This is a genomic window from Pseudolysinimonas sp. (genome assembly GCF_051954455.1).
In the GTDB taxonomy this organism is placed as follows: Bacteria; Actinomycetota; Actinomycetes; order Actinomycetales; family Microbacteriaceae; genus Pseudolysinimonas.
On sequence record NZ_JBQCHS010000011.1, the window covers coordinates 1 to 56,194 of the forward strand.

General features: G+C 72.4%; 52 protein-coding genes, 1 tRNA gene and 1 pseudogene (1 of these 54 cut by a window edge). 23 read left to right on the forward strand and 31 right to left on the reverse strand.

Annotated elements, in window-relative coordinates:
* The 4 genes from ACTHM3_RS03400 to ACTHM3_RS03415 all read right to left on the reverse strand — a co-directional run.
* Nucleotides 1-1,013, reverse strand: a 1,013-nt coding sequence (locus ACTHM3_RS03400; protein WP_440404686.1) for a M24 family metallopeptidase, incomplete at its 3' end; no start/stop codon positions are given.
* On the reverse strand, nt 1,010-2,962 hold the full coding sequence (locus ACTHM3_RS03405) for a DUF6807 family protein (protein ID WP_440404687.1): 1,953 nt from the start codon (nt 2,960-2,962) through the stop codon (nt 1,010-1,012). The genes ACTHM3_RS03400 and ACTHM3_RS03405, both read right to left, overlap by 4 nt.
* A gap of 328 nt (nt 2,963-3,290) precedes the next feature.
* A complete protein-coding gene (locus ACTHM3_RS03410; RefSeq protein WP_440404688.1) occupies nt 3,291-4,187 on the reverse strand; it encodes an oxidoreductase in 897 nt (298 codons plus the stop codon).
* 91 nt (nt 4,188-4,278) lie between these two features.
* Nucleotides 4,279-5,232 (reverse strand): aldo/keto reductase, encoded by a 954-nt coding sequence (locus ACTHM3_RS03415; protein ID WP_440404689.1) that lies wholly within the window; start codon nt 5,230-5,232, stop codon nt 4,279-4,281.
* Here ACTHM3_RS03415 and ACTHM3_RS03420 point away from each other — a divergent pair.
* From ACTHM3_RS03420 to ACTHM3_RS03440, 5 genes and pseudogenes are all read left to right on the forward strand, one after another.
* Entirely contained in the window at nt 5,231-6,289 is a 1,059-nt protein-coding gene (locus tag ACTHM3_RS03420) for a helix-turn-helix domain-containing protein (RefSeq protein ID WP_440404781.1), read from the forward strand. The two genes, ACTHM3_RS03415 and ACTHM3_RS03420, sit on opposite strands and share 2 nt — an antisense overlap.
* Nucleotides 6,250-6,319 (forward strand) — tRNA-Gln (locus ACTHM3_RS03425). Before ACTHM3_RS03420 ends, ACTHM3_RS03425 begins: the two co-directional genes overlap by 40 nt.
* A 207-nt stretch (nt 6,320-6,526) precedes the next feature.
* A pseudogene (locus ACTHM3_RS03430) lies at nt 6,527-6,652 on the forward strand (SUMF1/EgtB/PvdO family nonheme iron enzyme); the annotation flags it as partial.
* 44 nt (nt 6,653-6,696) lie between these two features.
* Nucleotides 6,697-7,686: a GlxA family transcriptional regulator gene (locus tag ACTHM3_RS03435; protein WP_440404690.1), complete on the forward strand. Its 990-nt coding sequence runs from the start codon at nt 6,697-6,699 to the stop codon at nt 7,684-7,686.
* Nucleotides 7,687-7,773: 87 nt separating this feature from the next.
* The gene (locus ACTHM3_RS03440; protein ID WP_440404691.1) at nt 7,774-8,076 is read left to right on the forward strand and encodes a tautomerase family protein; all 303 of its coding nucleotides are present in this window, start codon (nt 7,774-7,776) and stop codon (nt 8,074-8,076) included.
* Nucleotides 8,077-8,172: 96 nt separating this feature from the next.
* On the opposite strand, the gene ACTHM3_RS03445 is transcribed toward ACTHM3_RS03440, so the two are convergent.
* Together ACTHM3_RS03445 and ACTHM3_RS03450 are read right to left on the reverse strand one after the other, a co-directional pair.
* On the reverse strand, nt 8,173-8,907 hold the full coding sequence (locus ACTHM3_RS03445) for an alpha/beta fold hydrolase (protein WP_440404692.1): 735 nt from the start codon (nt 8,905-8,907) through the stop codon (nt 8,173-8,175).
* 61 nt (nt 8,908-8,968) lie between these two features.
* A complete protein-coding gene (locus ACTHM3_RS03450) occupies nt 8,969-9,760 on the reverse strand; it encodes an alpha/beta fold hydrolase (protein WP_440404693.1) in 792 nt (263 codons plus the stop codon).
* 132 nt (nt 9,761-9,892) lie between these two features.
* On the opposite strand from ACTHM3_RS03450, the gene ACTHM3_RS03455 reads away from it, so the two are divergent.
* The gene (locus tag ACTHM3_RS03455; RefSeq protein WP_440404694.1) at nt 9,893-10,717 is read left to right on the forward strand and encodes a helix-turn-helix domain-containing protein; all 825 of its coding nucleotides are present in this window, start codon (nt 9,893-9,895) and stop codon (nt 10,715-10,717) included.
* 66 nt (nt 10,718-10,783) lie between these two features.
* A complete protein-coding gene (locus tag ACTHM3_RS03460) occupies nt 10,784-11,425 on the forward strand; it encodes a DUF1345 domain-containing protein (RefSeq protein ID WP_440404695.1) in 642 nt (213 codons plus the stop codon).
* 24 nt (nt 11,426-11,449) lie between these two features.
* Here ACTHM3_RS03460 and ACTHM3_RS03465 read toward each other — a convergent pair whose 3' ends face one another.
* Both ACTHM3_RS03465 and ACTHM3_RS03470 read right to left on the reverse strand, forming a co-directional pair.
* Complete coding sequence (locus ACTHM3_RS03465) at nt 11,450-12,352, reverse strand: S41 family peptidase (RefSeq protein WP_440404696.1); 903 nt, start codon at nt 12,350-12,352, stop codon at nt 11,450-11,452.
* Between the two features lie 199 nt (nt 12,353-12,551).
* The gene (locus ACTHM3_RS03470; RefSeq protein ID WP_440404697.1) at nt 12,552-13,106 is read right to left on the reverse strand and encodes a TetR/AcrR family transcriptional regulator; all 555 of its coding nucleotides are present in this window, start codon (nt 13,104-13,106) and stop codon (nt 12,552-12,554) included.
* Nucleotides 13,107-13,143: 37 nt separating this feature from the next.
* On the opposite strand from ACTHM3_RS03470, the gene ACTHM3_RS03475 reads away from it, so the two are divergent.
* Complete coding sequence (locus ACTHM3_RS03475; protein WP_440404698.1) at nt 13,144-14,325, forward strand: zinc-binding alcohol dehydrogenase family protein; 1,182 nt, start codon at nt 13,144-13,146, stop codon at nt 14,323-14,325.
* Nucleotides 14,326-14,381: 56 nt separating this feature from the next.
* On the opposite strand, the gene ACTHM3_RS03480 is transcribed toward ACTHM3_RS03475, so the two are convergent.
* Together ACTHM3_RS03480 and ACTHM3_RS03485 are read right to left on the reverse strand one after the other, a co-directional pair.
* Nucleotides 14,382-15,299, reverse strand: coding sequence for an alpha/beta fold hydrolase (locus ACTHM3_RS03480; protein ID WP_440404699.1), 918 nt, complete (start codon nt 15,297-15,299; stop codon nt 14,382-14,384).
* Between the two features lie 11 nt (nt 15,300-15,310).
* Nucleotides 15,311-16,537, reverse strand: coding sequence for an MFS transporter (locus ACTHM3_RS03485; protein WP_440404700.1), 1,227 nt, complete (start codon nt 16,535-16,537; stop codon nt 15,311-15,313).
* A gap of 109 nt (nt 16,538-16,646) precedes the next feature.
* On the opposite strand from ACTHM3_RS03485, the gene ACTHM3_RS03490 reads away from it, so the two are divergent.
* Nucleotides 16,647-17,246, forward strand: coding sequence for a TetR/AcrR family transcriptional regulator (locus ACTHM3_RS03490; protein ID WP_440404701.1), 600 nt, complete (start codon nt 16,647-16,649; stop codon nt 17,244-17,246).
* A 37-nt stretch (nt 17,247-17,283) separates the two neighbouring features.
* On the opposite strand, the gene ACTHM3_RS03495 is transcribed toward ACTHM3_RS03490, so the two are convergent.
* From ACTHM3_RS03495 to ACTHM3_RS03560, 14 genes are all read right to left on the reverse strand, one after another.
* Nucleotides 17,284-18,618: an NAD(P)/FAD-dependent oxidoreductase gene (locus tag ACTHM3_RS03495; RefSeq protein WP_440404702.1), complete on the reverse strand. Its 1,335-nt coding sequence runs from the start codon at nt 18,616-18,618 to the stop codon at nt 17,284-17,286.
* 63 nt (nt 18,619-18,681) lie between these two features.
* A complete protein-coding gene (gene sigJ / locus ACTHM3_RS03500; protein WP_440404782.1) occupies nt 18,682-19,650 on the reverse strand; it encodes an RNA polymerase sigma factor SigJ in 969 nt (322 codons plus the stop codon).
* The gene (thyX, locus tag ACTHM3_RS03505) at nt 19,647-20,366 is read right to left on the reverse strand and encodes an FAD-dependent thymidylate synthase (protein ID WP_440404703.1); all 720 of its coding nucleotides are present in this window, start codon (nt 20,364-20,366) and stop codon (nt 19,647-19,649) included. Before thyX ends, sigJ begins: the two co-directional genes overlap by 4 nt.
* Nucleotides 20,363-20,782: a hypothetical protein gene (locus ACTHM3_RS03510; RefSeq protein WP_440404704.1), complete on the reverse strand. Its 420-nt coding sequence runs from the start codon at nt 20,780-20,782 to the stop codon at nt 20,363-20,365. Before ACTHM3_RS03510 ends, thyX begins: the two co-directional genes overlap by 4 nt.
* A 50-nt stretch (nt 20,783-20,832) precedes the next feature.
* Nucleotides 20,833-21,708, reverse strand: coding sequence for a sugar phosphate isomerase/epimerase family protein (locus ACTHM3_RS03515; protein WP_440404705.1), 876 nt, complete (start codon nt 21,706-21,708; stop codon nt 20,833-20,835).
* Entirely contained in the window at nt 21,705-22,943 is a 1,239-nt protein-coding gene (gene manD, locus ACTHM3_RS03520; protein ID WP_440404706.1) for a D-mannonate dehydratase ManD, read from the reverse strand. Before manD ends, ACTHM3_RS03515 begins: the two co-directional genes overlap by 4 nt.
* Complete coding sequence (locus ACTHM3_RS03525; protein ID WP_440404707.1) at nt 22,940-24,223, reverse strand: mannitol dehydrogenase family protein; 1,284 nt, start codon at nt 24,221-24,223, stop codon at nt 22,940-22,942. Before ACTHM3_RS03525 ends, manD begins: the two co-directional genes overlap by 4 nt.
* Complete coding sequence (locus ACTHM3_RS03530; protein WP_440404708.1) at nt 24,220-25,062, reverse strand: LacI family DNA-binding transcriptional regulator; 843 nt, start codon at nt 25,060-25,062, stop codon at nt 24,220-24,222. The genes ACTHM3_RS03525 and ACTHM3_RS03530 overlap by 4 nt, the downstream gene beginning before the upstream one ends.
* Before the next feature lie 4 nt (nt 25,063-25,066).
* Nucleotides 25,067-26,473 carry a glucuronate isomerase gene (gene uxaC, locus ACTHM3_RS03535; protein WP_440404783.1) on the reverse strand — a complete coding sequence of 469 codons (1,407 nt, stop codon included), beginning with the start codon at nt 26,471-26,473 and terminating at the stop codon, nt 25,067-25,069.
* Nucleotides 26,474-26,475: 2 nt separating this feature from the next.
* On the reverse strand, nt 26,476-27,615 hold the full coding sequence (locus ACTHM3_RS03540) for a Gfo/Idh/MocA family protein (protein ID WP_440404709.1): 1,140 nt from the start codon (nt 27,613-27,615) through the stop codon (nt 26,476-26,478).
* On the reverse strand, nt 27,612-28,493 hold the full coding sequence (locus tag ACTHM3_RS03545) for a sugar phosphate isomerase/epimerase family protein (RefSeq protein ID WP_440404710.1): 882 nt from the start codon (nt 28,491-28,493) through the stop codon (nt 27,612-27,614). The genes ACTHM3_RS03540 and ACTHM3_RS03545 overlap by 4 nt, the downstream gene beginning before the upstream one ends.
* Nucleotides 28,490-29,356 carry a carbohydrate ABC transporter permease gene (locus ACTHM3_RS03550; protein WP_440404711.1) on the reverse strand — a complete coding sequence of 289 codons (867 nt, stop codon included), beginning with the start codon at nt 29,354-29,356 and terminating at the stop codon, nt 28,490-28,492. The genes ACTHM3_RS03545 and ACTHM3_RS03550 overlap by 4 nt, the downstream gene beginning before the upstream one ends.
* On the reverse strand, nt 29,353-30,300 hold the full coding sequence (locus ACTHM3_RS03555) for a carbohydrate ABC transporter permease (RefSeq protein WP_440404712.1): 948 nt from the start codon (nt 30,298-30,300) through the stop codon (nt 29,353-29,355). The genes ACTHM3_RS03550 and ACTHM3_RS03555 overlap by 4 nt, the downstream gene beginning before the upstream one ends.
* The gene (locus ACTHM3_RS03560; protein ID WP_440404713.1) at nt 30,297-31,646 is read right to left on the reverse strand and encodes an ABC transporter substrate-binding protein; all 1,350 of its coding nucleotides are present in this window, start codon (nt 31,644-31,646) and stop codon (nt 30,297-30,299) included. Before ACTHM3_RS03560 ends, ACTHM3_RS03555 begins: the two co-directional genes overlap by 4 nt.
* A gap of 120 nt (nt 31,647-31,766) precedes the next feature.
* On the opposite strand from ACTHM3_RS03560, the gene ACTHM3_RS03565 reads away from it, so the two are divergent.
* Entirely contained in the window at nt 31,767-32,777 is a 1,011-nt protein-coding gene (locus tag ACTHM3_RS03565; RefSeq protein WP_440404714.1) for a LacI family DNA-binding transcriptional regulator, read from the forward strand.
* A 10-nt stretch (nt 32,778-32,787) separates the two neighbouring features.
* Here the strand turns inward: ACTHM3_RS03565 and ACTHM3_RS03570 are convergent, their stop codons facing one another.
* The 3 genes from ACTHM3_RS03570 to ACTHM3_RS03580 are packed head-to-tail and all read right to left on the reverse strand — an operon-like array spanning nt 32,788 to nt 35,241.
* Entirely contained in the window at nt 32,788-33,846 is a 1,059-nt protein-coding gene (locus tag ACTHM3_RS03570) for a Gfo/Idh/MocA family oxidoreductase (RefSeq protein WP_440404715.1), read from the reverse strand.
* Between the two features lie 29 nt (nt 33,847-33,875).
* Entirely contained in the window at nt 33,876-34,268 is a 393-nt protein-coding gene (locus ACTHM3_RS03575; protein ID WP_440404716.1) for a DUF3253 domain-containing protein, read from the reverse strand.
* A 7-nt stretch (nt 34,269-34,275) separates the two neighbouring features.
* Nucleotides 34,276-35,241 carry an aldo/keto reductase gene (locus ACTHM3_RS03580; RefSeq protein ID WP_440404784.1) on the reverse strand — a complete coding sequence of 322 codons (966 nt, stop codon included), beginning with the start codon at nt 35,239-35,241 and terminating at the stop codon, nt 34,276-34,278.
* A 73-nt stretch (nt 35,242-35,314) separates the two neighbouring features.
* On the opposite strand from ACTHM3_RS03580, the gene ACTHM3_RS03585 reads away from it, so the two are divergent.
* Nucleotides 35,315-36,247: an aldo/keto reductase gene (locus ACTHM3_RS03585; RefSeq protein ID WP_440404717.1), complete on the forward strand. Its 933-nt coding sequence runs from the start codon at nt 35,315-35,317 to the stop codon at nt 36,245-36,247.
* A 35-nt stretch (nt 36,248-36,282) separates the two neighbouring features.
* Here the strand turns inward: ACTHM3_RS03585 and ACTHM3_RS03590 are convergent, their stop codons facing one another.
* On the reverse strand, nt 36,283-37,755 hold the full coding sequence (locus ACTHM3_RS03590; protein WP_440404718.1) for an MFS transporter: 1,473 nt from the start codon (nt 37,753-37,755) through the stop codon (nt 36,283-36,285).
* Between the two features lie 148 nt (nt 37,756-37,903).
* Here ACTHM3_RS03590 and ACTHM3_RS03595 point away from each other — a divergent pair, with 148 nt between their 5' ends.
* Genes ACTHM3_RS03595 through ACTHM3_RS03610 form a run of 4 tightly spaced genes read left to right on the forward strand, consistent with a single transcriptional unit; the run spans nt 37,904 to nt 41,603 of the window.
* Complete coding sequence (locus ACTHM3_RS03595) at nt 37,904-38,470, forward strand: TetR/AcrR family transcriptional regulator (protein ID WP_440404719.1); 567 nt, start codon at nt 37,904-37,906, stop codon at nt 38,468-38,470.
* A 17-nt stretch (nt 38,471-38,487) separates the two neighbouring features.
* Nucleotides 38,488-39,933, forward strand: a complete 1,446-nt coding sequence (gene glmU / locus ACTHM3_RS03600; RefSeq protein WP_440404720.1) for a bifunctional UDP-N-acetylglucosamine diphosphorylase/glucosamine-1-phosphate N-acetyltransferase GlmU — start codon at nt 38,488-38,490, stop codon at nt 39,931-39,933.
* A 39-nt stretch (nt 39,934-39,972) separates the two neighbouring features.
* Entirely contained in the window at nt 39,973-40,950 is a 978-nt protein-coding gene (locus ACTHM3_RS03605) for a ribose-phosphate diphosphokinase (RefSeq protein WP_440404721.1), read from the forward strand.
* 8 nt (nt 40,951-40,958) lie between these two features.
* The gene (locus ACTHM3_RS03610; RefSeq protein ID WP_440404722.1) at nt 40,959-41,603 is read left to right on the forward strand and encodes a TMEM175 family protein; all 645 of its coding nucleotides are present in this window, start codon (nt 40,959-40,961) and stop codon (nt 41,601-41,603) included.
* On the opposite strand, the gene ACTHM3_RS03615 is transcribed toward ACTHM3_RS03610, so the two are convergent.
* Nucleotides 41,578-42,354, reverse strand: coding sequence for a hypothetical protein (locus ACTHM3_RS03615; protein WP_440404723.1), 777 nt, complete (start codon nt 42,352-42,354; stop codon nt 41,578-41,580). The two genes, ACTHM3_RS03610 and ACTHM3_RS03615, sit on opposite strands and share 26 nt — an antisense overlap.
* A 74-nt stretch (nt 42,355-42,428) precedes the next feature.
* Here ACTHM3_RS03615 and ACTHM3_RS03620 point away from each other — a divergent pair, with 74 nt between their 5' ends.
* The gene (locus ACTHM3_RS03620; RefSeq protein WP_440404724.1) at nt 42,429-43,796 is read left to right on the forward strand and encodes a CoA transferase; all 1,368 of its coding nucleotides are present in this window, start codon (nt 42,429-42,431) and stop codon (nt 43,794-43,796) included.
* 77 nt (nt 43,797-43,873) lie between these two features.
* Here ACTHM3_RS03620 and gndA read toward each other — a convergent pair whose 3' ends face one another.
* Entirely contained in the window at nt 43,874-45,340 is a 1,467-nt protein-coding gene (gene gndA / locus ACTHM3_RS03625) for an NADP-dependent phosphogluconate dehydrogenase (protein WP_440404725.1), read from the reverse strand.
* 22 nt (nt 45,341-45,362) lie between these two features.
* Here gndA and ACTHM3_RS03630 point away from each other — a divergent pair, with 22 nt between their 5' ends.
* The 6 genes from ACTHM3_RS03630 to ACTHM3_RS03655 all read left to right on the forward strand — a co-directional run bounded on the left by ACTHM3_RS03630 (nt 45,363) and on the right by ACTHM3_RS03655 (nt 54,264).
* On the forward strand, nt 45,363-46,400 hold the full coding sequence (locus ACTHM3_RS03630; protein WP_440404726.1) for a D-2-hydroxyacid dehydrogenase: 1,038 nt from the start codon (nt 45,363-45,365) through the stop codon (nt 46,398-46,400).
* 32 nt (nt 46,401-46,432) lie between these two features.
* Entirely contained in the window at nt 46,433-47,401 is a 969-nt protein-coding gene (locus tag ACTHM3_RS03635) for a hypothetical protein (protein ID WP_440404727.1), read from the forward strand.
* A gap of 140 nt (nt 47,402-47,541) precedes the next feature.
* A complete protein-coding gene (locus ACTHM3_RS03640; RefSeq protein ID WP_440404728.1) occupies nt 47,542-48,195 on the forward strand; it encodes a 50S ribosomal protein L25/general stress protein Ctc in 654 nt (217 codons plus the stop codon).
* Between the two features lie 24 nt (nt 48,196-48,219).
* Entirely contained in the window at nt 48,220-48,804 is a 585-nt protein-coding gene (gene pth, locus ACTHM3_RS03645) for an aminoacyl-tRNA hydrolase (RefSeq protein ID WP_440404729.1), read from the forward strand.
* A 418-nt stretch (nt 48,805-49,222) separates the two neighbouring features.
* Nucleotides 49,223-52,804 (forward strand): transcription-repair coupling factor, encoded by a 3,582-nt coding sequence (gene mfd, locus ACTHM3_RS03650; RefSeq protein ID WP_440404730.1) that lies wholly within the window; start codon nt 49,223-49,225, stop codon nt 52,802-52,804.
* Nucleotides 52,805-52,851: 47 nt separating this feature from the next.
* Nucleotides 52,852-54,264 (forward strand): FUSC family protein, encoded by a 1,413-nt coding sequence (locus ACTHM3_RS03655; RefSeq protein ID WP_440404731.1) that lies wholly within the window; start codon nt 52,852-52,854, stop codon nt 54,262-54,264.
* 57 nt (nt 54,265-54,321) lie between these two features.
* On the opposite strand, the gene ACTHM3_RS03660 is transcribed toward ACTHM3_RS03655, so the two are convergent.
* Nucleotides 54,322-55,065, reverse strand: a complete 744-nt coding sequence (locus ACTHM3_RS03660) for a CPBP family intramembrane glutamic endopeptidase (protein WP_440404732.1) — start codon at nt 55,063-55,065, stop codon at nt 54,322-54,324.
* 96 nt (nt 55,066-55,161) lie between these two features.
* Between ACTHM3_RS03660 and ACTHM3_RS03665 the strand changes: the two genes are divergently transcribed.
* A protein-coding gene (locus ACTHM3_RS03665) for an MDR family MFS transporter (protein WP_440404733.1) crosses the window boundary here: on the forward strand, nt 55,162-56,194 show its 5' portion. It continues 404 nt past the right edge of the window; only the first 1,033 of its 1,437 coding nucleotides appear in the window; the start codon lies at nt 55,162-55,164; its stop codon lies beyond the right edge, outside the window.

The window sequence follows — 56,194 nt, forward strand, 5'->3', positions numbered from 1 at the left end:
GGGCGGGGGCCGTCGCCGGTCACGGGGGGCCAGCGGGGATCGACCGTGACCGGCTGGATGCCGTCAGCGCCGAGTCGCACGGTGTCCTCGATCTTCGTGCCGGGGGCGGACGGATTCCAGGTGAAGAACTGTCCGGCCACCACGAGGTCATCGGCGTCCGGTGTGGCCCGCGGATCGCGGCCCGCATAGCCGGCGGGTCCGCCCTGGTGGTGGGCGAGCCACTCCTCGGCGTCGAATCCATGACGCGGATAGGCGATCCGGATCTCCTCCAGGACGTCGCGCAGTCGCACTCCAGGAATGGTCGCGCGCAGGATGTCGGCCTCCACCTCGCGGATCCGCGCGTCGCGATCATGCTCTTCGGCCGTGGCCGCACCGAAGCGGACCCACCGGGTCAGGTTGACGATCAGCCCGTCGCGCCGGGCGCAGAGGACGACCATGGCGCGGTCGCCGAGGTCGGCCCCGGTCGGAAGCGGGTGACGGTATGCGAGCCGCGACTCTCCGGCGACGAGGACCACCACGGGATCGGCACCGATGCCGACGACCCCCGCGGCGATGCGCGCGGCGAGGCCGCGCTCGGTCTCGCGCGGGGTGGCCGGCCGGAGCGCGTCGGTGAGCACGACGGCCGCGTCGCGTCCGAGTCGCCGGAACCGCGCCGTCTCCTCCGGCAGGAATGCCTGGCGCGCGGCTCGGAGCTCCACCTCCAGCTCGGACTCCGGGACGATCGACGTCGCGACCGGGTCGAACCAACGGCGCGTGATGACCTCGACGTCGTCGGGGAGCTCCTCCGCGACCAGCCGCGCCGCCTCGTTCGACGTGACCAGGACGCGATCCACGACCCCGGTCGCCTCGACCGCGACGATCGGCGCGGCGGCGATGCCGACGTGCACGCGCGCTCCCTCGAGGTACCAGCCGAGGGCGGCGGCGCTGGTGAGCTGGACCGCGTCGAGGCCGCGCTCGTCGAGCAGGTCCCGGATCCGTCTCCGCTTGGCCTCGCGGTCACCGGCGGGGTTCATCGCACCGCTCCGAGCAGGCGCACGAGCTCCTCGTCGTCCCGCCGGCCGTCGGCGATCACGAGGGCGAAGGACCGCGTGACGCTCGATCCGGCGTCCAGACGGACCGGCGACTCCCAGGCGATTGCGGAACCCAGCCCCGGGTAGTCGGCGGACCTGACGAACCAGGGGTCCTCGGCCGTTCTTCCGTCGCGAGGGGCGATCGCGATCGACGCGTCGCCGTCCTCGAAGCGCGCCGACCAGGCGACCCAGGCACCGGGGCGCCCGTGAACCGCCGCCTCGCCGGTGCCCGCCTCGCCTCGCACGTCGACCTCGGCGCACGGTGCCAGCCGCCACATGAACCCGCCGTATCCGGCGCCGACCCGACCGTTGCTCCCCGGGCTGCCGAGGTGGAGGGAGCGCTGCGCGGTCAGCGAGAATGACATCGTCAGGCTCCACGCGTCCTCGACCCCGCGCGAGCACAGGACACGGCGCTCGACCAGGGCGACCCGCCCGTCGGGTTCGACCCACTCCAGCTCCTGGTCGGCGCCGTCGGTGCGCGTGCGAAGCGCAGTGCTGCGGATGGTGCCGTGGTCGTCCCGCCAGAGGTAGCCGCGATCCTGGACCCAGGTCCGTCCGCCCCAGAAGTTCGTGCCCCCGACATCCTGGATCGCGACGCCGAGGCCGAGGTGCCAGTCGTGATCGCGGGGATGGTGATCGGTCACCACGACCCCGCCCGGGGTGGTGATGGGGTGCAGATAGGGGCGGGGACTCGAGGTCGGCGTCACCGAGCCGCCGTCCTGGATCACCGCCCCGGCGCGACCCGGCCCCGTCACGACACCGAGCCGCGCGTCGCGGCGGGGGAGCGCCCAGGGGGCGCCGAGCTCCCGGAAGGTGGCAGACGCGTCCGCAGCGCGCACCACCCAATCGTCGATGTGGTCCACAGTCGGTCGCGCGTCGTCGCCTTGGCCCGTCCAGGTGACGTGATGGGCCGGGACGGGCTCAGGGTCGGGCGCCGTCCGGATCGCCTCGAGCACCGTCATGAACGCTCCGCTGTCCGCGAGCGGGGACAGGAGGGGCGCACCGGCGTCGCGGTGGTCGAGCAGGTTCTCAACGAGGTCGACGCGCCCGAACGAGTACTCGACGCCGTCGTCACGCACCACGACGTCCCGGGTGTAGGAGAAGTCGCCGGTCGCCTCGGTGCCGCGCACGATCACCACCGGATCCTTCTCCGTCGGCGCGTCGAGCGTCAGCGCCGCGGTGACGCTCATCCCCGTCGCGGTCGTCACGCGGACGACGCTCGCGTCGTCGGCCTCGCTCGCGTTGGCACGGTAGAGATCGGTCTCGACATGCACGACCTGTTCTCGCCGCGTGGCGCCCGCGAGCCGCAGGGCGGTCGAGACGGCGTGAGCCAGCGCATTGGTCGCCACTCCGTCCACGACGTCGACGCCGTCGAGCCGGCGTCGACCCGCCCACGGCGAGCGAGACCAGTAGGAACGGGCTCGCGACCACAGTCCGACGGCGGAGACGCCGCGGATCGCACCGAGACCCATCCGGTCGTCGAGCAGAGCCGGGAGCGCGAGCGAGCCCAGAGCCTGGAAGCCCACCTGCACGCTCCGTCCGTTCGAGCGCTGGGCGGCGAGGAGCTCGTCGAAGGCCGCCATCGACGACACGGGCGGCTTCTCCACGTACACGTCGGCACCGTGCCGCAGAGCGGCCGTCGCGATGGAGGCGTGGGTATGCAGGGGCGTCGCGACGATCACCAGATCGATCCCCTGCTCCCGTTGCAGCAGGTCGGCCGCGTCGGTGTAGAAGCGAGCTCCGCGTAAGCCGTCGACGGGCGGCCCCGCCGGGTCGGCGACGCCGATCAACTCCACCCGATCGCTGAGACGATCCAGATTGGCCAGGTGCACACCGCCGAAGCCGCGTACGCCGACGAGGGCGACTCGTGTCCGGGACGAACGGGACGTCATCGTGACCTCGACTTCTACGCAGGGGTTACTCGACTCTACTGAGAAAACGCTTTCTGTCCATGCATGCGTGGCGGCGGCTTCGTCGGTTCCCGCGAAGGGGGCCATCAGACGGCTGCCCGAGCGCACCGAGTTCGACGACAGGATCCGTCGTCTCGACCGCCCTCCAGCATCCGGGCGTGCACCTGGATGCAATCGGCCTATGTTGAATCGCGGCGAGCGCGTCGTGGAACGCGACATCGGCGCCGGCAACCCGCCGACGTGGGATAGATCGGGCTCCGAAACCAGAATCCCTCGCAGGCCGTGATTCGACGCGTCCGCCGCCGTCCGGCTATCCGGGCCCATCGCTCGCGGCAGCCAGCAGAGGCACGACGATGTCGCTGATCGGCGTCGGAAGACCGAGGGAACGGCCCCGTCGTCGCACGACTCCGTTGCGGACGTCCCACTCCAGCGGCACGCCGTCGTCGCGGTCCGCGAGGATCGATGTGCCCCGGTCCGCCGGTGCGCGGCGAAAGTCCGCGAGGATGCGGTTCGGGGTCTCGTCGTCGAGCTCCGCGCCGTCTGCCCGGGCTACCGCGAGGCACTCCTCGAGGTACGCGAGGGCGACGGATCCCACATCCTCGCGCCGGAACATGCCGGATCGCCGCCCCGTGAGCGCCATGAGTCCGGCTGTGGCGTTCTGGAGCAGCTTTCGCCAGGCGAGGGTCCGAAAATCGTCCGACACCTCGACAGCGCATCGTGTGCCACGGAGGACGTCCCGGACGGCGAGCGCGCCTGCGGCGGCGGGCAGGCTCAGGCGCGGGGGTGCGAGAAGGCGGACCGATCCGGCAGGGTCGCGGGCGGCCGGGAACCAGACGACGGACGGCACGATCACGGATTCCGGCACGAGAGGCGCGACGGCGTCGACCTGCTCCAGACCGTTCTGCAGCACGCACACCGTGGTCGTCGGCGCGCAGAGCGCCCGAAGCCAGGGTGCTGCTGCGGCCGTCTGCGTCGCCTTGACGGCGAGGAAGACCACGTCCGCCGGCTCGGCGCCGCCGTCCGGCTCCGTGTGCACCGGACCGGGGACGATGATCGTGCCGTCGGCCGTGTCGAGACGGAGACGGGGACGGGGACGGCGGCCGGCGAGGAACGGCGTACGACCGTCCTCGGACAACGCGGCCGCGACGACGGTGCCGATCGCCCCCGGGCCGACGACCGCGACGCGGGATCGCCCTGATCCAGTCATTCGAGAAAAGTACTCCGTCCCGCACGAACGTCCCGCGCGCGTCGGACCAGGCAGGCGACACAGTCGCCGACGTCCGCTCGCACCCGCACGATCACATCTGCTGCTCCCACCCGCCGCGGGTCTCCGCGTTCATCGCAGCGGCGAGGGATTCGAGCTCGGTCGTCTCGGCGGTGCTGAGGACGATCCTCGTCGCCCGCGCGAGGCCGTCGATGTGGTGGGGCTTGGTCACCCCGACGATGGGGATGGCGCCCTTCTCGATCGCCCATGCGGTGGCGACATCGGCGGCACGGGCCCCGTGCGACTCTCCGATGCGTGCCAGGGCGTCGGTCAGGTCCTGCATCTGCGGAAGCATGCTGTTGTACATCTCGGCACGCGTGCTGCCCTGGGGCATCGGGTGCTGCGGGCTGTAGCGGCCGGAGAGGGCGCCCTGTTCCAGCACCATGTACGCGAAGAACCGGATGTCGTGCGTTCGGCAGTAGTCGAGGATGCCGGCCCTCTCGGATGCGCGGTGGAGCAGGCTGAAGTGGTTCTGGGCCGCTTCGACGCGGTAGCCGGCGTCGCGGAGGATGCTGTCGGCGAGACGGAGCTGTTCGAGGTTGTGGTTCGAGACGCCGACTCGCTTCACCGTGCCGCTCTCCAGCAGCGGGATCAGCTGCGGGGTCCACCGGGCGACATCCGCCGGGTTGTGGATCCAGTACAGGTCGATGTGATCGGTTCTCAGCCGGGTGAGGCTCTGCTCGAGCATGTCGGCGACGGGCGCGGGTCCGGTCCCGGCGGCCTGCGGGGTGAACTTCGTCGAGAGCTGGTAGTCGTCCCGGCGGAAGCGTCGGAGCACCTGACCGAGGACCGTTTCGGAGCGTCCCATTCCGTAGACCACGGCGGTGTCCCACATGGTGAACCCGGCGTCGTGCGCCTTGTCGGCGATGTCGTCGAGGGCGGCCTCGTCGAGTTCGCTCCCGAACCATCCGTCGCCCGTTCGCCCGCTGTCTCCCCACGCCCAGGTGCCCAAGGCGGCGATGCCGTGCTGGGTGGTGTCGTTCGTCATGTCGTTCCAGTCCTCTCGTTGCAGGTCAGCCGGTCGGCCGCATGACCATGGAACGGCGGCGCGGGCTGCGGCGGGAGTTGCTGCTCTTCCGCGTTCCGGCACAGCCTCCCTCGTCTGGCCGACTCGGCATACGGTTCGTCGTGTGGATGAACGAGCCGAGGTCCGAGACTTCTTGATCGATCGCCGCGGGCGGGTCAGCCCGGCCGACGCCGGCCTGCCGGCCTACGGCGGGAATCGCCGCGTCTCCGGGCTCCGCCGAGAAGAGGTCGCGATGCTCGCTGGTCTTTCCGTGGACTACTACACCAAGGTGGAACGGGGAAACCTGTCCGGCGTCTCCGAAAGCGCCTTGTCCGGCATCGCACGAGCGCTCAACTTCGACGAGAGCGACAGCGAGCACCTTGCCAACCTCGCGCGTCGGGCGAACACGACCCGAACCCGCCGCAGCGCACCCCGGGAGCCCCGACTTCGATCGTCCATCCGACAGGTCCTGGACGCGATCGAGGACGCGCCCGCCTGGGTGCGGAACCGCCGGTACGACATCCTCGCCACGAACGGCCTCGGGCGAGCCCTCTTCGTGCAGGCGTTCGCCGATGCCGCGAAGCCCGCGAACCTCGCCCGCTTCACTCTGCTGGATCCGGCGGCGAAGACGTTCTGGCGGGACTGGTCACGTGCCGCGACGGACACCGTCGCATACCTCCGCACGGAGGCCGCCCGCAGCCCGGACGACGAGATGATCTCGAACCTCGTCGGCGAATTCGCGACACGCAGTGCCGAATTCCCGCGGCTCTGGGCCAAGCAGGACGTCCGCTTCCACCGCACCGGCAGCAAGTCGATCCACCATCCCGTCGTCGGCGATCTCGACCTGGACTTCGAGGCGATGGAGTTCCCGTCCGACCCGGGCATGGTTCTGACCGTCTATACGGCAGAACCGCACTCGCCGAGCGCGGACGCTCTGCGACTACTCGCCGCCTGGTCCACCGAGGAGGCGTCCCGCGGCCGAGCTGGGGCCGCGATCCGCGGTGGTGCGACGGCAGCACGACGGCCTCTGGAGCCGTGAGACCCGGGTTCGAATCCGGGGGAGGGCTGGCTGAGACCTTCTGATATCTGGGCTGCTCCGGTTCTGATATCTCCGGCGATCGGATTCTGATATCTCGGCGTACTGGTGGCTTCAAATCCCACCGGTACCGCCAGCTGAGAGCCCCGGAATCGTTGAGATTTCGGGGCTCTAGCCGTCGGGCGGCTGAACGCGTTCGCGAACGCCCGCTCCGGCAGCATCGCGCCGGGGGATGTGACGCCGCGGCACGTGACCAAGGGCGGCTCGCACCTGTGCGCGCCGGAGTACTGCCTGCGCTACCGGCCCGCCGCGCGCAGCGCCCAGACCGAGGACTCCTCCACCACCCACCTCGGCTTCCGCGCCGCGGCTCGGGTAGTGTCGAGCCACCTCGGACGGGTGGAGTCGGCACGATGGCGATGGCGGCGATCCAGCGCATGGGCATCCTCGTCTACGACGACGTCACGATGATCGACGTCGCCGGTCCGGCGGACGTCTTCTCCCACGCGAACGCGTTCGGCGCTCGCTACGAGACGGTGCTGATCTCGCCCGACGGCGGTAGCGTCCGTGCCTCTAACGGTCTGACCCTCACCGCCGGACTCGCCGCGGCGGACGCCGGCGCGCTCGACACGATCATCATCCCCGGCGCGTACGGCATGGTCACCAGACCGTTTGACGACTCCGTGATGTCGGCGGTAACCGATCTGACGGCGCATGTCCGCCGGATCGCGTCGGTCTGCACCGGGTCGTTCCTGCTCGCTCAGGCGGGGCTGCTCGACTTTCGTCGAGCCACGACGCACTGGACGCAGGTGGAGCTGTTCCGGCGTGCGTTTCCCCGGGTGCGCGTGCTGCCGGACTCGCTGTTCGTGCGCGACGGCGACATCATCACCTCGGCCGGGGTGAGCTCCGGGATCGATCTCGCCCTGGCGATCGTCGAGGACGACGCCGGGGCCGAGATCGCGCGCAAGGTGGCTCGCCAGATGGTGATCTTCCTCCAGCGGCCGGGAACGCAATCCCAGTTCTCCGCGCCGTCGCGCGAGCACATCCCCTCCGATAGCCCGCTCCGCCGGCTCACCGATGCGGTCGCCGCCGATCCTGCCGGCCGCTATTCGCTGGCCGACATGGCCTCGATCGCCCGTGTCAGCGTGCGCACGCTCACGCGGCTGTTCCACGACGAGATCGGTACCACGCCGTCGCGCTACGTGGAGTTGATCCGTATCGAGGCTGCGCAGACCCTGCTCCAGGAGGGCGCGACCGTCGCCGTCGCGGCGGAGCGGAGCGGCTTCGGGAGCGCCGAGACGCTGCGTCGCGTGTTCGTGTCGCGGGTGGGGTCGAGCCCGTCGGTCTACCTCGAGCGGGTCCGGTCGGGTGACGCGGCCGGATCTGTGGGATCTCCGGCCTGATCCCGGGGGCTGCGGGCGGCCTCCAGAACCCAGAGTGGAGGCATCCGGCGATCCCGTCGGGTGCCGCTCTGAGCACTGGAGAATGTCATGCCCTTTGTCAACGTCAAGCTCGTCGACGGTGTCTTCACCGAGTCCGAGAAGCACGCGATGGCCGCCGCCCTGACCGACGTGATGGTGAAGTTCGAGGGGTCGGAGGCCTTCCGCGAGGTCGTCTGGGTTCTCATCGAGGAACTCCACACCGACGGCTGGCACATCGGCGGCGAACCGTTCCGTGGTCCGCTCAGCCTCATGGACAGCCTCGGCCGTTCGAAGGCGGTCTACGAGTCGATCGACGGTCACCCGGTGACGCGTCCCGAGCTCGCCGCGGCGGCCCCCGTCATCGAGAAGTAGCGACGTACTCGCGGTCGCGAGCGCCCGGCCGCGCATGCGGGACGGACGCACGATGGGCGGGCCCCCTCCGGGGTCCGCACATCGTGCTGGAGGCTCTCAGGCGTCGCTGCGAGAGATGAAGTCCTCGACGGCCTTCTCGATGAAGAGGGCCACCGCCTGCGGCTGGGCGACGAACGCCGTATGGGAGGCCTGGATGCTCTCCGTGTGCGCGTTCATGCGGGCGGCCATGAACTCCTGGAGCTTCGGCGAGATGGAGTTGTCGTCGGTGGAGACGAGATACCAGGTCGGGGTCGAGTCCCAGCCCCGCACGGTGGCAGCCTGGGTGAAGGCGAACGCGGCGAGCGGACGCTGCGTTGCGAACATCGCGCGAGCGGTCGCGACGGACGAATCCCCGGCGAACACCTCGCGGAACCGCTTCTCCTTGATGTATAGATCGGGGCCCCCGGGAGCGCCCGGCGCGTCGTACGAGGTCGGGGCGTTCTCCGTGGCGAGAAGCGATGCCGGATAGCTCTTCTGGATCGTCAGGCAGTCCTCGCCGACGTCGAGACCGAAAGCGGCGAGATACACCTGGCCGATGACGTTGGGAAGGCCCGCGGCGACGGCCCCCATCACGGCGCCCCCGTAGGAGTGGCCCACGAGGACCACCGGTCCGTCGATCGCGGCGACGCGGGTGCGGATCGAGTCGGCGTCGGACGCGAGTCCGCGTAGCGGGTTCGGCGGCGCGACGACGGGATAACCGTGGGCCGCGAGGTGCTCGATGAGTCCGGCGTAGCCCGAGGCGTCGGCGAACGCTCCGTGGATCAGGACGATGGTGGGTGTTGTGTCGTTCATGGTGCGTGCCTTTCGTCGGGTGGTGCGGGTGAGGGGGTGTCGGTGCGGGTCTGGTCGCGCTTCAGGCCGCCGATGACGAGGAGCGCAGCACGCCGTCCGCGAATCCGGCGATCGCGTCCGCGAGGGCGCGCGGCGCCTCGAGCGGAATGAGGTGCCCCGTGGCGGGGAGGGCCAGCGAGCGGGCATCCGCGAGGTAGGGCACGAGGTTGTCCCGGAGGACCTCCGCGGGCTCGACCTGATCGTGCTCGCCCGCGATGACCAGGGCGGGTACCCGCACTCGTCGGGTCTGCTCGGTGATGTCCTCGGCGATGCCGCGCAGGGGCCATTCGATGCGTGCCTCGGGCGCGTTCGACAGCGAGTCCTCGAGGATCTGCGCCGCGAGCCGCTCGCCGAGCGGTGACGCGGTGAGGATCCCGTCGCGGGCGCCGGCCACGGTCTCCACCGAGTCGTAGGCATGCGAAAGCCCCTCCCGGTAGGTGGGGGTGACGGCGTCGGCGGGCTTCGCCGGGCCGGAGGCCACCAGCACGAGTCCGCGCAGTCCGGCGGGCTGCCGCCCGGCGATCAGCTGCGCCACCTTGCCTCCCATCGAGTGACCGACCAGGAGGTAGTCGCGGACGCCCGCTGCCGCGAGCACCGCGAGGGTGTCCTCCGAGAGCTGCCGCAGCGTGTACGGCCCAGGAAGGCCCTTCGACCGGCTCCATCCGCGGAAGTCGATGGCGAGGGTGTCGCGGCCCGGGAGAAGGTCGATGACCGGTCGCCAGGTGCGCGCCGAGCCTCCCCAGTAGTGCAGGAACACCAGCGTCGGGCCGGTTCCTCCCCGACGGTCATAGGCGGGGAGATGCTGCCGTGTCATGGTCATTCGATACCTGCCTTCTTGAATCGATCCGTTGTCGATGACTCCATTTCACGCACATAACGGATCTGAAGCATCAGTGCGATAGGTCGCCCGATGGTGAAAAATGGACACATGGCGAGAGTTCGGTCTTTGACCTATCAGCCTCCGGATGCGAGCTCCGCCGCCGTGGAGGTGCAGACGTTCACGCAACTCCGCCAGCTCGACGAGATGCACACGCAGCGGGGCGACTTCCATGTGCTGGCGCTCGTCGACGCCGGGCGGGGCCGCGTCACGGTCGACTTCCGCTCGTTCGCGCTCGTGCCGCGGACGATCGTGTGGATTCCGCCGGGTGCCGTTCACCGCTGGGACGACATCGGCGGCGTTCGCGGGGATCTGGTGCTGTTCGTGCCGACCGCGCCCGTCACGCCCGCCGTCCGGGAGCTCGCGGCGCGGCCGCACAGCGTCCCGGCGTGGACGGTGACCGACTCCCGGTGGAGTCACGTCGATGCCGCGCGCGCGCATCTCCTCCTCGAAGCCCACGATCCAGTCGCGGGCTCGGCGCCGGAGCTGCTCCAGATCCTGCTCTCCGCGCTTCTCGCCAGTGTCGACGCGCCCCCGCCCGCGCCCGCGGACGCGACGATCAATCCCACGTTCGACCTGTTCCGCTCCACGGTGGAGACGCATTTCCGGGCGCACCACGACGTCGGCTACTACGCGCGCGCACTCGGATACTCGCCCCGGACTCTCACGCGAGTCGTCCAGCAGAGCACGGGCGACACCGCCAAGGCCTATCTCGTGGAGCGCATCGTCCTGGAGGCCAAGCGCCTACTGGTGCACGATCGCCTTCCGGCCTCGCGTGTCGCCCGCGAGCTCGGCTTCCCCGACGCGTCCAACTTCTCGCTGTTCTTCCGGAAGGTCGTGGGGATCCCGCCCGGCACCTGGCGGGAGGCGGCCGAACGGGGTGATGCCGGATGATCTCGCCGTCGTGATCACTCCTGCGCGCCGCCGCTGCCTGCGCGCGCCGTCTGGGACGATCTGGTCGTGGCCCCGTCCCGCACCCTCGAGTCCGCGCGCCGGCTGATCGTTATGATCGCGGCGGGAGCCGCTTCCGCGGTGCTCAGCGGCGTCGTGTGGGGCTGGGAATACGCCCCGACGACCGGATGGGCCGTCGCCTGCGCGGTCTATATCACCTGGGTGTGGATCGCGATCGCCCGCATGGACGGCGCGGCGACCAAGCAGCGCGCCCAGCAGGAGGACCCCACCACCGCGATCTCGGAGCTGATGACGCTGATCGCGGCGGTCGCCAGCATCGGCGCGGTGATCCTGCTCATCGTCGTCTCGCGCGACGCGCACGGGGTCGTGAAGGTCATCGTGCCGCTCGCCGTCGTGGTCAGCGTCGCGCTGTCCTGGACCCTGATCCACACCCTGTTCACGCTGCGGTACGCGCGCCTGTACTTCTCCGACGCCGATGGGGGAGTCGACTTCAACCAGAGCGGGTCTCCCCGCTACGTGGACTTCGCCTACCTCTCGTTCACCATCGGGATGACCTATCAGGTCTCCGACACCGACCTGACGACCCACGCGATCCGCTCGACGGCGCTGCGTCAGGGGCTCCTGTCGTATCTGTTCGGCGCCGTCATCCTCGCGAGCGTGGTCAATCTCATCGCCGGGATCGCCGGCTGACGGGTGCGCGCCCCGCGCCCGTCGTCATCGGGTGCGCAACCACGTCGCGGCCGCCGCCGGGGCGTCGTCGGTGGCGCGCTCGTCGGGGACCAGGGGCCGCCCGTAGCGCACACCGGTGCGGTCGGCGTCGACGGCGACGGTCAGGTTGATGACCGCTCCGTCGCGCAGCGTGACGGGTTGGTTCGCCGTGCTGTACCCGTACGTCGGGGTGCCGAACGAGCGCACGTTCGGCTGCCCGGTGAAGCTGATCGCGACTCCTTCCGCGGAGCTCCCCGTCATGCCGTTCACGAGGACGGCGACGGGGAGGTCCGACTTCGGCATCGAGCCCGGCGCGCTCGCCTGCACGGCGCCGTCGAGCAGCACGCTGTCGCCGGCGATCGAGACCCCCTCCGAGCGGTCCGCGCGCTCGAACGCCATCACGCGGCCGTCGGTCAGGAGCGGCGACAGGGCGGCGAGCATCGGCCAGATGTTGCCGCCGTGGTTGTCGCGCAGGTCGACGATCCAGCCGACCTTCGTCTGCGTCCGAGCCTCGTCGAGACCGCGGCGGAGGGTCCGGATCCAGCGGTCGGTCACCTCTTGATCGTTGCTGACGAGCGTCGGGACGACGATCGTCGTCACGCCGTCCGCGGTCCGGACCGAGGGGTCGTCGGCCGTCGACCCGCTCTCCGTCCGGCCGAACTCCTTCTTCGCCTCGCTCGGGGTGAGGAACGCGCTGTGTCCGCCGCCGAGCTCGTGGACCGCGTCGCGGAGCGCGCCGTAGGTGCCGGCGTAGTCACGGGCGTTCCGCACCTCGTCGGCGACCCGCCGCCGCACCTCGGCCACCCGCTGCGGGGTGCTATCGACGCCGGAGGCCATCCGGTCGACCGCTCCATCGGCGTACTGCTGCGGAGTCGGCGGTATGATCTCCACCCCGAGGCGATTCAGCACTGCGCCGCCGCCGCCGACGGCCAGCGCCGCCGCAACGACCGCCGCTCCGACTATTACGAGACGTCGTTTCCGAATGACCACACTCGATGCTCACCCGGTGGCGTCGGGGCGCACGTCCACCGGTCGAGTGAGATCGCGTCGCGTCTCGGCGGAGGGGGCCCTCCTCCCGCAGGATGAAGGATGCGGACGGCCGCCGGGGTCAGCCGGCGGTCGTGACCTCGTGCCAGGTCGCCTCGACGACCTCGGCCAGCGCGTGATCCGGTGCGTCGATCCACTGGTCGAGGCTGAGCTCGAACGTCAGCGCCGCGAGCCGAGCGAGCAGGAGCGCCTGCCGCGGGTCGGCCCCGCGCTCCTGGAGCGCGGCCCGGACGGCCTCGGCGAGCCGGTCGTACTGGAGCAGCTCCCGCTCGCGGAGCTGCGGTTCGCCGCGGATGATCCGGCGGCGCCGTTCGATCGGCGCTCTCCACTGCTCCAGCTCGAGGGCGGCGGCCCGGAGGCCGAAGACCACCAGGCCGCGTGGGGGGAGGTCGTCGCCGGCCGTGAGGAGTGTGGCCGCGACGACCTGCGGGAACTCCCGCTCGCGCAGGAACAGCACGTCGCGCTTGTCGGAGAAGTGGCGGAAGAAGGTCCTCGTGGTGAGGCCCGCGCCGTCGACGATCTGGGGGATGGTGGTCGCCGGGTATCCCCGTCGCTCGAACAGGTCCATCGCCGACGTCTCCAGGCGGAGGGCGGCGTCCGGGGACCAGCGGGGCATGATTCCGATGATGGCACATCGTGTCATCGGTGCTACCGTGACGACACACCGTGTCATCGTCCAGATCGGAATCCGCGTGTCCACCGACATCCCGCACCCCAACGCCGCTGCCCTGATCGATGCGCCCTACGGCGAGCTGACGGTGCGCCCCGTCCCCGCCCCGGTACCGGCGGAGGGTCAGCTCGTCGTCCGCGTCCGAGCCGTCGCGATCAACCCGCTGGACGCGATCGTGCAGTCCAACGGACGGCTGATGTACCGGTGGCTGCCGTACCCGGCGGTGCTCGGGGAGGATGTCGCCGGCGAGGTCGTCGCGGTCGGTGCCGGCGTCTCGGACTTCGTCGTCGGCGATCGGGTCTGCGCGTACGCGATGGGCATCGAGAAGGGGCACGACGCGGTGTCGGAGGGCGGATTCCAGCACATCGTCGCCGTGCCGGCGTCGATGTCGGCGCGGATCCCGCACGGGGCGGCCTTCGAGGAGGCCGCCGTCCTGCCGCTCGCGCTCTCGACCGCCGCCGCCGCGCTCTTCGAGACCGCACAGCTCGCCCTGGACCTCCCCGCCCCCGGCTCGGCGGCACCGCGGGACGAGATCGTCGTGGTCTGGGGAGGCGCCACCTCGGTCGGCAGCAACGCCATCCAGCTCGCGCGGGCCGCCGGCTACCGGGTCGTGACGACCGCGTCGCCGGTCCGCCACGACGCCATGCGGGCGCTCGGGGCGGAGGCGGTCTTCGACTACCGGGACCCGGACGTGGTCCGAGCGGTCGTCGACGCGGTGCGCGGGTCGACGGTCGCCGGGATCGTCGCCATCGCCGTCGGCTCGGCCGAGCCCTGCGTGACGATCGCCGCTGCGACGGGTGCCCGCCGGATCGCTCTCACCAGTCCGTCCGTCTCCTTCTACGATCAGCCGAGGCGGGCCGGCCTCTCCCTCCGCCGGCTGCGCCTGATCACACGCCTGGTCGCCTCCAACGTCGCCCTGCAGGCGAGGTGTGCGGTGCACGGGATCCGCGCCCGCTTCGTGTGGGGGAGCTCGATCGCCTCCAGCGCCGTCGGCCCCGCCATCTGGCGCGACTACCTTCCCGCCGCGCTCGAGTCCGGTCTCCACCGTCTCGCGCCCCGCCCGCGCGTGATCGGGACCGATCTCGAAGCGGTCCAGCACGGGCTCGACCTGATGCGCCGCGGAGTCTCCGCCGAGAAGCTCGTCATCGCCCTGGCGGGCGAGTAGGGCGCTTCTCGCGGGGTCCGATGGGGAGTCGGGTGCCGGTATCGCGAGGCGACACGTCAGACGGCGCGGATCCACCCGCGGAGCACGGACACGAGTTCGACGCTCCGCTCGAGCGGGAGCCAGTGCCCACCGGGCAGGTCGGCGACGGTGAGATCCGAGCAGCTGCGGCGCATCGGGTCGCCTTGCGCGTTCCCATCGATGCTGCAGATCAGGTCCCAGGCGCCGTTCACGAAGAGGACCGGTATCGAGAGCCGCCCGCCGTCGGGGGCTGTCGCCGCGTAGGCCGCGTTCGCCTCGTCGTTCAGATACCAGGAGCACGGCCCGCGGAATCCACGCTCCGAGAACGCCTCGACGAGCGCGTCGAAGTCGTCGGCGGGCCAGATCGCCGGGTCGGGCCTGATCTCCGGAGCGCGGTGCGCGTCGCCGAAGCGACCTCCGCGGCGGGTGACGACGGCCGAGGGCGACACCGTCCCGACCGACGCCGGGTCGCCGGCTCGGAACACGGAGGCGAAGCTGCTACTGATGTCGGCATCGAGGTCGGCGACGGCCTGGTCGAAATGCGTCGTGTAGAAAGCGTTCGACTCCGGGAAGTGCGCCCACGACACGAGAGCCGCGCCCCGGAGCCGACCGGGCTCGTGCGCGGCGAGAGCCCCGACCACGATGCTGCCCCAGTCGTGCCCGACCCACACCGCCGTGCCGCCCCCGAGATGGTCGTGCAGCTCGGTCATGTCGCGCACGATCTCCTCGATGCGGTACGCCTCGGCGGCCATCGGCGCGGACGACCCTCCATAGCCGCGCAGGTCCGGGGCCACGCAGTGCCAGCCGTCGGCGGCCAGGGCGTCGAGCTGCGCGCGCCACATGAGGCCGATGCCCGGCCACCCGTGCAGGAAGAGCATGAGCGGGCCGGTCGAGGGGCCCGCCTCGAGGTACCGGGTGGTGTGGCGAGCGGTGGCGAAGGTGCGCGTGGAGGGCATGGCGGCTCCGTTCATCGGGGATCGGCGGTCACGCGGGCGTCGGCGGATCCCCCGATCGCGCGTCGCCCGCGGGCGCCGATCGCCGCGGCGCGGACGATGAGGGCGATCTCGAAGGCTCCGTACGCGATCGCGGTCGCACGGAGGCCGACGACCCCGACGGCGATCCCGGCGAGGAGCGCCGGAACGCTGAACGCCCCGTAGCTGACGACATACATGGACGCGAAGACCCGGGAGCGCTGCGTTGCGGGAGCGACGTCGGCGAGCGTGCCGAGCACGGCGCGGAACGTCGCTCCGAATCCCGTACCCGCGACCGCCGACCCCACGAGATAGAGAGGAAGGGAGGCGGACGTCGTCGCCAGGAGCGTGATCAGCACGCCGGCGGCGAGGCTGAGGAAGCCCGCCCGGCCCCGGATCGAGGCGGGGAGGAGCGACGAGCCGGCCGAGCCCAGAGTGCCGGCCGTGAAGTACGCGCCGAGGATGAGGCTGGACATGAAGTGGCTCCGGACGCCGAGCACCGAGGCCACGATCGACGTTCCGAGGGAGAGGTACAGACCCGCCAGCGCCCACGTCGCGACCATCGACGGGATGAGCGCGACGAAGGCGGGCCGGACGCCGCCGGGCACCCCGGCATCCGGGATCAGCGAGCGCGCCACGGCGGGCAAGGACACTCCGGCGGCCGCACGGCCGCGGTCGGGAACCGCCCACACCAGCGCCGCGAGCAGCACGTACGCCACCCCGAGGATCCAGAACACGAGCTGTCGCGGCAGCGGGGCGAACTCGACCAGTGCGCCGGACAGGACCGCGCCGATCGCGATGCCGAGCGGCGAGGAGGCGCTGGTCGCCAGCGATCCGATTCGCGCGTTCGGAGCCGTCTCGGTGATCATCGCCGTCGCCGCGCCGGTGGCGGCGCCGACGGCGAACCCCTGCACGATGCGCGCGGCGATCAGGTCAGCGGCGCTCCCGGCTGCGGCGAAGAGCCCCATCCCGGCGGCCAGGAGCAGAAGCGAACCGCTCACCACGGGGCGGCGTCCGACCGCGTCCGACAGGGAGCCGACCGTCAGGAGGGCGACGACGAGGGCGAGGACGTAGACCGCGAACACCAGCGTCAACGTCGCGGCGGAGAAGTTCCAGAGACGTTGGTAGACGGGGTACAGCGGCGAGGGCGCGGACGCGGCCGTGAGGGTCGCGACGCCGACGGCGGCGGCGACGAGGAAGGGGGCGGGTCGGGGGCGGGTCACGGGTGCTCCGGTGATATCGCGAATAAAGTTGCGTTAGTGAAGATAGCGGTCGCCTGGCACTTAACGCAATGCAAATAGCGATAGGACAGATCATCGCTAGAGTGTCGGCGTGCCGGAGCGAACGACGGGTCAGCGTCCGGGCGGCAGAAGCAGCCGCGTCGTGGCGGCGGTCTATGCCGCGGTGGGGGAGCTCGTCGGCGAGGGAGTCGAGCGCCTCACCTTCCCCCTCATCGCCCAGCGGGCCGGTGTTGCGCCGACCACGCTGTACCGGCGGTGGGACGACATCAACGCCCTGCTCGAGGAGGCGACCGTCGGCGCCCTCACCCGCGACGGTGAGGACGTGCCGGACACGGGATCGCTGGCGGGCGATCTCGCGGCATGGGCTGACGCCGTCCTCGCGGACATCACCCGGATCGAGCGCGCACGCTACCTCCGCGCGATGGTCTCGGCCCGGACCGATCTCGTGACGCACTGCTCGGTCACCGAGCGCCGGGCCGCGCAGGCGCGCGCGGTCATCCAGCGCGCCGAGGCGCGGGGGGAGCCGGTGCCGACCGAGACGCAGGTGCTGGATCACCTCATCGCACCGCTGTACTACCGGGTCGTCTTCGCGCTGCCCGTCGACGTCGCCGACGGGCAGCGGCTGGCGGAGGACGTCATGGCCATGGTCGCGGGGCAGCGTCCGGCGACGCCCCCTCGTCCTCGCCATTGACCTGTGCATCGGGCCTCTGCGCGGCGAGCGCGCGATGTCACCGACGCGTCGCCGGCTCCTCCTCCCGGCGGTTCGCCGCGGCGAAGGCGGCATGGGGATCCCGCAGCGACGGCAGGGCGACGATGTCGCGGCCGGCGAAGAACGCCACGATCCAGAGCGCGAGCACCCGCACCTTGCGCTCCATGGTCGGGATCGCCAGGACGTGGTACCCGCGGTGCATCAGCCAGGCCGCGAGCCCCCGGATGACCAGGCCGTGGTACTGGAAGATCCCGTCGCCCATCCCGAGGGTCGCGACGACGCCGAGGCTCGCGTGCCGGTAGGGCGTCGGCTCCTCGTCGCGGAGGGCGGCCACGATGTTCCGGGCCAGCCGCTTGCCCTGGCGCACGGCGTGCTGCGCGTTCGGCACGGTGCGTCGAGCGGGGTCCCCGGCGAGGTCCGGGACGGCCGCGGCGTCACCGGCGGCCCAGGCGCCGTCGACCGGCTGCTCGCCGGTGCCGACCCGGAGGTCGGGGCGGACGACGACGGCGCCGCGCGCGTCGATCGGCAGATCGGTGTGACGGGCGATCACGGGATTCGCGGCGTTGCCCGCCGTCCAGACCACGATCCCGCTGTCGAAGCGCTCCCCGGTCGACAGCTCGACCGTGCCGCCCTCGAGGGACCGCACCTGCGTGTCGAGATGGACCCGGATCCCGCGTTCCTCGAAGTGCTCGACCACCCACCGACCGGGACGGTCGGTCACCTCGGGGAGGATCCGCCCGGTCGCCTCGACGAGGTGGAAGCGCAGCTCGTCCGGCCGGATCTCGCGGTAGCGGCGGAGCAGGCTGACGGCGAAGGAGTGGAGCTCGCCGGTGACCTCGACCCCGGAGAAGCCGCCGCCGACGACCGTCACCGTGAGCAGCCTGCGGCGTTCGGCTCCGGCGGGCAGGGCGACCGCCCGGTCGACGGACTCGACCAGGCGGTCGTGGACCTCGACTGCCTCCTCGATGGTCCGCATGCCGATCGCGTGCCGCTCCAGCCCCGGGATCGGGAACGTGCGGGTGGTCGCGCCGGCGGTCACGACCACCTGGTCGTAGCCGAGTTCCCGCCGTCCACCGTCGATCGTTCGGATGCGGGCCGTGCGGTGCGCGTGGTCGAGCCGTTCGAGGTCGCCGCGGACGATGCGGGTGCGCCGGAGGTGCCTGCGCAGCGACACCGCGAGGTGGCGCGGCTCGATGGAGCCGGCGGTCAGCTCGGGCAGGAACGGCTGATACGTCATGTACGCCCTGCTGTCGAGGACGGTCACCTCCGCCTCGCCGGCGCGCAGTCGGTGCTCGAGGCCGAGGGCCGTGTAGAGGCCCGCGTAGCCGCCGCCGATGATCAGGATCCGTTCCATCTCTCCGTCCTCCCGTCGCGGACCCGCCTATCCGGGTCCGTCCCTGAGGGGGCGATGACCCCCTCACTCATCTCGACGGCATAGCGACCCGGAATGTGAGGCGGCGGACGGGCCGCGCTCCGCCGCGCTCCACGCGCCGAGCTTCTCGGGGTTGAGCATCAGCCAGACGTCGTGGATGCGGCCCGCCAGGACCGCCAGCGTCACGACGCCGACGCCCTCGCCCTCGGAGCGGAACACCAGGCCCGTCTCCCCGTTGACCTGCCGTTCCTCGACGACCATCGCCGGCCGCTTGGAGAGCGCGCCGACGAGGAAGCGCCCCACCCGGTCGGCGCCGCGGACGGGTCGCAGCGCCGCGCGGATGCGCCCTCCGCCGTCGCTGATCGCCGTAACGTCGGGGTCGAGGAGGCGGGTCAGGCCCGCCAGGTCGCCGGTGCGCGCGGCCTCGCGGAACGCCCGCACGACCTCCGTGTGCTGCGCCGGCGCCGCGGCGCCCTGCCGCCGATCCCGCACGTGGCGACGGGCGGAGGAGGCGAGCTGCCGGGCGGCGTCGGGGGAGCGCCCGACGATCCCGGCGATCTCCGCGAACGGCAGGCCGAAGACGTCGTGCAGGACGAACGCGACGCGTTCGGCGGGCGTCAGCGATTCGAGCACCACCAGCAGGGCCATGGAGACCGACTCGTCGAGGGTGATGCGGTCGAGCGGATCGAGGGGATCGGATCCGGTGAGCGGCGACCCGGGCAGCGGCTTGGGCAGCCATTCGCCGACGTAGCGCTCACGGCGATGACGGGCCGAGTCGAGGATGCTCAGTGCGACCCGCGACGCGACCGTCGTCATCCACGCGGCCGGATTGCGGATCGCGGCGCGCTCGTCGTCGTCGAGCTGGGACCAGCGGGTGTAGGTCTCCTGCACGACGTCCTCGGCCTCGCTGCGCGAGCCGAGCAGCCGGAACGCGACGTCGAGGAGGTGCCGGCGCTCGGACAGGAGCTCGTCGATCGGGACCGCGTCGCCGGTGCGGTCGTGGTCGGCGCTCAGGGGGCGACCCGGCCGGTGCGCACGAACGCCGCGTGGGTCCGCGGCATGAGCAGGCGGAAGTGATCCTCCATCCGTTCGGCGACCATCTCGATCTCGCGCTGGGGGAACGACGGGAACCGGGCGTCCTCGCTGCGGGTGCGCAGCGAGACGAGGTTCATGAGCGAGCGCGCATTGAGCGTGACGTACGCCGAGGAGTACGTGTTCAGCGGCAGCACCGTCCTCGCGATCTCGCGCGCGATCCCGGCGTCCAGCATGCGCTGGTAGGCGGCGTGGGCCGCCTCGGACGCCGCGCGCACCTCGGCGTCGACGAGCTCGGCCTGGTCGCGCGTGCCGTCGACGAACCGGTACGCGCCCGGCTTGCCCTCCTGGACGAGCGCGCGGTCCGGCGCCGGGACGTAGAACACCGCCCCGATCTCCCGGTATCGGCTCGACTCCTCGTTGTAGGAGGCGGTCCGGTGGCGCATGAGTTCGCGGAACACGAAGATCGGCGCCTGGACGAAGAACGTCATGGCGGTGTGCTCGAACGGCGAGCCGTGCCGGTCGCGCAGGAGGAACTCGATGAGACCGGTGTCGCGGTCCGTCGCGTCCTCCGCGGAGCGGGCGGCGGCCAAGGTCTTCTCGCCCTGGGTGGACACGCGTGCGGCGAACACGACGTCCGCGTCGCGCGCCGACGCCCGCACCAGGTCGACGGTGAGGTCGCTGCGGAACCGGATCATCCGCGGCTCCCGGATCGGGGACGTGCCGGGATCAGCAGGATGACGCCGAGCGCGAGGCTCACGACCAGGCTGACCACCGTCCCGATAGCGTCCTCCGTCGTGCCGTGGTCGAGGTGCACGACGTGATACGCGAAGTGCAGGAGCCCGAACACCGTCCACGCGATGCCGACGATCCGGAACACGACGGACGAGCGCCAGATGAGCGCTCCCGCGCTCGCCGCGGAGAGTGCCAGGTACATGGCTCCCACGTCGCGGATGAGGTGCTCGTTGAACGGACCATCGATGTCGATCCAATGGCCGAGCACGCCGGGGAACGCGTCGTAGAAGCCCGTCGGGAAGAAGTACGCCCAGACGCCGACGAACAGGCCGAGCGCCGTCGCGAGGGCGAGGGCGATCACGTGGATGGTGCGAGTCATACCCCTTCGACCGCGCAGCCCGATGGAATGTGAGGTTGCGCCCTCCGGGCTCAGAACCTGTCGCCGAACCCCAGGTCCACGAGGTTCCGCCGCGAGAGGGCGAGCGCCTCCCAGACGTCGCGTCCATACAGGCGGTCCTGCTCGACGAGCAGGTGCTGGACCCCGGCGGCGTCGGCCGCGGCGATGATCGCACGCCAGTCGAGGGCGCCCTCGCCGACCTCGGTGAACTGCACGAGCCCCTCGAGCTCCGCCGACCATGCGGCCGCGTCGCCCGCCTCCTGCGCGTCGAGCGCGGCCGCCGACGGCCACGCGATCCGGTAGTCCTTGAGATGGACCAGGCGCACGCGCCCGGCGGAGGCCGTGATGGTCCGCTCCGGGTCGCGGCCGCCGCGCGCGATCCAGAAGGCGTCGAGCTCGAGCCCGACGCTCGGGGCCCGCTCGACCATGACGTCGAGGAGTGTGCCGGCCCCGGCCCGGATGAACTCGACGTGGTGGTTGTGGTAGCAGAGCGTGATGCCGTGCTCGGCGAAGCGGTGGGCCGCCTCCTCGGCCCGGTCGGCGACCTCCTCGAACGCGGCGAGGGAGCGCAGGCCCGAGGGCGGCAGCATCCCGATCCGGACGAGGTCGACGCCGAGGGTGCGCGCGTCGTCGACGATCTTGTCGAACGCCGTGTCGATCCCGTCGTTCGATCCGCCTGAGGTGAGCGCCGCCGAGATCGCCGCGTACGAGAATCCCAGCCCGTCGCGCGCGGCGGCGAACGCCTCGACGTTCGCGCGCGTCATCGGCACCTGCGAGATCTCCGCCGTCCGGTAGCCCGTGTCGACCACGCGGCCGAGCGTCGCCGTCACGCCGTGCTCGGCGATCTCGCCGGCGAGCATCATCGCCTGCACCCCGATCCGGCCCTTCGCCGGCTCCGCGCCGCTCACCAGTCGTGCACCGTTCCGTCGGCCAGCCGGTTGTACGGCAGGTACGCCCGTTGGTACGGATGCGCCGCCGCCGCCTCCAGATCGATCTCGACGCCGAGGCCCGGCTGGTCGCCGGGGTGCAGCATGCCGTCGCGCCAGGTGAAGCTCTGGCGGAACACCCGGTCGGTGCGCTCGCCGTGCTTCATGTACTCCTGGATGCCGAAGTTGTGGATCGCGAGTCCCAGGTGCATCGCGGCCGCCATGCCCACCGGCGAGATGTCGGTCGGCCCGTGCATGCCCGACTTGATCTGGTACTGCGACGCGTAGTCGAGCACCTTCTTGAGGTGGGTGATGCCGCCGGTGTGGGTGACGGCGCTCCGCACGTAGTCGATGAGCTGCTCCCGGATGATGAGCTGGTAATCCCAGACGGTGTTGAAGATCTCGCCGATCGCGAGGGGCGTCGTCGTGTGCTGACGCACCAGGCGCAGCGCCTCCTGGTTCTCCGCGGGGGTGCAGTCCTCCAGCCAGAACAGGTCGTACGGCTCGAGCGACTTGCCGAGCTGCGCCGCCTGGATCGGGGTCATCCGGTGGTGGCCGTCGTGCAGCAGCGGCAGCTCCGGCCCGAACTCGTTCCGGACCGCCTCGAACACGGTCGGGATGTGGCGCAGGTAGGAGCGGGTGTCCCAGTCCTCCTCGTTGGGCAGGCCGCCGCGCTGAGCCGGCTCGTGGTCGTAGCGCACGCCGGTGTTGGCCTCGTAGGTGGCGTTCGACGCGATCCCGTAGATGGACTTCAGGCCGGGAACCGCCGACTGGATGCGGATCGCGCGGTACCCCTGCTCGAGGTGCTGGTGCACGGAGTCGAAGAGCTCCGGCAGGTCGCGGCCCGACGCGTGGCCGTAGGCGAGGAGGCCGGTGCGGGAGGCGCCGCCGAGGAGCTGGTAGACGGGCATCCCGGCGGCCTTGCCCTTGATGTCCCACAGCGCCATGTCGACCGCGGCGATCGCCGCCATCGTGACCGGGCCGCGCCGCCAGTAGGCGCTGCGGTACAGGAACTGCCAGGTGTCCTCGATGCGGCCCGCGTCGCGACCGATGACGAGCGGCACGACGTGCTCGCGCAGGTACGCGACGACGGCGAGCTCGCGGCCGTTGAGGGTCGCGTCGCCGAGGCCGGTGAGCCCGTCGTCGGTGGTCAGCCTCAGCGTGACGAAGTTGCGGTCCGGGCTCGTGACGATCACGTCGGCGGACTCGATGTTCATGTCTCCTCCTCGAGAAGCGCGCGCGTCAGGTCGACGATCGCGGGGTCGGTCAGGCGCGGGTCGATCCGCGCGAGGGCGGTGGCGATCGGCTCCGATCGCTCCCGCACGTCGGGTTGCCGCAGCCAGGCGGCGAGCACCCGGGCGTGCGCGGTGCCGGGGCGGCCCGCGGCGCGCTCCGCGAGCAGCACCGGGGGCACGCGCATCCGGAGCTTGAGCTCCGTATCGAGGCGGATCTGCGCGAGCTCGTGCCGGATCCGCGCGTTCTCGAATCTCGCGAGCAGCTGCGCGCGGTACTCGCCGAGGCCCGGCAGGTCGAGCTGGCGCGCGCACGCGTCCCACAGCTCCTCGACGCGCCTGCGGAGGGTCCGGTCGGCGATCGCCTCGGCGACGGTGCTGCAGCCGCGGAGCCCGCCCGCCAGCGCGAGGTAGGTGTGGGCGCCGTTCAGCATCCAGAGCTTCCGGCGCTCATACGGTCCGACGTCGTCGACGAGGTCGACCGCGTCGCCCCAATCGGGTCGTCCGGCCGGGAACGAGCCCTCGATGACCCAGCTCGCGAACGGCTCGGCCACGACGGGGCTCGCGTCGTCGACGCCCGTGAGCTCGCGCACCAGGCGGCGGTCGTCGTCGGTGGTCGCCGGCGTGATGCGGTCGACGGAGCAGGAGGCGACCGGCGCCTCCACGGCGATCCAGGCGGCGAGCGCCGGGTCGACCCGGTCGGCGAGGGTTTGCAGCGCCCCGGCGACGAGTCGGCCCGCGTCGGCGAGGTTGTCGCACGGGACGACGGCGATCGGCCCGCCGCCCGCGTCGCGGCCCGCACGCACCGCGTCGACGAGCCGGCCGAGCGGGGTGGTCGGCCGGCGCCGGTCGCGGAGGGCGTCGACATCGCGCCGGACGGCGTCGTCGGCGAGATCGAGCGCACCCGCGCGGTCGAGGCGGTAGCCCGCCTCGGTGACGGTCAGGGTGACCATCGCGGTCGAGGCGCGGGCCACGATCTCGCGGAGGAGGGCGTCGTCCGCCGCGGACCCCGTCCGCACCAGATTCGACAGCACCTGCAGCTCGTCGCGCTCCGGCCCGCGCTCGACGAGGGTGAAGAGGCCGTCCTGAGCCGCGAGCGCGTCGGCCGTCGCGCTGCCGCGGCCGCCGAAGGAGGCGAAGCCCCAGCGCTCCGCGTCGGCGGCCCGCGCGGTCAGGGCGACCTGATGGGAACGGTGGAACGCACCGAGCCCGAGGTGGGCGATCCGCACCGGAGGCGCCGCGCCCTCCCGCCGCAGCGCGGTCATGCGTGCGCCGCCGTCCGGTCCGGAGCGGGCGCGGTGCTGTCGCGCACCACGAGCTCGCAGAGGAAGTCGACGCTGGTCGCCCGCCCCGGTCCGTGCGCCATGAGGTCGCGCAGGATGCGCCCCGCCTCCTCGCCCATGGCACGGAGGGGCTGGCGCACGGTGGTGAGCGCGGGGAAGACGGCGCCGGCGAGCAGCTGATCGTCGAAGCCGACGATCGAGAGCTCCTCCGGCACGGCGACGCCGGCCCGCTCGGCGGCGTCCAGGGCGTCGAGCGCCTGCAGATCGTTGCCCGCGACGATCGCGGTCGGTCGGCGGTCGCCCGCGAGGAGTGCCAGGCAGGTCTCCCGCGCCGCGCCGGGCGAGAACGAGAGCTCGTGGGCCCACGCCGACGGCACCTCGACCCCTCCGGCGAGCAGCGCGGCGCGGGCGCCGGTCGACCGCTGCACGGCCGACGGCATCGTCGCGGGGCCCGAGAGCAGGGCGATGTCGCGGTGGCCGAGCGCGAGCACGTGCTCGGCGGCGAGGCGGCCGCCGCGGTGCTGGGTGGCGCCGACCACGCTGCGGTCGTCGAGCCCGACGCCGTGGGTGTCGACCACGACCACCGGGATCCCGAGCGCGTCGATCGCGGCGAGCGCGTCCGGCGCGGGGCCGGTCGGCACGAGGACGACGCCCGCGGGCGGTCGGCGCTGCAGTCGCCGCATCCAGCTGCCGTCGAGGTCGGCGCCGCCCCTCCGCAGGTCGTGCCGCGAGCCCTCGAAGGCGCGCGCCAGTCCGGCGAACAGGGGCGGGTTCAGCAGGCTCGTGAGCGAGCCGAACACGACGTCGATGACCCCGGTCACGGGCTCAGCCGATCCCGAAGACGCGGCGCGGTGCCCCGTCGACGAGGTCGACGATGATGTCGCCGGCGCGCTCCTCCGTCAGCCGCGCCTCGACGACGAGCCGGGCGAGGAACGCGGCCTCCACCCGGCGGGCCGTGTCGTGCCGCACGGGGATCGAGCAGAACCCGCGGGTGTCGTCGACGAATCCCGCCGATCGGCTGAATCCGGCCGTCTCGGTGACCGCGGCGCGGAAGCGCAGCATCGCGTCGGGGGCGTCGAGGAACCACCAGGGCGAGCCGAGGTAGACGCTCGGGTAGAAGCCGGCGAGCGGCGCCAGCTCCCGCGAGAACACGGTCTCGTCGAGGGTGAACAGCACGAGCCGGAACCCCGCGGCGGTGCCGAAGGAGGAGAGGAGCGGCCGCAGCGCCTGCGTGAACTCGGCGGCCACGGGGATGTCGTGCCCGGAGTCGCTCCCGCGGAGCGCCCGCGTGGCCGGGTGGTGGTCGCGCACGACGCCGGGGTGCAGCGTCATGACGAGACCGTCGTCGACCGACATCCGCGCCATCTCGTAGATCATGTGCGCCTGGAACGCGCGCACGTCGGCGGCGTCGCCGGCGCCGGCGCGCAGCCGGTCGAAGAGCGCCGCGGCCTCGGCGCGCTCGAGCCGCAGCGTGCCGAGCGGGGTGACGCTGTGGTCCGCCGAGACGGCTCCCGCGTCGATGAACCGCCGACGCTGCCGGCGCAGCGCGCCGAGGTAGCGCCCGTGCTCGCCCGGCCCGTCGGCGTCGCCGTCGGAGGCCGCGAGCAGCCGGTCGACGCGCGCGGCCCAGCCGGGGGAGCCGGCATCCAGGTAGGCGTCCGGGCGGAAGGTAGGGGCGACCCGGGTCGCGACATCGGGGTCGTCGCGCAGTCGCCGGTGATCGTCGAGCGGGTCGAGCGGGTCGTCGGTCGTGGCGAGGAACTCGATCCCGAATCGCCGGAGGAGCGCCTGCGGGCGGAAGTCGGGGCGCGCGAGCTGCTCGGCGATGCGGTCGAACGTCGCGTCGGCGGTCGCCTCGTCGAGGCCGCCGATGCCGAACAGGTCGCCGAGCTCGTGCTCCAGCCAGTAGCCCGAGGCTGTTCCGGCGAACACCGGCCAGTGCCGGCAGAACAGCCGCCAGGCCCGGCGCGCGCCCTCCCCGCCGTGGCCGTCGAGCTCGGCGAGGTCGGCGCCGTCGGCGTGCAGGAGCCGCGTGACGTAGTGGTCGGGCCGCACGAGCAGCGACGCCGGGTCGCCGAACGGCTCGTCGTCGGCGAGCGACGCGGCCGGCACGTGCCCGTGCGGCGACAGGATCGGGAGCCCGGCGACACGGGCGTAGAGCCCGCGCGCGACCTCCCGCGTGCGCGGATCGGCGGGCAGCAGCCGGTCGGGATCGGGCCGGTACTCCGCGATCGTCACCGTGCAGGTCCGCCGGTGCGCACCTCGACGTCGTCGTACCGTCCGGCGCGCACCTCGTCGAACAGGACGGGCTCGCCGAGCGTCGCCGAGACGTAGATCGCGCGCACCGCGGTGAGCGCGTCGACGGCGTCGGAGACGGTGACGCCGGGCGCCCGCCGGTCGCGGATCGCGTCGACGAGGTCCTCGTACTGGCGCAGGTGCCCCTCGGCGAAGCCCGCCGGCACCGGGTCGTTGCCCGTCTTGGCCGTCGGATCCACCTCGGCGGCGCGGTTCTCGACCCCGGAGCCGGACGCCTCGTCGCCCTGCTCCGCGGCCGCGAAGAAGACCAGCTCGTCGTCGTCGATGATCGCGGAGCCGCGCGAGCCGTGCACCTGCAGCCGCACCGACAGACCCGGGTAGGCCGCGGTCGTCGCGTGGAAGGTGGCGAGCGCTCCGGAGGCGAAGCGCAGCACCGCGACCGCGACGTCCTCGACCTCGATCCGCTCGTGCGCGGTCAGCGCGGTGAACGCCGAGACCTCCACCGGCCGGCCGAGCAGCCAGAGCAGGAGGTCGACGGTGTGCACGCCCTGGTTCATGACGGCGCCGCCGCCGTCGAGCGCCCACGTGCCGCGCCACGCCCCCGAGTCGTAGTAGTCCTGGCTCCGCCACCAGGCGACCGACGCGACGGCGCTCGTCGCCGTGCCGAACCGGCCGGAGCGCAGCGCCTCGGCGACGACGACCGACGCCGGATCGAAGCGATGCTGGCTGACGATCGAGACGATCTGCCCGCGGGCGGCGGCCTCCTCCGCGGCGGCGAGCAGCCGGCGCGCGCGGTCGAGCGCGACGTCGATCGGCTTCTCGACCAGCACGTGGGCGCCGGCGGCGACCGCCTCCAGCGCGGCATCGACGTGCATCCCGCTCGGCGTGCAGATGACCACGAGATCGGGGTGCTCGGCCGCGAGCGCGTCGGTGAGCGAGCCGAGGACGGCGGGCCGGTCCGCCTGCTCGGCGACCGCGTCGGCGAGCGCCTCCGCGGCGGGAGCGATCTCGTCGACGAGGGCGACGATCCGCAGGTCGGGATGCCGGCCGATGGCGGCGGCGTGGTTGCGGCCGATGATGCCGCAGCCCACGATCGCGACCCGGAGCGCGCCCGTCATGCCAGCACCACCCCCGCGCCGTCGGTCAGCGCCCGGAATGCGCGGGCCGCCCGGCCGAACTGGAACGGGCCGTCGCTGCCGGTGTCGATGCCGTAGGACGCGAGGTGGGGCTCGAGCGAGGCGAAGCCCGCGTAGCCGTCGTCGCGGAGCGCGGCGATGGTGGCCGCGAGCTGGCCGTCGCCCTCGCCGGAGGGCACGACGACGCCGTCGGACGAACGGGCGTCCTTCACCTGCAGGTACTCGAGGTGCTCGCGCAGCAGCGGGTAGGCGCGGTCGTAGGGCGCGACGCCGACCTGCACGTAGTTCGCGTTGTCCCAGGCCACCCGGAGCCGCTCCGAGCCCACCGACTCGATGATGTCGAGCACCCGCTCGGGCACGTCGCCGTAGATGTCCTTCTCGTTCTCGTGCACGAGCGTCACCCCTTCCCTCTCGGCGAGGTCGGCGAAGGCGCGCATGCGCTCGAGCACGCGGTCGCGCATCCCGGCTGCGACGTCGTCGGCGAGCGCTCCCGTGAGGAGCGGGCCGCCTCCCTCGCCGCCGAAGCCCTCGGGCCAGAACGAGAACAGCCGGATGTACGGCGCGTCGAAGCGGTGCGCCGCGGCGATCGCCCGGCGCAGCCGGTCGAGCTCGTCGTCGACGGCGACCGACACGACGACCTTGCCGACCGGCGACGCGATCGCCGAGACCCGCATGCCGCCCCCGTCGATGATGCGGCGCAGCTCCGCCGAGCGCTCCTCGTCGAGGTCGATGGCGTTGACCCGCCAGGCGCTCCGCAGCTCCAGGTGCGTCGCGCCGAGCGCGGCGAGCACCGCCAGCTGCACATGCGGGTCGGCGTCGATCTCGTCGCCGAATCCGCTGAGGGTCCACTGCACTGTCATTTCACTCCTCCGGCGGTGAGACCGCCGACTAGGTACCGCTGGAAGACGAGGTACAGGATCACGACGGGCGTCGCACACACGAGTGACGCCGCCATGAGCTGACCGTAGAGGGGGAGCGATCCTCCCTCCTGGGAGCTGCTGAAGATCTGCAGCGCGATCGACACGGTCCGCGAGTCGGTGTTGGTCAGCACCGACGCGAAGAGCACGTCGTTCCACCCGAGCAGGAACGCGAAGATCGCCGACACGACGATCCCGGGCCAGCTGAGCGGCAGGATCACCTGCACGAGCACGCGCAGGTTCGAGGCGCCGTCCATCCGGGCGGCCTCCTCGAGTTCCCGGGGGAGGCCGCGCAGGTAGGTGACCATGACCCAGGTGGAGAACGGCAGCGCGAACGTGAGGTAGGTCACGAACAGTCCCCACTGCGTGCCGATCACCCGCAGCCCGAGGTAGGTGGTGAGCGACGAGTACACGACGAACACCGGCAGCACGAGCAACGTCCCCGGCACCGACTGCAGGGTCAGGAGCCCCCGGAGGATCGCCACGCGCCCGACGAAGGTGAACCGCACGAGCACGTACGCGGATCCGATCGCGGCCGCGGTGGCGACGATCGCGGTCGAGCCGGCGACGAGCAGACTGTTGCCGATGCCGCCGGCGAGGCCCACGGTCGTCCAGATCTTCGCGAAGTTCTCGAGGGTGAAGCTCGACGGGAAGTAGTCGCCGCGCACGACCCCGAGGTCGGAGTTCACCGATCCGAAGATCACATAGAGCATCGGCACGACGATGAAGACGCCGATCACCACGATCACGCCCCACCGCACGGGCGGCGGCAGGAGGCGCCCGACGGACGCGTTGGGCGCGCTCATCGCACGTCCACCCGGTCGAGCCGCGCGATGCGCAGGTAGATGACGATCGGGATCGCGAGCAGCACGAGCGACAGGATCGCGGTCGCCGCGCTCAGGCCGAAACGGAACGACTGGAAGCTCTCGATGTAGGTGAGGAACGGCAGCGTCTGCACGTTGTTCGGGGCCGGCACCCCGAAGAGCACGAACGGGAGCGTGAAGTTGTTGATGTGGTTGAGCACCGACACCACGCAGGCGAGGGCGACCGGTGCGCCGAGGTAGGGCAGCACGATGTCGCGCAGCTGCCGCCCCCAACGCGCGCCGTCGATCGCCGCCGCCTCGAACACCTCGTGCTCGATCGTCTGGAGGCCGGTCAACGCCAGCAGGTAGATGAACGGCCACGACGCCCAGATCTCGACGATGACGAGCGTCCAGTAGGCGTTCGGCCCGTTCAGCCACAGGCCCGACTTGATGCCCAGCGAGCCGAGCAGCTCGGTCCACACCCCGCCCGGCTGCATGATCGTCCGCCAGATCGTCGCCGTCACGAACGAGGGGATCACGTACGGCACCAGGAAGACCGACCGCACGGCCGCGCGACCGCGGAACCGGTTCTGCGTGGCGAGCGCCGCCGCGACCCCGATCGGTACCGAGATCACGGTGGAGATCACCGCGAACGAGACGCTGATCCCGAGCGACCCGATGAGCGGCGACTGCGTGATCGCCTCGACGTAGTTCGCGAGCCCGAGGAACGGCGCCGAGAGCCAGCGGCGGATCGTGTACTGGTTGAGGCTCAGCAGCGACATGTAGACCGCGATGAGGAGCGGGATCACGACGACGACCGTCATGAGCACGCCGCCCGGGATGAGCAGCCACAGCGGGCGTCCGCGCCGGCTCAACGGACGTCGGTGGGGCGTGCGGGCGGGGCCGGCGGCGACCCGGGGCGCCGCCGGCTGACCGACCGTCGTCACGGCGCCTGCTTCAGCGCGGTGGTCGCGGTGCGCTGCGCGTCGGAGAGGAGTCCCGACAGCTGGGAGTCGCTCACCGAGCCGTCGGCGAGGTTCGGGATCGACTGCGTCACGATGTTGAGCAGCGCCAACTGGATGTCGCCCCAGGCGCCGGTGAACGGCGTGGGGTACGACTTGCGGCCCGCGTCGAGCACGGGGGCGAGCTGGGGCTGGCTCTTCTGGAGCCCGCTTGCGGCCTTGGTGGTCACCGGCAGGTTGCCGAAGTCGGTGTACTGCTCCTGCTGGATCGCGTCGCTCGTCAGGTACTTCACGAGCTCGAAGGCGAGCTGCTTGTTCGGCGAGTAGTCGGCGACGGTGAGACTGTTGCCGGAGAGGATGCTCGCCGCGGGGACGCCGCCCTTCGGACGCGAGTCGTGTCCCGGGGGCACGAGGGGCATGACCGCGAACTTGTAGTCGTCCTTGATGGGCGAGGCGTTCAGCGTGTTCTGCGCCGTCGAGCCCGTCATCGGGAACATGGCCGCCTTGCCGGCCGCGAACGCCGCGAGGGCCTGCGGACCGGTCCATCCGACCGAAGCGGGGTCCACCACCTTGTCGTCGGTGAGGAGGCCGAAGTACGACTTGTAGGCCGCCTCCGTCGTCGGGCTGTCGATCTTGGCGGTCTTGCCGTCGACGATCGGATTGCCGGACTGCCGGTCGAACGTCCAGATGTACTTCCAGGGGTTGACCGTGTCCTTGTAGTCGACCGCCATGCCGTAGACGCCGTCCTTGGTCATCTTCTTCGCCTGGTCGATGAGGCCGTCCCAGGTGGCGGCGGGGCCGTCGTAGCCCGCGGCGGCGAACATCTTCGTGTTGTACGCCATCACGTACGGACGCGACTGCCACGGCACGGCGATCTGCTTGTCGCTCGACGGGCCCGATATGCCGAGCGTCGCCGGGACGAAGCGCTTCTTGCCGCCGATGGTGTTCCAGTCGGCGTCGCTCAGCGTCACGAAGGCGCCGGTCGAGTACGCGGTCGGCACGAGGGTGGTGCCGAGGTCGTAGACGTCGGGACCCTGCCCGGAGACGGCCGAGGTCTGGATCTTGGTGACCTCGTCGGCGGAGGTGGAGTACGTCTCGATGTCGAGGGTGGCGCCGGTGCGGTCGTGGAACGCGGTCTTCAGCTTCTGGAAGAACGCCTGCTGCTGCTGGGGATAGCCGGTGTTCACGGCGGTGAAGAAGGTGATCGTCTTGCCCTTGCCGTCGACGGCGGACGACGACGGGCCGGGGGTGGAGCCGCCGCTGCAGGCGGCCAGCCCCAGTCCGATCGCGGCGACCCCCGCGATCAGGCCGAGCAGATGGCGGTGCTTCATGTGGACTCTCCTTTGAGTGCCGACGCCGGTGCGGATCGGCTGACCCGGGAGAGCCTAGGCAGATTGGCAAAGACGGCAAAGAGTTTGCACACTTTTGCCAAACAGGTCTTGGATGGGGTGGTGACCGACGATCCCGAGGCCCCGCGCGGCCCCACCCTCGCCGACATCGCGCGCGCGAGCGGCGTCGCCATCTCGACCGCGTCGCGCGCCCTGTCGACCCCCGGCCGGGTCAGCGCGCGCACCGTCGAACGCGTGCAGTCGGTCGCCCGCGACCTCGGCTACCGCTCACCGCGCGACGGCCGCACGCCGCGCGCGTCGCGCACGATCGCGGTGCTCGTCTCCGACGTGACGAACCCGTTCTACTTCGGGATGATCCGCGGGACGCAGCATCAGCTGAAGGCCGCCGGCTACACGCAGCTGCTCGTCGACACGGAGGAGTCGGACGAGCTCGAGGAGAACATGCTGCGCACCCTGCACGACTCGTGCGACGGCGCGATTCTCACCGCGTCGCGGCTCCGCGACGACACACTCACCGAGCTGAGCCGGCGCATCCCGCTCGTCACCGTCAACCGTGACAGCCCCGGCATCCCGAACGTGCTGATCGACACCCCGAACGGCATGCTCCAGGCGCTCGCGCACCTGCGCTCGCTCGGGCACCGCTCGATCGTCTACGCCGCGGGACCGTCCAGCTCCTGGATCGGCGAGGAGCGCTGGCGCGCGCTGCAGCTCGGGGCGCAGCACCACGGCATCGAGGTGCACCGCGCCGGGCCGTTCATGCCGCGACGGGAATCCGGTGCCGCTGCGGCCGACGAAGTCCTGACCTCGGGCGCCACGGCGTGCATCGCCTTCAACGACCTGCTGGCGATCGGCATCCTGGAGCGGCTGCGCGAGCGCGGCGCGCGGGTGCCCGAGGACCTCAGCGTCGTCGGTTGCGACGACATCTTCGGCGCCGACTTCTGCCACCCGACGCTCACGACGCTCACCGCCCCGATCGAGCAGGCCGGGCAGGTCGCGGTGTCGATGCTCCTCGGCGGGATCGACAGCCGCGTCTCCTCGGGGCTGCGGCGCACCGCGACGCTGCCGACGCACCTGACCGTCCGCGGGTCGAGCGGGCCCGCGCCGGAGCCTTAGACCCGGGCGGTCACGTGGCCCGCGACCACGGCTGCGGCTCGGAGCGGACGGGGGCTCCGAGCTCCGCCGCCCGCCGCACGAGCAGCTGCAGGTACTGGTCCTGCGCGGCCTCGTCGACGCCGTACACCGGCGGTCCGCCGTCGACGTAGGCGCGCATCCCGTCGAGCAGCCGCGCGATCGAGATCTCGTCGTCGGCCAGCCGCGCGGGCCGGGTGTCGTTCTCCATGATCCAGGCGCCGTCGAGCTGATAGCCGCGCAGGAAGAGGCCGTCGTGCTGGCTCGGACCGCCCGCGTCGACGCGCACCAACGGCGAGTGCACGGGGGTCCGGAAGTCGTGCAGGCGGCGCACCATCGCGTCGCGCAGCTCACCGCGCTCGCCGCGGATCGTGAGCGTCGAGGTGCGGATGAACGAGCGGTACTGCTGGTCGTCGAACTCCATCACGCCGAGACGATCACCCGCATCGATCCAGCCGATCGTGTGCACCGAGCCCACGACGCGGTCCTCGACCGGGTCGCCGTCGCGCCCCGGCCCGAGCTGCACGGGGAACTCGCGCCGCACGCCCGTCACCGTGACCGGCTCGTGCCGCAGCCCGAGCGCTCGGCGCAGCACGCTGATGCCGTGGTAGTCGTGCGCGATCGAGACGTGCGCCTCGTGCACCGGGCCGAGCAGCCCGCGAGTGGCGACCGCGAGCTGGGCCGAGATGAGCGGCTCCAGGTGGTACTGCTCGGCCACCTGGATGCGGGCGCCGTCCTGCACGAGCCGCCAGAGCTCCGCCAGTTCGTCGAGGGTCGGCGCCGCGGGGGTCTCGGTGAGCACCGCGTGGCCGGCGGCGACCGCCTCGCGGATGGCGCGCACCGCGATGCTCGGCGGCACCGCGACGACGACCACGTCGACCGGCCCGAGCTCGCCGAGCGTCGAGACGACGGGGGCGTCGAACGGCCGGTCGCCGGGATGCCGGGAGACGGCGCCGACGACCTCGAAGCGGTCCGGCACGGCGAGGGCGACGCGCGCGAACGCGGCCGAACGGAATCCGGTGCCGACGAGTCCGATCCGCAGTGCCGAGGTCACCCCAGCACGGTAGCCCCGGCCGCGGAGGCTCAGCGCACCGGCCGGACCCGGATCGGCCCGCGCGCGGTCGACGGGTCGACGACGCTCCCGCGTTGCGCGATCTCGGCGACCCCGGCGGCGACGAGACGCCGGGCGGCCTGGCGCGCCGGCTCCATGAGCGGGCGCCAGTCGTCCCCGCCGACCCGGCGCGCGATCTCGGACGGGCAGAGCGTCGCGCCCGCCGACAGGGCGCCGAGCCGCTCGCGCATGTCGGCCTCGAGGCGGTGATCGACCTCCTGCAGCTTGAGGCGCCGGCACGCCGCCGAGCACCAGCGCGCATCTGCCGGTGCGCCGGCGGGCATCCTGCGGCCGCAGCGCGCGCAGACCCGCTCCGCCTCCTCGTCCGTCCGGCGGGTCGATCCGCGGCGCCCCGATCGCGTCACGGGCGCCTCAGCGACCCGACCCGTCGACGGCGAAGGGTTCGATCGCCGCGAGTTCGTCGTCCGTGAGCGCCGCCGCCGTCGCGGCCTGCAGGCTGTCCTCGAGCTGCCCGACGCTCGACGCGCCGATGAGCGCGCTCGTCACCTGTCGGTGCCGCAGCACCCAGGTGAGCGCGAGCTGCGCGAGGGTCTGCCCGCGGTCGGCGGCGATCGCGTCGAGGGCCCGGGCGCGCTCCAGGTACTCGGGGGTGATGGCCTGCTCGGTGAACCACCGGCCGACCGCCGCGCGCGAATCGGCGGGGATCCCGTCCAGGTAGCGCCGCGTGAGCAGCCCGCCCGCGAGCGGCGAGAAGACGATCGCGCCCGCCCCCACCTCGTCGAGCACCGGCAGCAGTCCGTGCTCGATGCGCCGGTCGAACATGTTGTAGCGGGGCTGGTGGATGAGGAGCGGCACCCCCTCCGCGGCGAGCGCGGCGGCGGCGGACCGTGTCTGCTCCGGGTCGTAGTTGGAGATGCCGGCGTACAGCGCCTTGCCCGACCGGACCGCGTGGGCGAGCGCGCCCATGGTCTCCTCGATCGGGGTCTCCGGGTCGGGGCGGTGCGAGTAGAACACGTCGACGTAGTCGAGCCCCATGCGCTCGAGCGACCGGTCGAGCGACGCGAGCAGGTACTTCCGGGAGCCGTGGTCGCCGTAGGGCCCGGGCCACATGAGGTAGCCCGCCTTCGTCGAGACGACGAGCTCGTCGCGGTAGGGCCGGAGGTCGGCGGACAGCACCCGCCCGAACACGCGCTCCGCGGCGCCTTCAGGCGGACCGTAGTTGTTCGCGAGGTCGATGTGGGTCACCCCGAGGTCGAACGCTCGGCGGAGGATCGCCCGCTGCGTCTCGAACGCGCGGTCGTCGCCGAAGTTGTTCCAGAGGCCGAGCGAGATGCGGGGGAGCAGGAGGCCGCTCCGGCCGCTCCGCGCGTACGGCATCCGGTCGTAGCGATCCGCAGCGGCTGTGAAGGGGGTGGTCACCCCCTCATCCTCGCGTAGCGTCGGAGACGTGATGAGACGAGTCCCCTTCGGCGGCGGCGAGGCCGTCAACGTGATCGCCGGCATGATGCGCATCGCCGACAAGCCCGACGACGAGATCCGGGAGCTGGTGGGCGCCGCGCGCGACGCCGGCATCGACTTCTTCGACCACGCCGACGTCTACGGCGGCGCGATGCACCGCTCCGAGGAGCGCTTCGCCGAGGCGCTGCGACTCAGCCCGTCGGAGCGCGAGCAGATCGTGCTGCAGACGAAGACCGGCATCGTGCCGGGTGACGGCGCCTACTTCGACTTCTCGTACGAGCGCATCATGAGCTCGGTGGAGGGGTCGCTCCGCGCGCTCCGCACCGACTACCTCGACGTGCTGCTCCTGCACCGCCCCGACGCGCTCGTCGAGCCCGAGGAGGTCGCCCGCGCGTTCGACGAGCTCGCCGCCTCCGGCAAGGTGCGCGCCTTCGGCGTCTCGAACCACACCCCGCGGCAGATCGACCTGCTGAAGTCGGCCGTGACCCAGCCGATCGTCGCCAACCAGATCCAGATCTCGATCACGCACGCGCCCGCGATCGCGCAGGGCGTGGCGATGAACATGGACGCCCTCGAGCAGTCGGTGACGCTCGACGGCGGCGGGATCGTCGACTACTGCCGCCTCAACGGGATCACGCTGCAGGCGTGGTCGCCGTTCCAGGCGAAGTTCTTCACGGGCGTCTTCCTCGGCAATCCCGACTACCCGGAGCTGAACGCGGTCATCGACCGGCTCGCGGCGCAGTACGAGGTGCCCGCGCTCGCGATCGCGACGGCGTGGCTGACCCGGCATCCCGCGAAGATGCAGGTCGTGCTCGGCACGACCACGCCGCAGCGGGTGACGGACGCGGCGCTCGGCTCCGACCTCGCCCTCACCCGCGCGGAGTGGTACGAGCTGTTCCGCGCCGCCGGGTACACCGTGCCGTGACCTGATCCGCGCCACCCGCCGGCCTGGGCCGCCGGCTAAGCGGCCCTCTCGGTCTCCGGCAGCGCCACGACCTCCTCCTCGGCGAACGGCGTCACCGCCGTCGTCGCGACCGTGCCGGTCGAGGCCGGCGCCGCGAACCGCCGGGCGAGCAGGATCGCGACCACGGCGGCGAGGACGGCGCCCGCGCCGATGGCGGCCACGGCGAGGAACCCGGCCGTGTAGCCGGCCTCGGTCGGGATGCCGCTGGGGCCGATCGTGCCGGCGACGACGGCGGTCATGACGGTCACGCCGATGGAGCTGCCGATCGTGCGCAGGTTGGTGTTCATCCCGCTCGCGACGCCGGTCTGCGTCGGCGGCACCGACTGCACCACGACGCTCGTGATCGCGGCGTAGACGATGCCGAGACCGAGGCCGAACACGGCGGCCTCGACCATGAGCATCCACGCCGTGGAGTGGGCGAGCGCGATCGCGACGGTGGCGACGACCATGAGGGCGCCCGCGACGGCGACCTGGGTGCGGGACCCGATGATCCGGGCGAGGGGGCCGCTCAGGAATCCGGCGACGCCCATCGTGACGAGCATCGGCAGCATGAGGAGCCCGGAGGCCGCGACGCTCGCGCCGAGCCCCCAGCCGGTTGAGGCCGGCGTCTGCACGAAGCGCGGGAAGAATGCGAACACGCCGAACATCGCGGCGCCGTTCAGCATCCCGGCCAGGTTCATCGGCCAGATGCGCGGCGAGGCGAGCATCCGGATGTCGACGAGCGGCACGCGCGAGCGGAGCTCGACGGCGACCCAGGCGACCAGCAGCGCGGCCGCCGCGACGAACAGACCGACGACGAGCGGCGAGCCCCAGCCCCAGATCGCGCCCTGGCTGAGCGGCAGGAGCAGCGCGACGAGCCAGCCGGAGAGCAGCACCGCGGCCGGCGCGTTGACCCCGCCGGTGGCGCGCTCGCGCGACTCCGGCACGTACAGCGCCGTCAGGAGGCCGCCGATCGCGATGAGCACGAGCGGCACGAGGAAGAGGCCGCGCCAGCCGAGCAGACCGGCGAGCGGTCCGGCCAGCACCGTGCCGAGGCCGGAGCCGATGGCGAGCATCGCCGACATGGCCCCGATCGCGCCGGCGAGGCGCGCGGGCGGGAAGGCCTCGCGCAGCAGCCCGAAGGCGAGCGGGAACATCGCGCCGCCGAGCCCCTGGATCACGCGGGCGACGATGAGCACGCCGATCGTCGGAGCTGCGGCGGCGACCAGGCTGCCGAGGGCGACGCCGGCGACCGCGACGAGGAAGGTGCGGCGCCGGCCGGCGATGTCGCCGATGCGCCCGACGAGCGGGGTGGTCACGGCCGCCGACACCAGCCAGGCGGTGACGGCCCAGGTGACGCCGGCGGTGGTGGTGTGCAGCTCCGCCTGGATGACCGGCAGCACCGGCACGATGAGCGACTGCAGCGTGGCGAAGGAGGCGACGGCGAGGCCGAGGGCGGCGAAGGTGCGTCGCGGAGTGGATCGAGGCATGACGAAATGCATCCGTTCCATAGGGGTGGGAGAGGGCGAGCCGTGGATTCGACGGCTACAATTCGGACGGAGGCTCCGTTCGGAGGCTGCCTCCGTTTAGACTTTAGCGGAGGCAGCCTCCGCTTCGCAAGCCGCAGGAAGGACCCGCATGTCGACCGAGCTCACGGGCGGTGCCGCCGTCGTCCAGCGCCCGCAGCGCGCCGACGCGCGGCGCAACTTCGACGCGCTCCTCGCCGCCGCGCGCGAGGCGTTCACCCAGTACGGCGCGGGCGCCTCGCTGGAGGACATCGCCCGGCGCGCGGGCGTCGGCGTCGGCACGCTCTACCGCAACTTCCCCACCCGCGAGGCGCTCATCGAGGCCGTCTACGTCGACGAGGTCGTCGCCCTCCAGGAGGCCGCCCGCGACACCGAGTCCCTCGAACCGTGGGAGGCGCTCCGCAGCTGGCTCGCGCGCTATGTCGAGTACGTCGGCACGAAGAAGGCGCTCATCGAGGTGCTCAACCGGCAGTCGGAGGTCATGCTCGCCTGCCGCGCCATGCTGTACGACGCCGGCGGACCCGTCGTCGAACGCGGCCAGGCCGCCGGAGTCGTCCGGCCCGACACGTCCATCTCCGACATCGTCCGTCTCGTGTCGGCGGTCGCCGGGGTCGCCTACGAGGACGACGCCCAGCGCACCCGACTGATCGACCTCACGATCGACGCACTGCACACCTAGCCCGGCACAATGGACGCATGACCGACTCCCGACTGGCCGTCATCGTCCTCGCGGCGGGAGCCGGCACCCGAATGCGCTCGCGCACGCCGAAGGTGCTGCACCCCATCGCCGGCGTCCCGATGATCGGGCACGTGCTGCAGACCGCACGGGAGCTCGGCGCCGCGCACGTCGTCGCCGTGCTGCGGCACGAGCGCGACGCGGTCGCGGCGGCGGTCGCCGAGTGGGCGCCCGAGGCCGTCGTCGCCGACCAGGACGAGATGCCCGGCACCGGTCGGGCCGCGGAGGCGGGGCTCGCCGCCCTGCCCTCCGACTTCGACGGCGACGTGGTCGTGGTCAGCGGCGACGTGCCGCTGCTCGACGCCGGCACCCTCGGCGAGCTGCTCACCGTCCACCGGGCGACCGCGGCGGCGGCGACCCTGCTGAGCGCGGTCGTCGAGGATCCGACCGGGTACGGCCGCGTGGTCCGCGACGCCGACGGGCGGCTCGTGCGCATCGTCGAGCAGAAGGATGCGACCGACGCCGAGCGCGCGGTCGCCGAGATCAACTCCGGCACCTACGTGTTCGCCGCGGCCGCCCTGCGGGAGCACCTGCCGCGGCTCGCCGCCGACAATGCGCAGGGCGAGCGGTACCTCACCGACGTCGTCGGGCTTCTCGCCGCCGCCGGGTCCGCGATCGCGGCGGTGCCGGTCGCCGAGCCGTGGCGGGTCGAGGGCGTCAACGACCGCGTGCAGCTCTCGCGCCAGGCCGCGCGCCTGAACGCCCTCATCGTGCGCCGGCACCAGCTGAACGGCGTGACGATCGTCGACCCGGCGACGACCTGGATCGACCAGAACGTCGCGATCGGCGAGGACGCCGTCATCTGGCCGAACAGCCGCCTGGCGGGCGCGACGACGGTCGACCGCGGCGCGAGCATCGGCCCGGACACGACGCTCGTCGACTGCGAGGTGGGGGAGGACGCGGTCGTGAAGCGCGCCGACGCGACCCTCGCGCTCATCGGCCCGCGCGCCTCCGTGGGACCGTTCGCCTACCTCCGCCCGGGCACGGAGCTCGGCGCCGACGGCAAGATCGGCACCTACGTCGAGACCAAGAACGCCAAGATCGGCGTCGGCAGCAAGGTCCCGCACCTCAGCTACGTCGGCGACACCACGATCGGCGAGCACACCAACATCGGGGCCGGCGCGATCACCGCCAACTACGACGACGTCGCCAAGCACCCGACCACGATCGGGTCGCACGTGCACTCGGGTTCGCACACGGTGTTCGTCGCCCCGGTCACGGTCGGCGACGGGGCGAAGACGGGAGCCGGGGCCGTCGTCCGCAAGGACGTCCCGCCCGGCGCCCTCGCGATGTCCATCGCCCCGCAGCGCAACATCGAGGGCTGGGTCGAGAAGAACCGCGCCGGCACCGACTCGGCGCGCGCGGCCGCGGATGCCGCCGATCGCCCGGCGGGCACCGACGACTGAGCCGATAGGCTGGAGCCCGTCGGCGACGAAGGGCGAAACGTGTCGGAGATCACCTCATCGGGCGGCAAGCGCCTCGTCCTCGTCTCCGGTCGGGCGCACCCGCAGCTCGCCGAGGACATCGCCCGCGAGCTCGACACCGAGCTGGTGCACACCGACGCCCGCACCTTCGCGAACGGCGAGATCTACGCCCGATTCGACGAGAGCGTCCGCGGCGCCGACATGTTCGTCATCCAGTCGCACACCAGCCCGATCAACGAGTGGCTCATGGAGCAGCTCATCATGATCGACGCGGCCAAGCGCGCGAGCGCCAAGCGCATCACGGTGGTGGCGCCGTTCTATCCGTACGCCCGGCAGGACAAGAAGGGCCGCGGGCGCGAGCCGATCTCGGCGCGTCTCGTCGCCGACCTGTTCAAGGCGGCGGGAGCCGACCGCATCATGAGCGTCGATCTCCACGCCGCGCAGATCCAGGGCTTCTTCGACGGGCCGGTGGACCACCTGTTCGCGATGCCCGTCCTGCTGGAGCACTTCCAGAAGCAGCTCGACCCCGACACCCTCACCGTGGTCAGCCCCGACATGGGCCGCGTGCGGGTGGCCGACGTCTGGAGCGACAAGCTCGGCGCTCCGCTCGCGATCATCCACAAGCGCCGCGACCCGCTCGTCCCGAATCAGGTCAGCGTCCACGAGATCATCGGACCGGTCGAGGGGCGGGTGTGCCTCATCGTCGACGACCTCATCGACACCGGCCGAACGATCGTGAAGGCCGCCGAGGCGCTCAAGAAGCACGGGGCGCTCGGCGTCGTCGTGGCCGCGACCCACGCCGTGTTCTCGGACCCGGCGGTCGAGCTCCTGCAGTCGGAGGCGATCGACTCGGTGGTCGTGACCGACACCCTGCCCGTACCGGCCGAGAAGCGCTGGGACCGCCTGCAGGTACTGCCGATCGCGCCGCTGGTCGCGCGCGCGATCCACGAGGTGTTCGACGACGGGTCGGTCACCTCGATGTTCGACGGCGCCGCGTAGAGCCGGCCGTGGCGGACGGCGCGACGGAGTCGACCGACTCCGTCGGTCTCGATCGGATCCTGTTCTTCGGCGACGCGGTCGTCGCGATCGCGATCACCCTCCTGGCGCTTCCGCTCGTCGACGAGGCGCTCAAGGTGACCACCGCGACGGAGTTCTTCCGCGACGACCGCATCCGCGCGGAACTCATCGCGGCCGGGGTCAGCTTCTGGATGATCGCGGCGTCGTGGCGCAACAACCACGCCTTGTTCCGGCGTGCGACCGGCTGGAGGCCGGCGGTCCTCAACATCGCGCTGGGATGGATCGCGGCGATCGTCGCGCTGCCGATCGCGACCGCGCTCGTCGTCGGGCCGGTGTCGGGAGCCTCCGACCGGCTCTCGCTCGTCGTCTATCTGGGCGTCTTCACGCTGGCAGCCGGGCTCACGCGGCTGCAGCACGAGGTCCTGGCCCGCGCCGGGCTGCTGGCGGAGTCGCCGGAGTCCCGACTCGAGCGCGCCGCCGGCTGGCTGCCGATCGCGCTGCGCGTGCTCATCACCGCGCTCGCCGCGATGGTGCCGGACGTCGGGCTGTGGTGGCTGCTGCTTCTCGCGCCCGGCCCCGTCGTGGCCGAGGTGATCCGGCGGAGGGCGGCTACCAGGCGGATGCCGGCGCGGTGACCCGGTCCACCGGCGTGTAGTGCCAGTGGGCGCCGTAGGCGTAGTGGCCGCCGGCCCAGTTCGAGTTCCAGATCGCCGACTCGGTCCGCGCGGTGTCGTCGCCGGCCGACAGAGCGGCATCGATCCCCGCCATGCCGGGGTTGGAGTGGATGAGCTTCGCCACGCCCGCCGCGGAGACCATGAGGCTCGGGAAGCTCGCGAAGCCGCCGTTGCCCATGTTGAGCGGGTTGTTGCGGTTCCACCAGTCGTTCGCGCCGTTCTCCTGGCGCATCCAGCGGGTCATGACGGTGACGTTCGCGTCGGTCTGCGGCCAGCCGCCGTCGAGGAGGACGATCTTGGCCCAGTCGTAGTTGGTGCCGCTCGCGGCCAGCGTCTGGAGGCCCGCGGTCGCGTCGTAGCCGTCGCGAGCGAGGGAGGAGGTCGTGGTGTCGTCGCCGACCGGCGTCGTGATGATGGCGGCCGGCCCGGACGCGGCCGCCGCGCCCGAGGCCACCGGCGCCGGCACCTCGTTGCTGTCGACGTCGAGTTTCTGCGCATGCGTCGAGACGTACGCCGAGAGCGCCTGCCGGGGAGTGGGCGCCGCGAGCTGCCCGGCGAACAGCGCCGCTCCGAGGGCCATGGCGCCGATGCCGAACACACCGCCGAGCGCGAGCTCCCAGCGCTGCAGATGGTGCGGGTGGCGGCGTCGGCCCCGGCGTCGATCGCGGGGCCGCCGGTCGGGCAGCGAGGGGAGTCGTCGTGAAATCGGCATGGTCTCGTCTCAGTGCCGTCGGGTCGGCACGCGTGCGCCAGGGTAGCAAACGGCCTCGGACGTACGCTCTGGTCGTGGATGCGACGCCGACGGAGCGGGCTGTGCAGGAGCGGATGGCGACCGGGATCGGCGCCCCGCCCGGGGACGTCGAGATCACCGGCACCGCGCTGCTGCCGTCGCGCTTTCCGGTGTCGGAGCTCGCGACCGCGTCGATCGCGACGACGGGGCTGGCGTTGGCCGAGCTGCTCCGCGCGCTCGGGTTGGACGCCGGGCCGGTCCGCGTCGACCGGGGGCTGGCCGACCACTGGTTCGCGTCGGCCGTCCGGCCGGACGGGTGGGAGGCTCCCGCGCCCTGGGATCCGATCGCCGGCGACTACCGCGCGCGCGACGGCTGGGTGCGGCTGCACACCAACGCGCCGCACCACCGGGCGGCGGCGCTCGGGGTGCTCGGGGTCGCCGCGGACCGCGACGCGGTGGCCGCCGCGGTCGCCGACCACGATGCGGACGCCCTGGAGTCGGCGATCGTCGCGGCGGGGGGAGCGGCGGCGCGGCTGCGCTCGCCCGAGGAGTGGGCGCGGCATCCCCAGTGGGCTGCGGTCGCGGTGGAGCCGCTCGCCGCGGTCGAGACGACCGGCGCGGCACCGCCCGAGCCCGAGCGCTGGCGGCCGACCGCGGACCGACCGCTCGCCGGGGTGCGGGTCCTCGACCTCACGCGCGTGCTCGCCGGGCCGGTCGCGACGCGCCTGCTCGCCGGCCTCGGCGCCGAGGTGCTGCGGATCGATCCGCCCGACTGGGCGGAGCCGGCGCTCGAGATCGACGTGACCCTCGGCAAGCGTCTCGCGCGGCTCGACCTGCGCACGGACGACGGGATGACGCGACTGCGCGAACTGCTCGCCGAGGCCGACGTGCTCGTGCACGGCTACCGCGCCGACGCCCTCGATCGCCTCGGCCTCCCCGCCGAGGAACGCCGGCGCCTCCGCCCCGGGCTCGTCGACGTGAGCCACGACGCCTACGGCTGGAGAGGTCCGTGGGCGCTCCGCCGCGGATTCGACAGCCTCGTGCAGATGTCGACCGGGATCGCGTGGCCGGGCGAGGATCCGCGCGCGCGCCCGACGCCGCTCCCCGTGCAGGCGCTCGACCACGCGACCGGGTACCTCGACGCGGCCGCCGTGCTCCGGGGGCTCGCCCGACGGGTGCGCGACCGGGTCGGGTCGACGTCCCGGCTGTCCCTGGCGCGGACGGCCCTCGAGCTGCAAGCGGCCGCGGCGCTCGAGCGCGGGCCGCTCGGCGATCCGCGCACCGCGCCGCCGAGCTCGCCCATCGACACCGCCTGGGGCCCCGCGGCGCTCGTGGCGCCGCCCCTGTCGGGGGGCGCGACGCGCCTCGCCTGGGCGCGCGGGACGCGCCCCCTCGGCAGCGACGCCCCGGAGTGGGTCGAGTAGCCGCGGAGCGGCGTATCGAGACCTCGCCGACGACGGATCCGATACGCGCCGGCGGCGCTACTCGACCCGCCGCGCGGTCAGTGGCCGGAGCCCTCCGTCTCGATCTCCGAGCGGTCGCCCGACCACAGCGTGTGGAAGATCCCGTCCTTGTCGACTCGCTTGTAGGTGTGCGCCCCGAAGAAGTCGCGCTGCCCCTGGATGAGCGCCGCGGGCAGGCGCGGCGCCCGAAGGCCGTCGTAGTAGGCGAGCGACGACGAGAACGCCGGCGCCGGCACGCCCGCGTGTGCGGCCATCGACACGACGCGGCGCCACGATCCCTGCGCCGCCGTCACGACGTCCACGAAGAACGGGGCGGTGACGAGCGACGTCAGGTCGGGGTTCTCGGCGTAGGCGTCGGTGATCCGGTTGAGGAACCGGGCGCGGATGATGCAGCCGGCCCGCCAGATCTTGGCGATGTCGCCCTTGTCGATGTCCCAGCCGAACTCCTCGGCGCCCGCGATGATCTCGTCGAAGCCCTGCGAGTACGCGATGACCTTCGACGCGTACAGCGCGAGCCGCACGTCCTCGACGAACTCGTCCGGGCTCTCGATCGTCCACTCGGCGGTCGGTCCGGGGAGCGTCTTCTGCGCCACCTCGCGCTGCCCGGGCTTCGATGACAGGGACCGCGCGAACACGGCCTCCGCGATGCCCGACACCGGCACGCCCAGGTCGAGCGCGTTCTGCACCGTCCACGCACCCGTGCCCTTGGCGCCGGCCTGATCGAGGATCACGTCGACGAGGGGCTTGCCGGTCTCGGCGTCGACCTGCCGCAGCACCTGCGCGGTGATCTCGATGAGGTACGACTCGAGGTCGCCGGTGTTCCACTCGTCGAAGATGTCGGCGATCTCGGCGGGGCTCTTGCCCGTGCCCTGGCGGATGAGGTCGTAGGCCTCGGCGATGAGCTGCATGTCGGCGTACTCGATGCCGTTGTGCACCATCTTCACGAAGTGGCCGGCACCGTCGTGGCCGACGTGCGTGACGCACGGCTCGCCGTCGGGGGCGAGCGCCGCGATGGAGCGGAAGATCGGGCCGAGCGTCTCCCACGACTCGTCCGACCCGCCGGGCATGATCGACGGCCCGTGGAGCGCGCCCTCCTCGCCGCCCGAGATCCCGGTGCCGACGAAGTGGATGCCGGTCTCGCTGATGCGCTTCTCGCGCGCCATGGTGTCACGGAAGTTCGCGTTGCCGCCGTCGACGATGATGTCGCCCGGCTCGAACACCTTGGTCAGCTCGTCGATCACGGCGTCCGTGCCCTTGCCGGCCTGCACCATGATGATCGTGGTCCGCGGCGTCGAGAGGCGCGAGGCGAACTCCTCGTAGCTCTCGGTGGCGATGAAGCCGGCCTCGGGATGCTCGGCGACGAGCTCGTCCGTCTTCGCCTTCGTGCGGTTGAAGATCGCAACGGTGTTGCCCTCGCGGCTCGCGAGGTTGCGCGCGAGATTCGAGCCCATCACCGCCAGTCCGACGACTCCGATGTTGGCCTGGGGGACGTCCGTGGCTGCCATGCCCCCAGGCTACTGTGACGGCATGGCCGACCGACTCCGCGTGGTTGTCACCGCGCCCTTCCCCGACGCCGATCTCGCCGAGCTGGTGCGCCGCGAACCGCGCGTCGATCTCGTCTACGAGGCCGACCTCCTCCGCGAGCCCGGCGTCGACTGGCAGCTGCGCACGGAGCGCAATCCCGAGAATCAGGCCCGCTTCGACGCGCTCGTCGACACGGCGGATGCTCTGCTCGGCGCCCCCGACGCGTCGGGCCAGGCCCTCGCCCGGACCGTCGCCGCCAACCCGCGCCTGCGCTGGGTGCAGACCATCCAGGCGGGCGGCGGGCAGATCGTGAAGGCCGCGCACCTGGACGACGCGGCGCGCGAGCGGGTCGTCTTCACCACGTCCGCGGGCGCCTACTCCGGCCCGCTCGCCGAGTTCGCGGTCTTCGGCGTCCTCGCGGGAGGCCGCCGCCTCGGGGAGCTGCGCGTCGCCCAGATCCGGCACGAGTGGCGGGGGCGGCTGGTCATGCCCGCCGCGGTCGACCAGACCGTCGCCGTCGTCGGGCTCGGCAGCATCGGCCGCGCGACCGCGCAGAAGCTCGCCCTGCTCGGGTATCACGTGGTGGGCGTGCATCGCCGGCCCGTGGAGGCGGAGGGCGTCGAGCGCGTGGAGCCGGTGGAGCGCCTCGCCGAGGTCGCCGCCGAGGCCGACGCGATCGTGCTCGCGCTGCCGGGCACGCAGGCGACCGAGCGGATGCTGAGCCGCGAGGTCCTCGCCGGGATCAAGCCGGGATCCACGATCGTCAACGTCGGGCGCGGGTCGACGGTCGACGAGCCGGCGCTCATCGAGGCGCTGCAGGACGGCCGGGTCGGCTTCGCCGCGCTCGACGTGTTCGCGGTCGAGCCGCTGCCCGCCGACAGCCCCCTCTGGGACCTCCCGAACGTCGTGATCGCCCCGCACACCGCGGGGGTCGACGCGCACGAGCCGCGGATCGTCGCGGAGCTGTTCGCCGAGAACGCGCGCCGCCTGCTCGACGGTGAGGAACTCCTCAACGTCGTCGACCCGGTCGAGTTCTACTAGCCAGTCGCGGGCGCCCTCGCTAGCGTCGAGACATGCGGGCCGTCCTCAGCCTGATCGTCGCCATCGTCACGACCGTGGTGGGGGAGTCGCTGCTCTGGGGTGCCGGAACGGCGCTGACCCGCGGCGCCCTCGAGGCGGGTGGGCTCGACCAGCGCGCCGCGCTGTCGGCCTCGATCGCCGTGGTCGGGATCGTGCTCGTCGCGCTCGCGATGCTGACGGCCGGATGGTCGTCGCTCGGCGTGATCGTCGTCGGCGCGATCCACCTCGTCGCGGGCGCCGCGGCGCTCCTGGTGTCGCCGGCGATCTATTACGCCGTGCTCCGGCCCCTTCACCAGGCGAACCAGAGCGTGGCGACCGGGGTCGACTACGCGGCCGCCACCGGCATGCTGCTCCTGACCGGCGTCGTCATGTTCGTGGGCGGGATCGCGCTCGCCGCCCGGAAGGCGCGCTCCGGCGTCGCGGGCCGGGTGGTCTCGGTGATCCTCGCGTTCGTGCTGGGCGTGGGGCTGCTGCCGGTGCTCGCGATCGGCGGATCCCGTGTCGTCCAGGCGGTCCTCCTGCGGCTGAGCGCCGTGGTCGAGCTGTTCGGCGCGCTGCTGGTGCTCGCCGCCGCCGTCCTCCTCGTCATCGTCGTCGCGACCGTGCGCTGGTCGTCGCTCGGCGCGCTCGTCCTCGGGATCGTGCTCGCGGCCGCCGGGTTCGGAGCGCTGTTCGTGCCGCCGGCGCTCGCACCGGTCTCCGCCCTCGATGCGCAGGTGGGGCGGGGCGCCGGGTACCTCGTCGGGACGGGCCAGCTCGCGCTGCTCGGCATGCTCCTCCTCGCGACCGCGATCGCAGGGCTCGTCCGGGGTGCCCAGCGGCGACGCCTCGAGCCCGAGCCCGAGGTCGAGGAGTCGATCGGCTACCAGCGGGAGACCCCGCTCCGGACGATGGACGAGATCTTCCCGCGCACGACGTCGGTGTACGACCCGCCCGCGCCGCCTCCCTCCGACCGCGTGTAGACTCGCTCACCGAACTTCGGCGAGGGATGCGGGGCATCCGTGATCGACGCGGTGGGCGGCTCTTCCGGTCTGACAGGCCTTCGGAGATGGTCCGGCGTTCGCAGTGCCGACACTCCAGATAGAGAAGGAACCAGACAGCCATGGCTGACGACAACACCCTGAGCGCCGAGCTCCGTACGCAGTTCGGCAAGGGCGCGGCCCGCAAGATCCGCGCCGCCGGCAAGATCCCTGCGGTCATCTACGGCCACGGCACCGAGCCCCAGCACGTGACCCTGCCGGGCCACGAGGTGAGCCTCATCATCCGCAAGGCGAACGCGGTGCTCGACCTCGACATCGCCGGCAAGAGCCAGCTCGCGCTCGTCAAGGACGTGCAGAAGGACCCGGTGCACCAGGTCATCGAGCACCTCGACCTCATCGTCGTCCGCCGCGGCGAGAAGGTCGTCGTCGACGTGCCGGTGCACGTCGAGGGCGAGTCGTTCTCGGGCACGATCGTGGTGCAGGACGCGACGACCGTCTCGCTCGAGGTCGAGGCCACGCACATCCCGGAGCGCGTCGTCGTGAACGTCGAGGGTGCCGAGGAGGGCACCCACGTCGCCGCGAGCGACCTCGAGCTGCCGCAGGGCGCGACGCTCCAGAGCGAGCCGGAGCTGCTCATCCTCACCGTCACCACCCCGGCCGCGCCGACCGACGACGACCTCGCCGCCGACGAGGCCGCTGCGGAGGCCGGGGCCGAGGCCGGCGAGTCGGGCGAGGCCGAGGCGTCGGGCGACGCCGCCGAGGAGTCCGCGGAGTAGTCCGCGGCCCCCGCACTGCCCGCGATGGCGGACGATCTCTGGCTCGTGGTCGGGCTCGGCAACCCCGGGCCCGGCTACGCCGGCCACCGTCACAACGTCGCGCAGATGGCGCTCGACGAGCTCGCCTCCCGCATCGGGGCGACCTTCAAGCGCCACAAGACGAACGCCGCCGTCGCCGAGGGGCGCATCGCCCCCGGCGGCGCGCGGCTCGTGCTCGCCAAGCCCGCGACCTTCATGAACACCTCGGGCGGCCCGGTCGCGCAGCTCGTGCGCTTCTACTCGCTCGCGGCCGATCGGGTGGTCGTGCTCCACGACGAGCTCGACATCCCCTTCGACACGATCAAGCTCAAGGTCGGCGGCGGCCACGGCGGCCACAACGGCCTCCGCGACATCGCGTCCGCGCTCGGCACCCCCGACTTCGCCCGCGTGCGGATCGGGATCGGGCGCCCGCCGGGCCGGCAGGATCCGGCCGACTTCGTGCTGTCGCCCTTCAGCAAGCAGGAGCGCGAGGTGCTGCCGTCGGTCCTGTCCGACGCCGCGGACGCGACCGAGCTCCTCATCACCGACGGTCTCGTCGCCGCGCAGCAGCGCTTCCACAGCCCCGCCTGAGCGGGTCCTCCTCGGCGCTCGCGCCGCCCTCCCGCATCCGGCCCCCTCGTCGCCGTCCTCCTCGTCGCAGTCCAGGACAAATGACGGAGATCGTGGGCCTCGGCAAGGGCCTGCTCCCGAGATCGCGGGGATCGTGACGTCGCATTCGATCCCGTTTCCGTCATTTGTCCCTCAGACGGTGAGATCGATGCCCGCCCGTGCACATTCGTCCCTCAACGCCAGGGGGAGGGACGGATGACGGAGACTCGGGCGTTCGGCAGCGCTGTGACGCGGGATCACGGCGTTCCCGACGTCCATGCCGATCGGATCTCCGTCATTCGTCACAGCCTGCGCCGAGGAGGGCCGGCCGGGGCGGTGTTCGCGGCGCCGGAGCGGCCGCGCGCAGCGGGCGTCGGAGGGCATCCGTAAACTCGAACGAGTGGCACTCGGGCAGATGATCACGGCGCTGGAGCGCGCCCACGTGCTGGATGCGGCCCTCGCGGCCGCCGATCGCGATGCGGATCTCTCGCTCGTCGAGGGCCTGCGCGTGCCGGTCCTCGCGGCGATGCTGCAGAAGCGCGGTCCCGCGTCGGCGCTCCTCGCGGTCACCGCGACGAGCCGCGAGGCGCAGGCCGTCCGCGATGCGCTGCACTGCTACGCGCCCGAGGCGACGGTGCTCGAGCTCCCGGCGTGGGAGACGCTCCCGCACGAGCGGCTGTCGCCGAGCGCGGAGACCGTCGGGCGGCGCCTCCACGCGCTGCGGGCGGCCCGGCTCTGGGACCGCTCGGCGCCCTTCGTGCTCGTCGCGAGCGTCCGCTCCGCGCTGCAGCCGCTCGCTCCCGGCCTCGCCGAGCTGGAACCGATCGTGCTCGAGCAGGGCGGCCGCGGCTACGACCTGGCCGCGCTCGCCGAGCGGCTCGTCGACGCCGCGTACGCGCGGGTCGACCTCGTCACCCGTCGCGGCGAGTTCGCGGTGCGCGGCGGCATCCTCGACGTCTTCCCGCCGGCGGCCGAGCACCCGCTCCGCGCCGAGTTCTTCGGCGACGAGCTCGAGCAGCTGCGCGCCTTCTCCGTCGCCGACCAGCGCTCGCTGCCGGAGGCGACCGGAGCCGGAGCGGCCGGCCGCGCCGAGCTCGGCCCCGCGCGCGAGCTGCTGCTCACCCCGTCGGTCCGGCAGCGCGCCGCGGAGATGGCGCACGAGTTCCCGACCCTGCAGCAGATGCTCGCGAAGATCGCCGAGGGCATCCCGGTCGAGGGGATGGAGTCGCTCGCGCCCGCCCTGCTCGACCGGCTCGTGCCGCTCACCGACTACCTGCCCGCCGAGGCGGCCGTCGCGATCCTCGGGCCGGAGCGCGTCGCGACCCGCGCGCTCAGCCTGGCCGAGACGAACAAGGAGTTCCTCGAAGCAGCTTGGAGCGCGGCGACCGCGGGCGCGCAGGCGCCGATCGACCTGAACGCCGGCGACTTCCTCAGCGTCTCCGGGCTCCGCCGGGCCGCGGGTGAGCGACCATGGTGGACGCTCAGCCCGTTCGACGCCGGGGACGACGACGGCATCCGGATCGAGGCGGAGCCGGTGCCCGCCTTCGCCGGTCGCTCCGAGGGCGCCGCCGACCACGTCGCCGAGCTGCTCCGCGAGGGGTGGACCGTCGCCGTCGCGACCGGCGGCACCGGCCTCGTCGAGCGCGCGGCCGACGTGCTCGCCGGACGCGAGGCGGCCGGGCGTCCGGTGGACGCGCTCCCCGCCGACCCGGAGGCGGGCGTCGCCTACCTGCTGAAGGGGGCGCTCGAGGCCGGATTCGAGGTCCCCGCCGCGAAGCTCGCCGTGCTGAGCGAGGCCGAGTTCTACGGCCGCGCGGCGGGCATCGACTCCCGTCAGGTGAAGAAGCTCGCGAGCCGGCGGAAGAACGTCGTCGACCCGCTCGCCCTGAAGCCGGGCGACATCGTCGTGCACCAGACCCACGGCATCGGGCGCTTCGTCGAGCTCGTGAAGCGCGAGGTCGCGTCGGGCGAGCGCACCGCGCGCGGCCCGCTCGGCACGAGCGTCACCTCGGCCAAGGTCGAGCGCGAGTACCTCGTGCTCGAGTACGCGCCCTCCAAGCGCGGCATGCCCGGCGACCGGCTCTACGTGCCGATGGACCAGCTCGACCTGCTCTCGCGCTACGTCGGCGGCGAGGCGCCCGCGCTCAGCAAGATGGGCGGATCCGACTGGGCCGCCGCGAAGGGACGCGCCCGCAAGGCGGTGCGCGACATCGCGGTGGAGCTCGTCAAGCTCTACTCGGCGCGCATGGCGAGCCAGGGCTACGCGTTCGGCAAGGACACCCCGTGGCAGCGCGAGCTCGAGGAGGCGTTCCCGTTCGTCGAGACGCCCGACCAGATGCAGACGATCGACGACGTCAAGGCCGACATGGAGCGGCCCATCCCGATGGACCGTCTCATCTCCGGGGACGTCGGCTACGGCAAGACCGAGATCGCGGTCCGCGCCGCGTTCAAGGCGGTGCAGGACGGCAAACAGGTCGCGCTGCTGGTGCCGACAACGCTGCTCGTGCGCCAGCACATGGAGACCTTCGCGGAGCGATTCGCCGGGTTCCCGGTGCACCTGCGGGCGCTCAGCCGGTTCCAGTCGGACAAGGAGTCGAAAGAGACGATCGCAGGCCTTGCGACCGGCGAGGTCGACGTCGTCATCGGCACGCACCGGCTGCTCGGCGACCAGATCCGCTTCAAGGACCTCGGGCTCGTCATCATCGACGAGGAGCAGCGCTTCGGCGTCGAGCACAAGGACGCGCTGAAGAAGCTGAAGACCAACGTCGACATCCTCGCGATGTCGGCGACGCCGATCCCGCGCACCCTCGAGATGGCGGTGACCGGCATCCGCGAGATGTCGACGCTCGCGACGCCGCCGGAGGACCGGCACCCGATCCTCACCTACGTCGGCGCCTACAACGAGAAGACCGTCGCGGCGGCGATCCGGCGCGAGCTGCTGCGCGAGGGCCAGGTGTTCTTCGTGCACAACCGCGTCTCGTCGATCAACCGGGTCGCGGCGCAGCTCGCGGAGCTCGTTCCGGAGGCGCGCATCGCGGTCGCGCACGGCAAGCTCAGCGAGAGCCAGCTCGAGCAGGTCATCGTCGACTTCTGGGAGCGGCGGTTCGACGTGCTCGTGACGACGACGATCATCGAGACCGGCATCGACATCGCGAACGCGAACACCCTCATCATCGACCGCGCCGACAAGTACGGGCTCAGCCAGCTCCACCAGATCCGCGGGCGCGTGGGCCGTGGGCGCGAGCGCGCCTACGCGTACTTCCTCTACGACGACGACAAGCCGCTCACCGAGACCGCGCAGGACCGGCTCGAGACCCTCGCCGCGAACAACGAGCTCGGCGGCGGCATGCAGATCGCCCTCAAGGATCTCGAGATCCGCGGCGCGGGCAACCTGCTCGGCGGCGAGCAGTCCGGGCACATCGCCGGGGTCGGGTTCGACCTCTACCTGCGGATGATCGGTGAGGCGGTGTCGGCGTTCCGCGGCGACGTCGCGGAGGGCCAGACCGAGCTGCGGCTCGAGCTGCCCGTCGACGCGCACCTGCCGGAGGACTACATCGAGTCGGAGCGGTTGCGGCTCGAGGCCTACCAGAAGCTGTCGACGGCGGCCGCGCCGGCCAGCTCCGACGACGCGCTCGACGCGGTCGTGGAGGAGCTGACCGACCGCTACGGCGAGCCGCCCGAGCAGGTCGCGAACCTCGTGGCGGTGTCGCGGCTGCGGCGCCGGGCGCAGAAGTCGTCGCTCTCGGACGTCGTCGCCATGGGCGGGAACCTGCGCATCGCCCCGGCCGAGCTGCCCGACTCCCTGCAGGTGCGCCTCCAGCGCCTCTACCCGGGCGCCCGGCTGTTCGCGCAGGCGAAGGCGCTGAGCGTGCCGCTGCCGAAGGACGCCGACGACGCGGCGCTCGTCGCCTGGGTCGGCGAGCTCCTCGACGCGATCTTCCCGATCGCGGCGCCCGCGCCCGCCCCCGAGCGGGTCGAGTAGCCGCGCAGCGGCGTATCGAGACCCACACCGCCCCCGGACCCGCGACCGTGCGCACCTGGCTGACGACGAACGCCCGCCGCCTCCGCCTCGCCGGGGGCACCGCCGTCGTCACGATCCTGGCGATCGTGCTGACCCTCGCGACGACGGTGCCGCTCGTGCCCGAGCTCGGCCCCGCGGTCCTCGGCGCCATGCTCTGCATCACGCTCTCCCGCAGCCAGCTCGAGAGGGACGCGCGCGGGCGCATCGAGGCGGGCATCGCGCTCCCGGTCATCGGCCTCGCGGCGGCGGGCATCGGATTCCTGCTCCTGCACCTGCCGGTCGTCGGCGCCCTCGTCTACGTGCTCGGCATGACGCTCTCGGTCTGGCTGCGCCGGTTCGGCGCGGTGCCGCGGCGGATCGGGTCGCTGCTCGTGCTGCCGTTCGTCGCCCTGCTGGTGGCGCCCGCCCCGATCCCGCAGCATCCGACGGGGCCTCTCGCCGCGGTCGCCTGGCTCGTCCCGCCGGTCGTCGCCCTCATCGCGTTCGCCTGGGTGACGCTGCTGCAGCTCGGCGCCCGCGCGATCCGGCTGCTGCCGCCGCGCAAGCGGGCGTGGGAGCGCCCGGATCCTGCTCCCCGTCCCGCCGCCGATGCCGCCCGCCGGTCGCCCCGCCTCACCGCGACCGACCGGCTCGCCGCGCAGATGGCGCTGTCGCTCGGGCTGGCGTTCGTCATCGGCTTCGTGTTCTTCGGCGATCGCTGGGCGTGGATCGTGCTGACGGTCGTCGTCGTGACCGTCGGCAACGCCGGCCGGGCCGACGTGCTGTGGAAGGGGCTCCAGCGGGTGGGCGGGGCGGCCGTCGGCACGCTCCTCGCGCTCGTGCCGGTCGCGCGGCTCGGCGCCCCCAGCGCCGGCGCGGTCGCACTGCTCGTCGCGATCGTCTTCCTCGCCGTGCTGCTGCGCGAGTTCGGCTACGTCTGGTGGGCGCTCTTCTTCACGCTCGCGCTGTCGATCGTGCAGGGATTCGAGGGCGGCCCCGGCGGCGGGGATGGCGGGTTCCTGCTCGGCGAGCGGCTCGAGGAGATCCTGCTCGGCTCCGTCGTGGCGCTCCTCATCGCGTGGGTCGTGCTGCCGGTGCGGTCGGAGGGCACGATCCGGCGGCGGCTCGGGGCGGTGCTCGCGGCGCTGCAGGAGCGGATGGCGACCCAGGACGACGAGACCGCGCACGCGCTCCGCGGTGCGCTCGCCGACCTCGCGAAGGTGTCGCGCCCGTACGAGGCGTGGCACCGGGTGTTCCGCCGGGCGCGGCGCCCGCGCGCGGCGCAGTGGATCGCGACGACCCGCGCGTGCGTCGACCTGGGTCGCGACGGCGCCGATCCCGAGGCGCGGAAGCTGCTCGGCGAAGCCCGCCGTGCGCTCCGCGATCCCGATGCGCTGCAGCCCGCGCTCGACGCCCTGCGCGCCCGCCTGCGGGTCGAGTAGCCGCGAGGCGGCGTATCGAGACCCTCCGCTGCGAGGCTTCGATCCGCGTCGGCGGCGCTATCCGACCCGCTGCCTCGCCGTGCCGAGCGCCAGCGGGATCACCACGAGCGAGCGCAGGTCGATCAGCGCGTGCACGACGATCGGCACCCAGATCCACCCCGTGAGCACGTAGAGCGCCGAGAGCACCAGGCCGAGCAGCGTCGCGAACAGCACCCCGGTCCAGCGCTGATAGAGGTGCAGCACTCCGAAGACCACCGTGGCCGCGAGAAACGCGATGGGCCCGTCGCCCACGATCCCGAAGATCAGCGCGGGCATCGCGAGGCGGAAGAGGGTCTCCTCGAACACCCCGGCCGAGACGCCGAGGCCCACGCCGTACGGCAGCTCGGCGCGGTTGCGGGGCAGGAGCGCCTGCACGTCGCCGATCGCCGGGATCTCGTCGACCTTCCCCCGGAGCAGGAGGGCCGGGAGCAGGAGCGCGGCCACGAACGCGACGGCAGCCCCGGCGGCGACCCCCGCGCCGACCCCGCCGGCCAACACGTCGCGCGCCGTCGCGACAGGCCCCCACGCCTGGGTGTCGACGAGCACCCGCCCGAGCAGCGGCCACGTCGCCAGGAGCAGCACCGCCGAGATCCCGCCCATGATCACGACCGACTCGATGAGCCACCGCCGGTAGACCCGCTGTCGCGCGCGTGTCGCGGTCAGCCGCTGGAACCGGCGCCACGAGCGGCGCTCGCGGGTGACCGCCCGGCACAGCAGGAAGGCCAGCACCAGCACGAGCAGGGCGACGAACGCGAGGCGCATCCGCCCATCCTCGCAAGCCGCCGAGGTGGGACGGGAATGCCCGGATTCGCGCGCGGCTTTGGTTCAGGGGATCGTTAGTCCGTCGAAGGGAATCGGATGCCACGGAGCGAGGTCGGACTGCGGTCGGAGCGAGGGCCGATCCTGCTCGGCGCGATGGTGTCGACGGCGCTCATCGCGATCGACTCGACGATCCTGGCGACCGCGGTCCCGTCGATCGTCGACGACCTCGGCGGCGCGACGCAGTTCCCGTGGTTGTTCTCGGTCTACCTGCTCGCGCAGGCCGTGCTCGTGCCGGTCTACGCGAAGCTCGCCGACATGATCGGGCGCAAGCCGATCATGATCATCGGCATCGTGCTGTTCCTGGTCGGCTCGATCCTCTGCGGGGTCGCCTGGAGCATGACCGCGCTCATCGTGTTCCGCGCGATCCAGGGGCTCGGCGCCGGTGCCGTCCAGCCGATGTCGATGACGATCATCGGCGATATCTACTCGGTGGAGGAGCGCGCCCGGGTCCAGGGGTACGTCGCGAGCATGTGGGGCATGGCGTCGGTCGTCGGGCCGGCGCTCGGCGGCCTGTTCTCGCAGTTCCTCAGCTGGCGGTGGATCTTCTTCGTCAACGTGCCGCTGTGCGTGCTCGCGATGGTGCTCATCTTCCGCGGCTACCACGAGAGCGTGACCCGCACCCGGCACCGCATCGACGTGCCCGGCGCCGTGCTCCTCACGGTCGGGTCGACCGCGATCATCCTCGGCCTCCTGGAGGGCGGCGAGGGCTGGGCATGGAACTCGCCGCTCAGCGTCGGCGTCTTCGCCGTCGGCGTCCTCGCGATCGCCGGCTTCGTGCTCGTCGAGCGGCGGGCGGCGGAGCCGGTGCTGCCGCTGCCCATGTTCCGCCGACGCGTCGTGATGACGGCCGCGCTCATCGGATTCGGGGTGAGCGCCGCGACGATCGGGCTCAGTTCGTTCGTGCCGACCTACCTCGAGCGGACGCTCCACACCCCGCCGCTCGTCTCCGGTCTCGCAGTGGCCGCGCTCACCCTCGGCTGGCCGATGGCCGCCGCGCTCTCGGGCCGGATCTACCTGCGATACGGGTTCCGCGCGACCGCGATCGTCGGGCTCACCATCTCCACGGTCG

What these genes read in the sequence shown, in the direction of transcription:
- ACTHM3_RS03405 (WP_440404687.1), bottom strand. Translation starts at nt 2,962, where the DNA reads ATGACGTCCCGTTCGTCCCGGACACGAGTCGCCCTCGTCGGCGTACGC.
- ACTHM3_RS03410 (WP_440404688.1), bottom strand. Translation starts at nt 4,187, where the DNA reads ATGACTGGATCAGGGCGATCCCGCGTCGCGGTCGTCGGCCCGGGGGCG.
- ACTHM3_RS03420 (WP_440404781.1), top strand. Translation starts at nt 5,231, where the DNA reads ATGTCGTTCCAGTCCTCTCGTTGCAGGTCAGCCGGTCGGCCGCATGAC.
- ACTHM3_RS03415 (WP_440404689.1), bottom strand. Translation starts at nt 5,232, where the DNA reads ATGACGAACGACACCACCCAGCACGGCATCGCCGCCTTGGGCACCTGG.
- ACTHM3_RS03435 (WP_440404690.1), top strand. Translation starts at nt 6,697, where the DNA reads ATGGCGATGGCGGCGATCCAGCGCATGGGCATCCTCGTCTACGACGAC.
- ACTHM3_RS03440 (WP_440404691.1), top strand. Translation starts at nt 7,774, where the DNA reads ATGCCCTTTGTCAACGTCAAGCTCGTCGACGGTGTCTTCACCGAGTCC.
- ACTHM3_RS03445 (WP_440404692.1), bottom strand. Translation starts at nt 8,907, where the DNA reads ATGAACGACACAACACCCACCATCGTCCTGATCCACGGAGCGTTCGCC.
- ACTHM3_RS03450 (WP_440404693.1), bottom strand. Translation starts at nt 9,760, where the DNA reads ATGACACGGCAGCATCTCCCCGCCTATGACCGTCGGGGAGGAACCGGC.
- ACTHM3_RS03470 (WP_440404697.1), bottom strand. Translation starts at nt 13,106, where the DNA reads ATGCCCCGCTGGTCCCCGGACGCCGCCCTCCGCCTGGAGACGTCGGCG.
- ACTHM3_RS03480 (WP_440404699.1), bottom strand. Translation starts at nt 15,299, where the DNA reads ATGCCCTCCACGCGCACCTTCGCCACCGCTCGCCACACCACCCGGTAC.
- ACTHM3_RS03495 (WP_440404702.1), bottom strand. Translation starts at nt 18,618, where the DNA reads ATGGAACGGATCCTGATCATCGGCGGCGGCTACGCGGGCCTCTACACG.
- thyX (WP_440404703.1), bottom strand. Translation starts at nt 20,366, where the DNA reads ATGATCCGGTTCCGCAGCGACCTCACCGTCGACCTGGTGCGGGCGTCG.
- ACTHM3_RS03510 (WP_440404704.1), bottom strand. Translation starts at nt 20,782, where the DNA reads ATGACTCGCACCATCCACGTGATCGCCCTCGCCCTCGCGACGGCGCTC.
- manD (WP_440404706.1), bottom strand. Translation starts at nt 22,943, where the DNA reads ATGAACATCGAGTCCGCCGACGTGATCGTCACGAGCCCGGACCGCAAC.
- ACTHM3_RS03525 (WP_440404707.1), bottom strand. Translation starts at nt 24,223, where the DNA reads ATGACCGCGCTGCGGCGGGAGGGCGCGGCGCCTCCGGTGCGGATCGCC.
- ACTHM3_RS03540 (WP_440404709.1), bottom strand. Translation starts at nt 27,615, where the DNA reads ATGACGGGCGCGCTCCGGGTCGCGATCGTGGGCTGCGGCATCATCGGC.
- ACTHM3_RS03545 (WP_440404710.1), bottom strand. Translation starts at nt 28,493, where the DNA reads ATGACAGTGCAGTGGACCCTCAGCGGATTCGGCGACGAGATCGACGCC.
- ACTHM3_RS03550 (WP_440404711.1), bottom strand. Translation starts at nt 29,356, where the DNA reads ATGAGCGCGCCCAACGCGTCCGTCGGGCGCCTCCTGCCGCCGCCCGTG.
- ACTHM3_RS03560 (WP_440404713.1), bottom strand. Translation starts at nt 31,646, where the DNA reads ATGAAGCACCGCCATCTGCTCGGCCTGATCGCGGGGGTCGCCGCGATC.
- ACTHM3_RS03580 (WP_440404784.1), bottom strand. Translation starts at nt 35,241, where the DNA reads ATGCCGTACGCGCGGAGCGGCCGGAGCGGCCTCCTGCTCCCCCGCATC.
- ACTHM3_RS03585 (WP_440404717.1), top strand. Translation starts at nt 35,315, where the DNA reads ATGAGACGAGTCCCCTTCGGCGGCGGCGAGGCCGTCAACGTGATCGCC.
- ACTHM3_RS03590 (WP_440404718.1), bottom strand. Translation starts at nt 37,755, where the DNA reads ATGCCTCGATCCACTCCGCGACGCACCTTCGCCGCCCTCGGCCTCGCC.
- ACTHM3_RS03595 (WP_440404719.1), top strand. Translation starts at nt 37,904, where the DNA reads ATGTCGACCGAGCTCACGGGCGGTGCCGCCGTCGTCCAGCGCCCGCAG.
- glmU (WP_440404720.1), top strand. Translation starts at nt 38,488, where the DNA reads ATGACCGACTCCCGACTGGCCGTCATCGTCCTCGCGGCGGGAGCCGGC.
- ACTHM3_RS03615 (WP_440404723.1), bottom strand. Translation starts at nt 42,354, where the DNA reads ATGCCGATTTCACGACGACTCCCCTCGCTGCCCGACCGGCGGCCCCGC.
- gndA (WP_440404725.1), bottom strand. Translation starts at nt 45,340, where the DNA reads ATGGCAGCCACGGACGTCCCCCAGGCCAACATCGGAGTCGTCGGACTG.
- ACTHM3_RS03630 (WP_440404726.1), top strand. Translation starts at nt 45,363, where the DNA reads ATGGCCGACCGACTCCGCGTGGTTGTCACCGCGCCCTTCCCCGACGCC.
- ACTHM3_RS03635 (WP_440404727.1), top strand. Translation starts at nt 46,433, where the DNA reads ATGCGGGCCGTCCTCAGCCTGATCGTCGCCATCGTCACGACCGTGGTG.
- ACTHM3_RS03640 (WP_440404728.1), top strand. Translation starts at nt 47,542, where the DNA reads ATGGCTGACGACAACACCCTGAGCGCCGAGCTCCGTACGCAGTTCGGC.
- pth (WP_440404729.1), top strand. Translation starts at nt 48,220, where the DNA reads ATGGCGGACGATCTCTGGCTCGTGGTCGGGCTCGGCAACCCCGGGCCC.
- ACTHM3_RS03660 (WP_440404732.1), bottom strand. Translation starts at nt 55,065, where the DNA reads ATGCGCCTCGCGTTCGTCGCCCTGCTCGTGCTGGTGCTGGCCTTCCTG.